Source organism: Aeromonas sp. Y318-3 (assembly GCF_027706185.1).
Lineage (GTDB): Bacteria > Pseudomonadota > Gammaproteobacteria > Enterobacterales > Aeromonadaceae > Aeromonas > Aeromonas veronii.
Genome location: NZ_JAPDCN010000012.1, coordinates 54,527 through 112,197 on the forward strand (window position 1 = coordinate 54,527; position 57,671 = coordinate 112,197).

Annotated in this window: 50 protein-coding genes, 1 tRNA gene and 1 pseudogene (1 of these 52 cut by a window edge); 26 read left to right on the top strand and 26 right to left on the bottom strand. The window is 60.3% G+C overall.

From position 1 onward, the window contains the following. Positions 1–38 precede the first annotated feature (38 nt). Positions 39–1,892 (bottom strand): methyl-accepting chemotaxis protein, encoded by a 1,854-nt coding sequence (locus OKB77_RS16340; protein ID WP_150389945.1) that lies wholly within the window; start codon positions 1,890–1,892, stop codon positions 39–41. Positions 1,893–2,038: 146 nt separating this feature from the next. On the opposite strand from OKB77_RS16340, the gene rraA reads away from it, so the two are divergent. Further along, entirely contained in the window at positions 2,039–2,524 is a 486-nt protein-coding gene (gene rraA / locus OKB77_RS16345) for a ribonuclease E activity regulator RraA (RefSeq protein WP_005340678.1), read from the top strand. A 270-nt stretch (positions 2,525–2,794) separates the two neighbouring features. On the opposite strand, the gene OKB77_RS16350 is transcribed toward rraA, so the two are convergent. The 3 genes from OKB77_RS16350 to OKB77_RS16360 form a co-directional block, all read right to left on the bottom strand. Next, positions 2,795–3,469: a 7-cyano-7-deazaguanine/7-aminomethyl-7-deazaguanine transporter gene (locus OKB77_RS16350; protein WP_005340680.1), complete on the bottom strand. Its 675-nt coding sequence runs from the start codon at positions 3,467–3,469 to the stop codon at positions 2,795–2,797. A 159-nt stretch (positions 3,470–3,628) separates the two neighbouring features. Then, on the bottom strand, positions 3,629–3,916 hold the full coding sequence (locus OKB77_RS16355) for a DUF3630 family protein (protein ID WP_005340682.1): 288 nt from the start codon (positions 3,914–3,916) through the stop codon (positions 3,629–3,631). Between the two features lie 10 nt (positions 3,917–3,926). Next, positions 3,927–5,354 (bottom strand): protein adenylyltransferase SelO, encoded by a 1,428-nt coding sequence (locus OKB77_RS16360; protein WP_265776199.1) that lies wholly within the window; start codon positions 5,352–5,354, stop codon positions 3,927–3,929. Between the two features lie 105 nt (positions 5,355–5,459). Between OKB77_RS16360 and OKB77_RS16365 the strand changes: the two genes are divergently transcribed. Beyond that, positions 5,460–5,762, top strand: coding sequence for a c-type cytochrome (locus OKB77_RS16365; RefSeq protein ID WP_005340687.1), 303 nt, complete (start codon positions 5,460–5,462; stop codon positions 5,760–5,762). A 67-nt stretch (positions 5,763–5,829) separates the two neighbouring features. Here the strand turns inward: OKB77_RS16365 and recQ are convergent, their stop codons facing one another. After that, positions 5,830–7,665, bottom strand: a complete 1,836-nt coding sequence (gene recQ / locus OKB77_RS16370; protein ID WP_265776200.1) for an ATP-dependent DNA helicase RecQ — start codon at positions 7,663–7,665, stop codon at positions 5,830–5,832. Positions 7,666–7,798: 133 nt separating this feature from the next. On the opposite strand from recQ, the gene OKB77_RS16375 reads away from it, so the two are divergent. Together OKB77_RS16375 and OKB77_RS16380 are read left to right on the top strand one after the other, a co-directional pair. Next, positions 7,799–8,263 (top strand): thioesterase family protein, encoded by a 465-nt coding sequence (locus OKB77_RS16375; protein ID WP_005355465.1) that lies wholly within the window; start codon positions 7,799–7,801, stop codon positions 8,261–8,263. Positions 8,264–8,387: 124 nt separating this feature from the next. Beyond that, a complete protein-coding gene (locus OKB77_RS16380; RefSeq protein WP_151287336.1) occupies positions 8,388–8,915 on the top strand; it encodes an AbiTii domain-containing protein in 528 nt (175 codons plus the stop codon). Positions 8,916–9,125: 210 nt separating this feature from the next. Here OKB77_RS16380 and OKB77_RS16385 read toward each other — a convergent pair whose 3' ends face one another. The 10 genes from OKB77_RS16385 to OKB77_RS16430 form a co-directional block, all read right to left on the bottom strand. Further along, a complete protein-coding gene (locus tag OKB77_RS16385) occupies positions 9,126–11,279 on the bottom strand; it encodes a nuclease-related domain-containing protein (protein WP_270817981.1) in 2,154 nt (717 codons plus the stop codon). Positions 11,280–11,541: 262 nt separating this feature from the next. Beyond that, a tRNA-Pro gene (locus OKB77_RS16390) sits at positions 11,542–11,618 on the bottom strand. 155 nt (positions 11,619–11,773) lie between these two features. Further along, complete coding sequence (locus OKB77_RS16395; RefSeq protein WP_265776203.1) at positions 11,774–12,478, bottom strand: MOSC domain-containing protein; 705 nt, start codon at positions 12,476–12,478, stop codon at positions 11,774–11,776. Between the two features lie 45 nt (positions 12,479–12,523). Next, positions 12,524–13,369 carry an ABC transporter permease subunit gene (locus tag OKB77_RS16400; protein WP_374880156.1) on the bottom strand — a complete coding sequence of 282 codons (846 nt, stop codon included), beginning with the start codon at positions 13,367–13,369 and terminating at the stop codon, positions 12,524–12,526. Then, positions 13,366–14,271 (bottom strand): ABC transporter permease subunit, encoded by a 906-nt coding sequence (locus OKB77_RS16405; protein WP_005340703.1) that lies wholly within the window; start codon positions 14,269–14,271, stop codon positions 13,366–13,368. Before OKB77_RS16405 ends, OKB77_RS16400 begins: the two co-directional genes overlap by 4 nt. Further along, positions 14,268–15,422, bottom strand: a complete 1,155-nt coding sequence (potA, locus tag OKB77_RS16410; RefSeq protein ID WP_005340704.1) for a polyamine ABC transporter ATP-binding protein — start codon at positions 15,420–15,422, stop codon at positions 14,268–14,270. The genes OKB77_RS16405 and potA overlap by 4 nt, the downstream gene beginning before the upstream one ends. A 78-nt stretch (positions 15,423–15,500) precedes the next feature. Continuing rightward, entirely contained in the window at positions 15,501–16,586 is a 1,086-nt protein-coding gene (locus OKB77_RS16415) for a polyamine ABC transporter substrate-binding protein (protein ID WP_108612035.1), read from the bottom strand. Between the two features lie 119 nt (positions 16,587–16,705). Beyond that, a complete protein-coding gene (locus tag OKB77_RS16420; RefSeq protein WP_270817989.1) occupies positions 16,706–17,803 on the bottom strand; it encodes an extracellular solute-binding protein in 1,098 nt (365 codons plus the stop codon). Between the two features lie 53 nt (positions 17,804–17,856). Next, positions 17,857–19,218, bottom strand: a complete 1,362-nt coding sequence (locus tag OKB77_RS16425) for an aspartate aminotransferase family protein (protein ID WP_265776204.1) — start codon at positions 19,216–19,218, stop codon at positions 17,857–17,859. 276 nt (positions 19,219–19,494) lie between these two features. Further along, the gene (locus tag OKB77_RS16430; protein ID WP_013723370.1) at positions 19,495–20,826 is read right to left on the bottom strand and encodes a glutamine synthetase family protein; all 1,332 of its coding nucleotides are present in this window, start codon (positions 20,824–20,826) and stop codon (positions 19,495–19,497) included. 479 nt (positions 20,827–21,305) lie between these two features. Here OKB77_RS16430 and OKB77_RS16435 point away from each other — a divergent pair, with 479 nt between their 5' ends. The 9 genes and pseudogenes from OKB77_RS16435 (at position 21,306) to malZ (ending at position 29,592) form a co-directional block, all read left to right on the top strand. Then, positions 21,306–21,692, top strand: a complete 387-nt coding sequence (locus OKB77_RS16435) for a TraR/DksA family transcriptional regulator (protein WP_005356952.1) — start codon at positions 21,306–21,308, stop codon at positions 21,690–21,692. 147 nt (positions 21,693–21,839) lie between these two features. After that, positions 21,840–22,697 carry a hypothetical protein gene (locus OKB77_RS16440; protein ID WP_042081792.1) on the top strand — a complete coding sequence of 286 codons (858 nt, stop codon included), beginning with the start codon at positions 21,840–21,842 and terminating at the stop codon, positions 22,695–22,697. A 62-nt stretch (positions 22,698–22,759) separates the two neighbouring features. Then, positions 22,760–23,205 (top strand): annotated as a pseudogene (locus OKB77_RS16445) (Mpo1 family 2-hydroxy fatty acid dioxygenase). 26 nt (positions 23,206–23,231) lie between these two features. Further along, a complete protein-coding gene (locus tag OKB77_RS16450; RefSeq protein ID WP_265776205.1) occupies positions 23,232–23,726 on the top strand; it encodes a CreA family protein in 495 nt (164 codons plus the stop codon). A 74-nt stretch (positions 23,727–23,800) separates the two neighbouring features. After that, positions 23,801–24,790: a 2-hydroxyacid dehydrogenase gene (locus OKB77_RS16455; protein WP_236356876.1), complete on the top strand. Its 990-nt coding sequence runs from the start codon at positions 23,801–23,803 to the stop codon at positions 24,788–24,790. A 104-nt stretch (positions 24,791–24,894) separates the two neighbouring features. Then, positions 24,895–26,256: a molecular chaperone gene (gene yegD, locus OKB77_RS16460; RefSeq protein WP_263717986.1), complete on the top strand. Its 1,362-nt coding sequence runs from the start codon at positions 24,895–24,897 to the stop codon at positions 26,254–26,256. 165 nt (positions 26,257–26,421) lie between these two features. Next, positions 26,422–26,838 carry an META domain-containing protein gene (locus OKB77_RS16465; protein WP_005340725.1) on the top strand — a complete coding sequence of 139 codons (417 nt, stop codon included), beginning with the start codon at positions 26,422–26,424 and terminating at the stop codon, positions 26,836–26,838. Positions 26,839–26,926: 88 nt separating this feature from the next. Further along, on the top strand, positions 26,927–27,757 hold the full coding sequence (locus OKB77_RS16470) for an HDOD domain-containing protein (protein ID WP_058059399.1): 831 nt from the start codon (positions 26,927–26,929) through the stop codon (positions 27,755–27,757). Positions 27,758–27,762: 5 nt separating this feature from the next. Next, the gene (malZ, locus tag OKB77_RS16475; RefSeq protein ID WP_265776206.1) at positions 27,763–29,592 is read left to right on the top strand and encodes a maltodextrin glucosidase; all 1,830 of its coding nucleotides are present in this window, start codon (positions 27,763–27,765) and stop codon (positions 29,590–29,592) included. A gap of 99 nt (positions 29,593–29,691) precedes the next feature. Here the strand turns inward: malZ and OKB77_RS16480 are convergent, their stop codons facing one another. Next, a complete protein-coding gene (locus tag OKB77_RS16480) occupies positions 29,692–30,225 on the bottom strand; it encodes an ATP--cob(I)alamin adenosyltransferase (RefSeq protein ID WP_236354333.1) in 534 nt (177 codons plus the stop codon). An 89-nt stretch (positions 30,226–30,314) separates the two neighbouring features. After that, positions 30,315–31,457, bottom strand: a complete 1,143-nt coding sequence (locus OKB77_RS16485; protein WP_270817982.1) for a DUF5610 domain-containing protein — start codon at positions 31,455–31,457, stop codon at positions 30,315–30,317. Between the two features lie 170 nt (positions 31,458–31,627). Between OKB77_RS16485 and trmA the strand changes: the two genes are divergently transcribed. Next, positions 31,628–32,761, top strand: a complete 1,134-nt coding sequence (gene trmA / locus OKB77_RS16490) for a tRNA (uridine(54)-C5)-methyltransferase TrmA (RefSeq protein WP_265776208.1) — start codon at positions 31,628–31,630, stop codon at positions 32,759–32,761. 58 nt (positions 32,762–32,819) lie between these two features. Here the strand turns inward: trmA and OKB77_RS16495 are convergent, their stop codons facing one another. From OKB77_RS16495 to OKB77_RS16520, 6 genes are all read right to left on the bottom strand, one after another. Continuing rightward, a complete protein-coding gene (locus OKB77_RS16495; RefSeq protein ID WP_265776209.1) occupies positions 32,820–34,553 on the bottom strand; it encodes a methyl-accepting chemotaxis protein in 1,734 nt (577 codons plus the stop codon). Positions 34,554–34,604: 51 nt separating this feature from the next. Continuing rightward, on the bottom strand, positions 34,605–35,615 hold the full coding sequence (gene mglC / locus OKB77_RS16500) for a galactose/methyl galactoside ABC transporter permease MglC (protein ID WP_005342585.1): 1,011 nt from the start codon (positions 35,613–35,615) through the stop codon (positions 34,605–34,607). Between the two features lie 16 nt (positions 35,616–35,631). Further along, positions 35,632–37,152 carry a galactose/methyl galactoside ABC transporter ATP-binding protein MglA gene (mglA, locus tag OKB77_RS16505; RefSeq protein WP_042081798.1) on the bottom strand — a complete coding sequence of 507 codons (1,521 nt, stop codon included), beginning with the start codon at positions 37,150–37,152 and terminating at the stop codon, positions 35,632–35,634. Between the two features lie 50 nt (positions 37,153–37,202). Next, on the bottom strand, positions 37,203–38,189 hold the full coding sequence (gene mglB / locus OKB77_RS16510) for a galactose/glucose ABC transporter substrate-binding protein MglB (RefSeq protein WP_005340747.1): 987 nt from the start codon (positions 38,187–38,189) through the stop codon (positions 37,203–37,205). Positions 38,190–38,465: 276 nt separating this feature from the next. Beyond that, on the bottom strand, positions 38,466–41,525 hold the full coding sequence (locus OKB77_RS16515) for a beta-galactosidase (protein ID WP_270817983.1): 3,060 nt from the start codon (positions 41,523–41,525) through the stop codon (positions 38,466–38,468). A 189-nt stretch (positions 41,526–41,714) separates the two neighbouring features. After that, a complete protein-coding gene (locus OKB77_RS16520) occupies positions 41,715–42,722 on the bottom strand; it encodes a substrate-binding domain-containing protein (protein WP_041915397.1) in 1,008 nt (335 codons plus the stop codon). Positions 42,723–42,923: 201 nt separating this feature from the next. On the opposite strand from OKB77_RS16520, the gene galE reads away from it, so the two are divergent. From galE to bacA, 5 genes are all read left to right on the top strand, one after another. Continuing rightward, on the top strand, positions 42,924–43,937 hold the full coding sequence (gene galE, locus OKB77_RS16525) for a UDP-glucose 4-epimerase GalE (RefSeq protein WP_270817984.1): 1,014 nt from the start codon (positions 42,924–42,926) through the stop codon (positions 43,935–43,937). A 60-nt stretch (positions 43,938–43,997) separates the two neighbouring features. Further along, positions 43,998–45,056 (top strand): UDP-glucose--hexose-1-phosphate uridylyltransferase, encoded by a 1,059-nt coding sequence (locus OKB77_RS16530; protein ID WP_265776226.1) that lies wholly within the window; start codon positions 43,998–44,000, stop codon positions 45,054–45,056. Continuing rightward, on the top strand, positions 45,053–46,201 hold the full coding sequence (gene galK / locus OKB77_RS16535) for a galactokinase (protein ID WP_270817985.1): 1,149 nt from the start codon (positions 45,053–45,055) through the stop codon (positions 46,199–46,201). Before OKB77_RS16530 ends, galK begins: the two co-directional genes overlap by 4 nt. Next, positions 46,198–47,187 (top strand): galactose-1-epimerase, encoded by a 990-nt coding sequence (gene galM, locus OKB77_RS16540; protein ID WP_270817986.1) that lies wholly within the window; start codon positions 46,198–46,200, stop codon positions 47,185–47,187. Before galK ends, galM begins: the two co-directional genes overlap by 4 nt. A gap of 115 nt (positions 47,188–47,302) precedes the next feature. Then, on the top strand, positions 47,303–48,118 hold the full coding sequence (gene bacA / locus OKB77_RS16545; RefSeq protein WP_257124127.1) for an undecaprenyl-diphosphate phosphatase: 816 nt from the start codon (positions 47,303–47,305) through the stop codon (positions 48,116–48,118). A 66-nt stretch (positions 48,119–48,184) separates the two neighbouring features. Here bacA and OKB77_RS16550 read toward each other — a convergent pair whose 3' ends face one another. From OKB77_RS16550 to OKB77_RS16560, 3 genes are all read right to left on the bottom strand, one after another. Then, entirely contained in the window at positions 48,185–48,880 is a 696-nt protein-coding gene (locus OKB77_RS16550; RefSeq protein ID WP_265776214.1) for a ChrR family anti-sigma-E factor, read from the bottom strand. Beyond that, the gene (locus tag OKB77_RS16555) at positions 48,873–49,442 is read right to left on the bottom strand and encodes a sigma-70 family RNA polymerase sigma factor (RefSeq protein WP_005355542.1); all 570 of its coding nucleotides are present in this window, start codon (positions 49,440–49,442) and stop codon (positions 48,873–48,875) included. The genes OKB77_RS16550 and OKB77_RS16555 overlap by 8 nt, the downstream gene beginning before the upstream one ends. 140 nt (positions 49,443–49,582) lie before the next feature. Next, the gene (locus OKB77_RS16560) at positions 49,583–50,149 is read right to left on the bottom strand and encodes an LON peptidase substrate-binding domain-containing protein (RefSeq protein ID WP_150389974.1); all 567 of its coding nucleotides are present in this window, start codon (positions 50,147–50,149) and stop codon (positions 49,583–49,585) included. Between the two features lie 310 nt (positions 50,150–50,459). Between OKB77_RS16560 and argS the strand changes: the two genes are divergently transcribed. The 7 genes from argS to OKB77_RS16595 form a co-directional block, all read left to right on the top strand. Beyond that, on the top strand, positions 50,460–52,205 hold the full coding sequence (argS, locus tag OKB77_RS16565; RefSeq protein WP_005355547.1) for an arginine--tRNA ligase: 1,746 nt from the start codon (positions 50,460–50,462) through the stop codon (positions 52,203–52,205). A 3-nt stretch (positions 52,206–52,208) separates the two neighbouring features. After that, positions 52,209–53,054, top strand: coding sequence for an SPOR domain-containing protein (locus OKB77_RS16570; protein WP_265776215.1), 846 nt, complete (start codon positions 52,209–52,211; stop codon positions 53,052–53,054). Positions 53,055–53,241: 187 nt separating this feature from the next. Continuing rightward, the gene (gene hslV / locus OKB77_RS16575; RefSeq protein ID WP_005340772.1) at positions 53,242–53,775 is read left to right on the top strand and encodes an ATP-dependent protease subunit HslV; all 534 of its coding nucleotides are present in this window, start codon (positions 53,242–53,244) and stop codon (positions 53,773–53,775) included. A gap of 66 nt (positions 53,776–53,841) precedes the next feature. Further along, positions 53,842–55,170 carry an HslU--HslV peptidase ATPase subunit gene (hslU, locus tag OKB77_RS16580; protein WP_005340773.1) on the top strand — a complete coding sequence of 443 codons (1,329 nt, stop codon included), beginning with the start codon at positions 53,842–53,844 and terminating at the stop codon, positions 55,168–55,170. Positions 55,171–55,371: 201 nt separating this feature from the next. Continuing rightward, complete coding sequence (locus OKB77_RS16585) at positions 55,372–56,013, top strand: TetR/AcrR family transcriptional regulator (protein WP_139459626.1); 642 nt, start codon at positions 55,372–55,374, stop codon at positions 56,011–56,013. After that, positions 56,010–56,978, top strand: coding sequence for a secretion protein HlyD (gene hlyD / locus OKB77_RS16590; protein ID WP_150389975.1), 969 nt, complete (start codon positions 56,010–56,012; stop codon positions 56,976–56,978). Before OKB77_RS16585 ends, hlyD begins: the two co-directional genes overlap by 4 nt. Next, positions 56,975–57,671, top strand: partial view of an ATP-binding cassette domain-containing protein gene (locus tag OKB77_RS16595; protein WP_150389976.1) — the 5' end (the start) only. It continues 1,073 nt past the right edge of the window; 697 of the gene's 1,770 nt are visible here — the first part of the coding sequence; its start codon is at positions 56,975–56,977; the stop codon falls past the right edge of the window. Before hlyD ends, OKB77_RS16595 begins: the two co-directional genes overlap by 4 nt.

A 57,671-nucleotide genomic window follows, 5' to 3' on the forward strand; every position in this document is an offset into this window, starting at 1 on the left:
TCTGGTGCAAAAACCTCATAAGGATGCCAGTCCGCTCACTAAACCCGATATTTTGCCACCGCCTTGTTGAGCAGCTGGGCCTGCTCGTTGAGGCCCTCGCTGGATCTCGCATTTTCCTCCGCCATGATGCTCGACTCCTGGGCGATGTCGCGGATGTTGTTGACGTTGCGGTTCACCTCGTTGGCCACCAGACTCTGCTGTTCGATGGCTGCCGCAATCTGGGTGCTCATATCCATGATGTGGGTAACATCCTGAGTGATCTGCCCCAGCAACTCCCCTGCGGTACTGGCCTGATCCGAGCTGCGGTTGCCCTGCTCGCGGCAGGTTGCCATCACCTCGACGATGCTGCCGGTCTGTTTCTGCAGCGAGCTGATGATGCCGGCAATCTCCTGGGTCGATTTCTGGGTACGGATGGCCAGATTACGCACCTCATCGGCCACCACCGCAAAGCCGCGCCCCTGATCCCCTGCCCTGGCTGCTTCGATGGCTGCGTTGAGGGCCAGCAGGTTGGTCTGCTCGGCAATGCCACGGATCACGTCAAGCACGGAGCCGATGGTCTCGCTCTCTTTTTGCAGCTGGCTCACCTCGCGGGATGAGCTCTCCAGATTGCCCGCGAGCGAGCGGATCTGCTCGACAGTATTCTCGACCGCAGCCCGCCCCTCCATCGCCTTGTTGTTGGTCGCCTGCGCATTGTTGGCCGCCTGCTCGGTGTTGCGGGCGATCTCTTCGATGGTGGAGCCCATCTCGGTGGACGCGGTCGCCACCATGTCGGTCTCTTGCAGCTGGCGCGCCGCCCCTTCACTGGTGCGCTTGACGTTGGCCGAGAGGTGATCCGCCGCTTCGGTAAGGGTGTGCACGCTCTGCTTCACATCGCCAATCAGGTTGCGAAACCCGCCCAGCATCACGTCAAGATTGCCTGCCAGCTGGGCCATTTCATCTGCCCCGCGCAACTCTATCTTCAGACGCAGGTCATTATCCTGACGAATGCGGTTGACGGTGTCATTCACCTGAGTAATGGGACGGTCGATACTGCGCCCCAGCAACACGCTCATGATGCCGATCAGCACCACAATCACCCCGCCACAGACCAGCATCAGGCTGTTGAGGCGAGCGCTCTGCCGCTCAAGCTCAGCGATAATGTGCTGATCGACGGCGGCAAACCCCTGTTCGGTCTGATGCACCAGATCCCGCATCTGGTTACGCAGCCCTTCATCCTCTTTCAGCCCCAGTACCTGCATCCCCTGCACCAGCGCCACAAAGTCCTGCCGGTACTGCTTGCTGGCCTGCTCCAGCTTGCCACGATCCCCCTCCGGCAAGGTGGCAAGGCTATCCTGAAAACTCTTGTGCAAGGTCTCGAAACGCTCCAGATACTGGATATCGGAGCGCAGCATGAAGTCCTTCTCCGCCCGCCTCAGTTGTAGCATGGTGATGAGCAGCCCCTGCTGATCCAGCTGCTTGAGCCCATTCTCCACCTCATGTACCGCCGCCCTCAACTTGCCATAGAGCCCCTCCTCCGGCCCCAGACCAATCTTCTGCTGCTGGGCCACCAGATCGTTGAAGGCTTTGCCATAACCGCTGATCTGCTGATCCAGTCTGGTCAGCTCCCCCTCAACGGCCGCCAGATTGTCATCGGTCACCAGCTCCCGGTTGTGCTGGTGAAAGTCAGACAGCCCCTGATTGAAGCGCTCGACGAAGGTCATATCCTTGCGGATCAGAAAATCCTTCTCGGCCCGCCGCAAGTTGAGCATGGCGATCTCCAGCTGGTCGATATTACGCTGGGCTTCGGTCAGATGACGGTGCACCTGGCTGGAGTAGATAAACAGGCCGCTCAGTACCAGCATGGCAACGGCAACCAGCACGGTATTCAGGATCAACTTATGACGGATAAGCACGATGGACCTCTCGCAAACTGGCAGTGAACTGCATTGAGCTTATGCAGAAAAGCGGCGACAGGTGATCTGTGCAAGGAATATTCATTGAAATGCCACACCCACTCCTTATACTGGTTGCACCTGTTTCCAGCCGTGGATTTGACACTATGGAATACAATACTTCTGAACTGTGCGACATCTATCAGGACATGGTGGATGTGCTTGAACCCATGCTCTGCTCCTTCGGCGGCCGCGCCTCTTTCGGCGGCGTCATCACCACCGTCAAATGCTTCGAATCGAATGGTCTTATCCGTGAACTCGTCAAAGAGAACGGACTGGGACGCGTCTTGCTGATCGATGGCGGTGGCTCCATGCGCCGCGCTCTGATCGACAGCGACATCGCCACCACAGCAGCAGAGAACGATTGGGAAGGGATTGTCTGCTACGGCTGCGTCCGCGAAGTCGATATTCTGGAAGATCTGGATATCGGCATTCAGGCACTGGCAGCCATTCCGGTCGGTGCCGACAGCAAGGATGTAGGGGAGACCGATCTGCCGGTCAACTTCGGTGGCGTGACCTTCCTGCCTGACGACCACCTCTACGCCGATACCACAGGGGTGATCCTCTCCCCCGAGGCACTCGATATCGAGTAAACTACAAACAGCGTGACGACGGGAGCCTTGGCTCCCGTTTTTTATGCCTGCAACTTGCTGAAAAATGACAAAAAAAGAGGGCCAGATAAACTGGCCCTTAACTGGAAGCAATGTGAGCAATGTCGTGCCTTCACAAGAAGTCCATCACGTTGGAACGAATGAAGTCTTTCCCGGAAAACAAGTTAACAATAATCATTCTCATTTAACTAGGCAAGCGCTATTTGCAGAAAGTGCAAAAAAATTGACCACCGCGAAGGGTGGTCAATCTGGTCAGGCTTGCCGGGTGGCCGTTTGCAGGCTGGATAATCCGGCCTCGCCCACCAGCTTGCGGCTGAGGTAGCGCAGCAAGACACCGTAGAGCGGCACGAACAAACCAAGGCTTATCAGCAACTTGAATACGTAATCGACGGTTGCGATCTCGACCCAGTGCTCTGCCATGAAAGGATCTGTGGTGCGCCAGAAGGCCACACTGAAGAAAGCGATGGTATCGACCAGATTACCGAACAGGGTGGAGGCAGCAGGTGCAATCCACCACTGCTTGAGCAGACGCAGCCGGTTGAACACCACCACATCCATGAACTGCCCTACCAGATAGGCCATAAAGCTGGCCAGCGCGATACGCGCCACGAACAGGTTGAATTCGGCCAGATGACCAACGCCTTGGAAACTCCCTTCGAAGAAGAGCACAGAGAGCGCATAGGAAACCGCCAGTGCTGGCAGCATCACGGTCTGGATAATCTTGCGTGCCAGACCGGCACCGAAGATCCGCACTGTCAGGTCGGTCGCCAGGAAGATAAACGGGAAGCTGAACGCACCCCAGGTGGTATGGAAGCCAAACACGGTGATCGGCAGCTGCACCAGATAGTTGCTGCTGGCAATGATCAGAATGTGGAACAACGACAGGCGAACTAGCGCCGTTTGGTACTGCGCAGGGGTCAGATTCATCTTGTGACCTTTTTGGTTAATGGGGTTAGGGAACCCATATCGCCACCATTGGCGATAATCGAGGGGCGAGATTATACGCCCCCAAACCGATAGTTCAATCTTTATGCGATTGGGCTCATCCAGGTTGGCCTGCGGCAGAGCAGGCCTTGCAGGCGATAGTCACACCTTGTGCTGTCTGGCGAGCCAGAGCAGCGCCTCCCGATCCGCCGGGCGCACAGCCTCCAGCCAGCAGCCGCTGTAGTGTTCGTACTCCAGCCGAAACTGGCTCCCTTCAAACTCCAGCAACCAGCTATGGCGATCGGCCCCCGCATCCTGCTCGAGCGGCTGCAGCTCCCACTCTCGCAGCAAGACCTGCGCCAACAGCGGAAACGTGTCCCAGTCGAGTGCCGGACAATCCAGCGTCACTACGCCAGCTTCGCTATCTACCTGTTTGATTTGCCAACTCATTCCCTGTCTCTCAGCTACTGCAGGAGAGCTCACCACCGCAATACCATGCCGGAGTCGGGGTGGCGAGATCCTCATATTCGGGTTGTTCATCATAGGGGTGCTGCAAGGCGGCGAACAGCCGCTCGAACGGCCGCATATCCCCTGCGTCGGCGGCGTCGATCACCTGCTGGGCCAGCGCATTGCGCAGCACATACTTGGGGTTGATGGCATCCATCTGCGCCTTACGCACGGCATCCTCGCTGCCTTCGCGCATTAGCCGCGCCCGATAGCGCTCCAGCCACGCCTGCCAAACACCAGGTTCAGACAACAGGGCCAGTAGAGATGCGGGCCACGTCCCCTCTTGCGTTACCTCACCGAGACGGCGAAGGAACAGGTGGTAATCCACCTTGTGGGCCGCCAGCAACCGGAACAGATCGCGGAACAACGCAGGGTCATCCTCCTCCCACACCGCCAGCCCGAGTTTGGCCCGCATCAGTTCGGAGTAGTGCAGCATCAGCTGCTGCTCGTACTGGGCCAACGCTGCAGCCAGCGCATCACCGTCTACATGGCCAGCCAGCGCCTGCGCCAGTTTTTGCAGATTCCAGTAACCGACCGCGGGCTGCTGATCCAGCGCGTAGCGGCCCGCAGGGTCCGAGTGGTTGCAGACAAAATCGGGCACGTAGGCATCGATAAAGCCGTAGGGGCCGTAATCCAGCGTCAGGCCGAGCAGCGACATGTTGTCGGTATTCATCACCCCGTGACAGAAGCCCGCCGCCTGCCATTTGGCAATCAAGCGAGCGGTGCGGCGCACCACTTCGGCAAACAGTTCGGCGCCACTCTCCAGCTCGGGGAAGTGGTAGCGCAGCAGATAGTCGATGAGTGGCGGGATCTTCTCCCCCTGCCCGCTCCAGGCGAAATACTCGACATGGCCGAAGCGCAGATGGCTGGGGGTGGTGCGCAGCACGGTCGCTCCCGTCTCCACCTGCTCGCGATAAACGGGCTCCTGACTCCCCACCAATACCAGCGCCCGGGTGGTCGGGATGCCGAGGGCATGGAGCGCTTCGGAGGCGAGATATTCGCGGATGCTGGAGCGCAGCACGGCGCGACCGTCACCAAAACGGGAAAACGGCGTCTTTCCTGCCCCCTTCAGGTGCAGATCCCAGCGCTGACCATCCGGCGCCTGCTGCTCACCTAGCAACAACGCGCGGCCATCCCCAAGCCGGGGGCTATAACCCCCAAACTGATGGCCCGCATAGACCTGAGCTACCGGCTGCATACCGGGCAGCACTTTTCCCTCACCACAACAGGCGATCCAGTCAGCCTCGCTGACGCCTCCCAGCCCCAACTCATCCAGCAAAGTCCGGTTGAGATGAAGCAACCGGGGCTGCTGCAGCGGCTGGGGGGCCACGGGTTCACAGGCCCAGGGCAACTCGGTCGCAAAAGTGTTGATCAACTTCATGGTTGTGCCATTCGTCCCTGCGTATGCTCGTGTCACTCTTTATACTGCCGTCAGCCATGCTTGCGCTAACTGGCGACCATCATTTTTCAATTCAAGGAGAAGAAGATGCAAAAATGGGTATATGCCCTGCCCTTGCTGGCACTGGCGTGGGGTCATCAGGCCAAGGCTGCCGATATTGAAGCCGGCAAAGCCAAGGCGGCGGTCTGTGCCGCCTGTCACGGCGTGGAAGGCAAGGCGATGATCCCCAACTATCCCCATCTGGCGGGTCAGAATGCCGCCTATCTGGTGAAACAGTTGAAAGCCTTCAAAGATGGCACCCGCAAAGAGCCCTTGATGGACCCCTTCATGGCGCCGCTGACCGATGCGGATATCGACAATCTGGCCGCCTTCTACGCCAGCCTGAAATAACCTCGCGTCTGACCCTAGGTTCTTCCGAGCCGCGCTTACCGTGGTCGATTAGGCTGCCTAATCGACCCTAGCGACGGCAGTAGTCGATGATCAGATCCATAAAGGCTTCGCCGAAGCGCTCCAGCTTGCGGTGCCCGACACCGTTGATAGCCAGCATCTCGTCTTCGGTCATCGGCATCAGCTGAGCCATCTCAACCAGGGTCGCATCGTTGAACACCACGTAGGGCGGCACCTCTTCGTCCTCGGCAATCTGCTTGCGCAGGCCGCGCAACTCCTTGAACAACCGCTTGTCGTAGTTGGCGTTATCGAGCAGACCGTTGCGCTTCTCCTTGTGGCTGGAGATGGGCTGCAGGCGGGGTACCGCCAGTTCCAGCTTCACCTCGCCACGCAGTACCGGACGGGCCGCTTCGGTCAGCTGCAGCACCAGATTGCGAGTAATGTTCTGGGTCAGCAGCCCCTTGTGGATCAGCTGGCGGATCACGCTCATCCAGTATTCATGGCTCTGCTCCTTGCCGATACCGTAGGTCGAGAGCTTGTCGTGGCCGTGCTCCTTGATGCGCTGGTTGAGCGAGCCGCGCAGCACCTCCACCACATAACCCACCCCGAAATTCTGCCCCACCCGCCAGACGCAGGAGAGCGCCTTCTGGGCATCTTCAGTGCCGTCATAGCTCTTCGGCGGATCGAGACAGATATCGCAGTTGCCGCACGGCTTGTCGTTGTACTCGCCGAAGTAGTTGAGCAGCACCTGACGGCGGCAGGTCTGCGCTTCGGCAAAGGCGGCCATCACGTTGAGCTTGTACTGCTCCACCTGCAACTGCTGCGGGTTCTCGATGTTGTCGAGCAGACGGCGCACACGACCGATATCGGCAGGATCGTAGAGCAGCAGCGCCTCGGCGGGCGTGCCATCGCGACCGGCGCGACCGGTCTCCTGATAGTAGGATTCGATGTTCTTCGGGATGTCGTAGTGCACCACGAAGCGCACATTGGGCTTGTCGATGCCCATACCGAACGCCACCGTCGCCACCACTATCTCGATGTCATCCTTGAGGAAGGCATCCTGGGTCTGCTGGCGCTGCTCGAGCGGCAGCCCCGCATGATAGGGAGCGGCCTTGCAGCCGTGGCGGGATAGCCGCTCGGCCACCTCCTCCACCCGGTTGCGGCTGGAGCAGTAGACGATGCCGCAGTTGCCCTTCTGGCTCTGCACGTAACGCAGCAACTGCTCGGCCGCCTTGAACTTCTCCACCAGGCTGTAACGGATATTGGGGCGATCGAAGCTGGCGGTGTGGATAAAGGGATCGTTCAGCTCGAGGCGGTGCAGCATGTCGCTGCGGGTCGCCTCGTCGGCGGTGGCAGTAAGCGCTACCACCGGCACCTGCGGGAACCACTGCTTGAGTCGCCCCAGCGCCGCATACTCAGGCCGGAAATCGTGGCCCCACTGGGAGACACAGTGCGCCTCGTCGATGGCGAACAGCCCGAGCGGCAGCTCGGCCAGCCGATCCATAAACTCGTGCTGCAGCAAGCGCTCGGGGGAGACATAGACCAACTTGATCTCGCCGCGGCGCATGGCGGCGAAGTTCTGGATCATCTCCTCCCGACTGAGGGCCGAGTTGATGTAGACCGCCGCCACACCGTTGGCACGCAGGCTGTCGACCTGATCCTTCATCAGCGAAATTAGGGGAGAGACCACCACACCGAGCCCGGGCCGCAGCAGTGCCGGGATCTGGTAGCAGAGCGACTTGCCGCCACCGGTGGGCTTGAGCACCAACGCATCGCGCCCCGCGACGATCTGCTCGATGATCTCGAGCTGACCCGGCCGAAACTGCTGATAGCCGAAGACCGCCTGCAGCAGGGCAAGCGGACTCTCTGGCTGAGGATCTGGCAGGGTTTCGGCAATCGCGGTCATGGGCTCTCCTTTGGGGTCGCCATTCTAAAGCAGCCGCCGCCCACAATAAACCTGCCATTGCGACTGTTAAGGAACTGTTGCAGACTGGCTGGAGTTTTTACTCGGCTTTGATGACAAGGATTGGGATCAGAGAATGAAACAGATGCTCAAGAAGATGGCGCTCAGTGGCATTGCCAACCTGTTTGCCGAGAAGATGCCCTTCAACAAACTGATCGGCATGCAGGTGACCCACTACGACTTCGACAAGGTGGAGCTGCGTATCAAGATGGACGAGAAGCTGATCGGCAACCCTTTCCACAACATCCTGCACGGCGGCGTCACCGCCACGCTGCTCGATGTAGCGGGCGGCATGATCGTCGCCGCATCCTGCATCGACGAGCTGGAGGAGTTCTCCCCCAGTTATCTCAAGGAGCGCTTCGCCCGCCTCGGCACCATAGACCTGCGGGTGGATTACCTACGTCCGGGGCGCGGCAACGAGTTTATCGCCACCGCCCACATCATCCGGGCTGGCAGCAAGGTCGCCGTCGCCCGGATGGAGCTGCACAACGAAGAGGGCACCCACATCGCCTTCGGCACTGGTACCTATCTGGTGGGTTGAACCAAGTTAGTGCATAAAAACCACGCGGCTAATCCACTTTTAATCATTAGATTCCTTACCCCCTCTGGCCGAACAAGGTCCATACTGATAGTCGGGATTGTGTGCAGAGGGAGGATTGCAGGCGATGAGTGCGAAACTGGCCACCAAACCATCCAGAGCCTTGTTGACACAGCTCGAGTCCATGCTCGACGAGGTGCAGACACCCGAGTGTCGCCACTGGTTGGAACAGGAGCTTGAGGGGTATTCTCTCTCCTCACCCCTGCCTTGGTATCGCATCGTACCCTGTCGGCAACGCGGTCACTTTCTGGATCTGAAGACGGGAAAATATTTGACCTGTCATATCAACAGTCAAACGCTATGCCAACGCGATCTGGCCCAAATTCAGTTCATTTATGCCCGTGAACCCGCCGCCCACTATTTGCTGCAACGCAATTCCGGTATTGAACCCTGGCCAGAACAGCTGCTGGAAGATTATCAGGAGCAGTTGATCCCCGGCCATCTATGCCTGCAAGCCTGGCATGAGCCCGTGATTTCATTACGTGCACAACTGATGGAGGGAATAGAACATTTCATTAGTGAGTACCCCAAGCACGCGGCCTTGCTGCCTCAACACAGTTTCAAGGCTTTGCGGCATCAGCACTGGCATATCTGAGTAAGCGCCTGGCGCGCAAGGAGGGCACCATAGACAAGACCCATAGCGAGATTGCCACAATCTAGAGTGCCGGAGTCAGGATCAGACTCCACCGATGGGCCACCGAGCGGTGGCCCTTTTAATGCACACGGCTACTGCTTTATTGCCAAGCAGATAGCCAAAATGTGGCGCCCCACACCTCATGAATTCCGCAAACCTACTTGTCACGTTCTACAGCACATCACTCCAGACCCCATCGGACTCGATCAACCTAACAAGAGCTTGCGCACTGAATCCGTCGGCATACAGAGTCTCTACCTCATTCCCAGCCTCAGCCTCATCCATCTCTTCAAACTCCCGCAGATAATGCGGTTCATCGCGCAAAGCGATCTCCATGATCTCGCGGGAGACGACGTGGAACCCATCGACAACCTCACCATCAAATTCAATCGACGTATCCACAACCCAGGCATGCCGGGCTGGCAGAGGATTAACATCACTCAGCAATAGAGCTGAACGCAACCCTTGGTCATTTTGCAGTGCTTGAAGCACAACCGGTTGCTTGCGCTTTAACTGCCTCGCCGCCTTGCGCAGGGTATTGGTTCGATGCAGCCAGACTTCATGGCGAGTTGAACGAATGAAGCCAGACTTGACCTCCAGCAGCAACGCAACCCCATCCAAGTGACAGATCAGGTCCACTTCGCCAGCATCGCGCTCATCACTCAGTGGCGGTTGGTAGCCCACCACGACGTGGAATCCCCTCTGCCTTAGCGCTTCGGCAAGGGTATGTTCAATACGCTCCGTTTCGCTGCGCAAAGCTGGCCTGCGTTGTTCAACACGACGCAGGTTATTCACCGCAGCGGTCAGATTGTTCTGTTGACCGGCAACCCAGGGGAACTGAAAACTGTAGCGGCCAATCTTGTAGAACGGCCGCTCGTACAGTCGTGGTGACGGTATGCTTGGCGCTTGCCTTATCTGCGCGGATAGAGCCTGCAGATCACTGGTCCAGAACTTCAGGATGGCTTCGGCCGCCTCGGGGTCGCCCTTGGGATGCTCAGGGCTGACGGTCCAACCACAAATACGACGGATCTTATCTTTCGGTTCCGACCAGGTGATGGGAAAGCGGTTCTCACCATGCACAAGTCCTTCAAAAGCCAATTGACCCAGAGCCTTCACTGCTACACCTGAGTCATCCATATAGCGCAGAAAAGGCTGGAGAAATGCCTGCTCGAAGAACACGGTTGTCAGCTCACTGGCTAATATCGCGTGGTGCAGGGCTACCTCAGCTCCATCGTTCAGTCTGACCCGCTCACCCAACCCGAAAATGGTCTGCAGGTAGAGCTGACTGCGAATGGCTTTTATGTAAGCAAGCTGATTCGCTTCGTGGTTTTCCGGCCTCCCTATGATTGCGCCAGCCATATCGGACGCTGCGAATTGCTCAATCGCGCGGTACATCCAGTAGTGCCAAAGCAACCTGCTTTTTCTCTCAGTACGCTGCCAGCGCTGTGAGCCCAAATCAGTTTTATTGAAGATGACCGGTTGTCCCGGCTTGAGCTGGTAACCGCAATCGCTGTCAAAACAGAACCAATTGATGGAATTCTCGTAATCGATTCGCTCGCGCATAGCGGCAATAAGCAGGGCAACCGATTCGAGGTAGGCAACACACTCTCGCCCCACACCTGACTGTGGAAAAAGGAGTGGCGACAAATGACGCTTGAGAGATCGGCCGAGAACCTCCTCTGTCAGTTGAAAATCACGCTCGGAACAATTCAACAGTTTGCGCGCGATAATCCGATCATAGACATCCCAATCTTCCGCCCTGCTGTCTCTATCCTTAGCGGCACCAAGTTGCCCATAAGCTGTCACGCTCAAATAGGAAAGTAGCTCTAATAGCGTAAGCGACTTCAGGTGGGACTCAGCCCGTGCGATGGCTTTATCGAATGGTTCGAGTTGCTCAAGCAAGCGATCACAGACGCCGAAAAATACGCACCAATCCTTGCTGACGAGATTGTCCCGAAGATGCTGCCAGAGCGGTGAATCGCTGCGTGTAAACAGCTTCGAGTAACGAATCGCCCAACGCAATACATCTGGATGACGAGCGGACAGATGATCCAGCAGCGCAGTGCTAATAGCATCCTCAAAATGCAAAATACGTCCCAGTGCCAAGCTTGCCAGTTGAGCACTTTCAAGATTGACTGGCTCCCACCAAAAGGATGCGGCAGCCAGTCCGGCAGCACGATTGCGAGTTGTGTATTTGCCGCTCGGACGTTGATCCAGAAAGTCGTGAAGGCACTCATCAAGTGCGGCGAATGGGGCAAGCTGCTGTGCATATCCAGCAAAACGAGTCTGGTAAAACTCCTGGCATTGCCGTTCCTGGCCTTGCATATCTGGTCATCCTTTTCCTGCCGTCGAACCTTGATATTCAAAGAGATTGAAATCAGCCGCTCATTTGAGGCCCGCAACGAGTCGGACAATCTGTATGGAAGGAAATAGTTAACACGTTTCCAAGAAGGGGGAAACAACGGATGAGGAGTCAATAGGTATCGATTGCAGATGTGGTAAACAGGACAGAAAATCAAAATGCCCCACAGAACTGGAGGGCCGGAAATGCACAAGGGCCTAGCCGAAGCTAAGCCCTTATTGAATTTGGTCGGTGTGAGAGGATTCGAACCTCCGACCCCTTCGTCCCGAACGAAGTGCGCTACCAAGCTGCGCTACACACCGATGTCTGCGGGACGGGAATTTACCGAAAGCCCAGACCCGACACAAGCCTTTTTTGCATTTGGCAGGAAAAAAAGTGCCGTTCGCTCAACTATTCAGCACTCTTTTCACCCGTTTACCGGACTGCAGCCAGCTGGTGACATTCCGGTAACCGGCCGTCAGGCCAGGCGCAGGGAGGCTGGCCCCAGCAGACGGCGCTGCCAGTCAGCCACAGTGCCATGCTCCAGCCAGTCGGCTGCATGCTGGCGCCAGTTGGGTGAGAGGGCCGGATTCTCCAGCAACATCAGCAGATCCGCTTCATTGCGCACCTGATTGAACAGGATATCCGCCGTGCGCTTCACCGTCAGTTCGGGATAGGGTCTGTCTACCAGCTCCATGGCCCTGTCAGGCGCGATCATGCCCTCCTCCAGCACCCGCAGCAGCCAGCCACAACGGCCACTCAGCTGCATCACCTGCGACATCTGGCCATAGCCAAAGCGCTGGTTGAGCTTGAAGCAGGGGGATCTTGGCTGACTTATCTGGATCAGCGCCTCGCCGAGTCGATAGACATCGCCAATGCAGGCTTGCACCTCGGTCAGCCCGATACCGGAGAGGTTCTCGCCAAAGGCGGCAGGTTGCCAGGGTGTGCGTGGCGCAGGCAAGCCCAGTGCGGTTTGCCAGGTCTGCCACCAGAGATAGTGATCGGCAGGATAGTAGTGGAGCGCCCGATCCGGGCCACCGTGGTGGCGCAGGTCACACTGCTCATCCCCTTCCAGACCGGCAAAGGTACAGCGAACTGGTGCAGAGATCGGTTGCTTGTGAATGGCGCTGGTGAGGCCGGGCACCAGCTCGGTGCCACGACCGCTAAAAAGGGAGATCCGCATACTCATCCTCCAGGTTGACGAGAGTAGGCGGATCTTATCATGGCGTCAGACGACGGCCTGCATCTGGGTGGTCATGGCTATCTCGGCGCGACGGCGCTTCTCCGCCCTGGCCATCAGATACCAGCTGCCGAAGGTAAAGAGCGATACCGACAACAGGATCAGGCTGGCCACCGCGTTGATCTCGGGTTTCACCCCTAGCCGCACCGCCGAGAAGACCTCCATCGGCAAGGTGGTCGAGCCCGGGCCGGAGACGAAGCTCGCCAGCACCAGATCATCCAGCGACAGGGCGAACGACATCATGCCGCCTGCCGCCAGCGAGGGGGCGATCATCGGGATAGTGATCAGGAAGAACACCTTCCACGGCTTGGCGCCAAGATCCATCGCCGCCTCCTCAATGGAGAGATCCAGTTCCCGCAAGCGCGCCGACACCACGATCGCCACGTAGGCGGTACAGAAGGTGGTGTGGGCGATCCAGATGGTCAGCATGCCCCGCTCGGCGGGCCAGCCCACCAGCTGGGCCATCGCCACGAACAGCAGCAGCAGCGACAGACCGGTGATCACCTCGGGCATCACCAGCGGCGCCGTCACCATGCCGCCGAACAGGGTGCGACCACGGAAGTGGGGAATTCGGGTCAGCACGAAGGCTGCCACCGTCCCCAGCGCCACCGCGGCGATCGCGGTGTAGAAGGCGATCTCCAGCGAGCGGAACACCGACCCGATCAGCTGCTTGTTGTCGAGCAGGCCGAAGTACCACTTGAGCGACCAGCCACCCCACACCGTCACCAGCTTGGAGGCGTTGAAGGAGTAGACCACCATGATGATCATGGGCAGGTAGATAAACAGCAGCCCCAGCCAGAGCATCAGTTTGGCAAAACCGAAACGCTTCATCATGCCTTGCCCTCCAGCTCTTTGGCCTGGTTACGGTTGAAGAGGATGATCGGAATGATCAGCACCGCCAGCATCACCACCGCCAGCGCAGAGGCGACCGGCCAGTCGCGGTTGTTGAAGAACTCCTGCCATAGCACCTTACCGATCATCAGGGTCTCCGGGCCGCCCAGCATTTCCGGAATAACGAACTCCCCCACCACCGGAATAAACACCAGCATGCAGCCGGCGATAATGCCGTTTTTGGAGAGCGGCACCGTGATCTGCCAGAAACGGGTCAGGTTGCGGGCCCCCAGGTCAGAGGCGGCCTCCAGCAGGCTCTGGTCATGCTTGACCAGATTGGCGTAGAGCGGCAGCACCATGAAGGGCAGGTAGGAGTAAACGATGCCGATATAGACCGCCAGGTTGGTGTTGAGGATCTGCAGCGGCTCGTCGATCACCCCGATCCCCAGCAAGACGCTATTGAGCAGGCCGTTGTTGCTGAGGATCCCCATCCACGCGTAGACCCGGATCAGAATGGCGGTCCAGGTCGGCATCATGATCAGCAGCAGCAAAACGGTCTGGGTCTCCTTGTTGGCCCGGGCGATGGAGTAGGCCATCGGATAGCCAATCAGCAGGCAGAGCAAAGTGCTGACGAAGGCCATCTTGAGGGAGCCCAGATAGGCCGCGATATAGAGCTCATCCTCCTGCAGCAGCAGGTAGTTGCCCATGTTGAGCAGAATGGTGAGCTGATTGTCGGCCCAGCTCACCACGTCGGTGTAGGGCGGGATCGCCACATCCGCTTCCGCAAAACTGATCTTCACCACGATGACGAAGGGCAGCAGGAAGAAGAGGAACAGCCAGAAGAAGGGGATGCCGATCACCAGTCGGCGCCCCCCGACCCGCTTCAGTCGTTGCAAGAACTTCATGATTGCAGCACCACGCCGCTGTCATCTTCCCAGTAGAGGAACACCTGGTCATCCCAGGTTGGCCGCTTGCCGTGGCGTTCGGCATTGGCGATGAAAGCCTGAACGATTTTGCCCGAGGGCAGCTGAATGTGATAAACCGAGTGACCGCCCAGATAGGCGATGTCATAGACCTCACCCTTGGTCCAGTTGAAGTCCGGGTGCTCGATCTCCTCCGGCTTTTGCAGACTCATCAGCAGTTTTTCCGGCCGCAGGGCGTAGGTCACCTTCTTGTTTTCGGCGCGGGAGCTGATGCCGTGGCCCACATAGATGGGCTGCTCCAGATCGGCGCAGGCGATGGTGGCGTGGTCCTGCTCATCCTCCACCAGCAGGCCATCGAACAGGTTGACGTTGCCGATGAACTCGCACACCAGCCGACTGGCCGGAGTCTCGTAGATATCCATCGGGCTGCCGATCTGCTCGATGCAGCCGAGGTGCATGATGGCGATCCGCTCCGCCATAGTCATGGCCTCTTCCTGATCGTGGGTCACCATGACGCAGGTAACCCCGACCCGCTCGATGATCTCAACCAGCTCCAGTTGCATCTTGGAACGCAGCTTCTTGTCGAGCGCCCCCATGGGTTCATCCAGCAGCAGCAACTTGGGACGCTTGGCTAGCGAGCGAGCCAACGCCACCCGCTGACGCTGGCCACCGGAGAGCTGATGCGGTTTGCGGCGGGCATACTGGGTCATCTGCACCAGCTTGAGCATCTCTTCTACCCGGGCATCGATCTCGGCCTTGGGCAGGCCATCCTGCTTGAGGCCAAAGGCGATGTTCTGGGCCACCGTCATATGGGGGAACAGGGCGTAGGACTGGAACATCATGTTGATGGGGCGTTCATAGGGGGGCATGTCGGTGATGTCGACCCCGTCGAGGAACAGTCGTCCCTCGGTCGGGCGTTCGAAACCGGCCAGCATCCGCAGCAGGGTCGATTTGCCGGAACCGGACCCGCCGAGCAGGGCGAAAATCTCCCCCTTGTGAATATTGAGAGATACGTTATCGACCGCCAGCGTTTCGTCGAACTGCTTGCTTACCCGATCAATTTTCACCAGCACTTCTTTGCGCTGCTGACTGCCCTCGAGGGCTTTCTTGTAGGCACTGGAGGCTATCGCCATTACCAAACTCCCCAACGTGATACCGGCCTTGCGGCCGATCCATAAAAGCGATTTGGCGCCCCCGAACGGGCACCAAGGTTAGGTACCGGACTTGATCTTGGTCCAACTCCGGGTGATTAGACGCTGTACCGAGCGGGGATGTGCTTCCTGCACATAGAGTCGCTCCAGCACGGCTTGAGGGGGATATACCTCCTCATTGTTGCGCACCGCCTCATCCATAAACTCGCCCGCCCTTGAGTTGGGATTCGCATAGCCCACATAGTCGCTGACCTTGGCGATCACTTCGGGCTGCAGGACGTAGTTGATGAGGGCGTGCGCCTCTTTGACATTGGTGGCATCGGACGGGATCGCCATCATGTCGAACCAGAGATTGCCCCCCTCTTTCGGAATGCTGTAGGCAATTTTCACCCCCTTGCCAGCTTCATCGGCGCGGGCAGCGGCTTGCAGGATGTCGCCGGAAAAACCGGCCGCCACGCAGATGTCGCCATTGGCGAGATCGCCGATGTATTTGGAGGAGTGGAAGTAGGCCACATAGGGCCGCACCTTGAGCAGCAGCGCCTCGGCCTGCTTGATATCCCCCGTCGCATGACTGTTGGGATCGAGTCCGAGGTAGTTGAGGGCTGCAGGGATCATCTCGTCGGCAGAGTCGAGGAAGGCGACGCCGCAGCGAGAGAGTTTCGCCATGTTTTCCGGTTCGAAGATGGTGGCCCAGGAGTCAATCTTGTCGACCCCCAGCACCGCCTTGATTTTGTCGACGTTGTAGCCGATGCCGTTGGTCCCCCACAGATAGGGCACCGCGTACTGATGACCCGGATCCACCTTGTCGAGCTGCTTGAGCAGCACGGGATCCAGGTTGGCCAAATTGGGCAGCAGGGATTTATCCAGCTTCTGGAAGGCTCCCGCCTTGATCTGCTTGGCCAGGAAATTATTGGAGGGCACCACCAAATCGTAACCGGTCCGCCCCGTCAGCAACTTGCCTTCCAGGGTCTCGTTGGAGTCAAACACGTCATAGACAGTCTTGATCCCGGTCGCCTGCTGGAAATCGCTGAGAGTGGTCTCGCCGATATAGTCAGACCAGTTGTAGAAGTGCAGCACAGGAGCAGCCTGGGCCACATTCGCCAATCCCATGGTCAGCGCTACGGTTAGCAATCTGGTTGTATTCACGGTGTCAGTTCTCCTGTTTCAGTGGTTGACCGTCTGCGCATCCATTCGCGCGGCCCATCCGGATGGATGGCATCACTACCCTCCCGGCCGAACTGCGGACCGGGAGGGGCATTCGTTACTTACTTGCCGGACTTGATCTTGGTCCAGCTGCGGGTCATCAGACGCTGCACCTTGGCCGGCAGATCCGGGAAGGTGTAGATCTTCTGCAGGGTCGCCGCATCAGGGTAGATACCCGGATCGGTGCGGATCGCCTCATCCACCAGCGGGGTCGCCGCCTTGTTGCCGTTCGGGAACTGCACCACGTTGGTGATATTGGCGATCACCTCGGGCTTCATCAGGTAGTTGATGAAGGTGTGGGCCGCCTCGACGTTCTTGGCATCCGCCGGAATGGCGATCATGTCAAAGAAGCTGCCTGCCCCCTCTTTCGGAATGGTGTAGGTGAGCGCGACGCCATTCTTGGCCTCGGCTGCCCGCGCCTTGGACTGCTGCAAGTCACCGGAGTAACCGACCGCTACGCAGAGGTTGCCGTTGGCCAGATCCGAGATGTACTTGGAGGAGTGGAAATAGGCGGTATAGGGACGGATGGAGAGGAACAGCTCCTCAGCCTTCTTCAGCTCGGCCGGTTTCTGGCTATCCGGTTTGAAGCCCAGATATTGCAGAGCAGCCGGCAGCATTTCGGTCGGTGAATCGAGGAAGGAGACGCCACACTCTTTCAACTTGGCCATGTTCTCCGGCTTGAACACCAGATCCCAGGAGTTGACCGGGGCATCGGCCCCCAGCAAGGCTTTCACTTTCTCGGCGTTGTAGGCATAGCCGATGGTGCCCCACAGATAGGGGATGGAGTACTGGTTGCCCGGATCGCTCGGCTCGAGCGCCTTGAGCAGGTCGACATCCATGTTTTGCCAATTGGAGAGCTTGGACTTGTCCAGTTTCTGGAACACGCCCGCCTTGATCTGCTTGGCCAGGAAGGGGTTGGATGGCACCACGATGTCGTAGCCCGAACTACCCGCCAGCAACTTGGCTTCCAGTACCTCGTTACTGTCGAACACGTCATAGACCACCTTGATCCCCGTCTCCTTCTGGAAGTTATCCAGGGTATCCGGCGCTATGTAGTCGCTCCAGTTGTAGACGTGCAGCACCTTCTCTTCAGCCATTGCTCCGGCACTTGCCATGACCAGAGCCACAGAGGCAGCGATCACTCCTGTTTTGAAAGACATCATCCTTGTCTCCTAAGCAAATTGTATGCGCATGCCAACCTGCCCGACCCGCCTCAACCCTTCAGCTTTGCGGCTGTCAGATCCAGACTGCGCCTGGCCAGATCGACCAATTCATCAACCTGTTCCTCGGTGATGACCAAGGGGGGCGATATGATCATGGTATCGCCTACCGCCCTCATCACCAAGCCATTGTTAAAGCAGAACTCCCGGCAAGTCATCCCCGCATTTGCCTCGGCCGGGAAACGCCGGTTGGTCTGCTTGTCCTCAACGATTTCCAGCGCGGCGACCAATCCTTTGCCTCGGGTTTCTCCCACCAGCGGATGATCGGCCAGCTCCGCCCAGCGGCGCTGCAAATAGGGGCCGATAGTATCATGCACTCGCTTAACTATGCTCTCTTTCTGCATAAGCTGGATGTTGGCCACCGCCACGGCGCAGGAGACCGGATGACCCGAGTAGGTGAAGCCGTGGTTGAACTCGCCCCCCTCCTCCACCAACCCCTTGGCAACCCGGTCACTGACCATCACTGCGCCGAGCGGCAGATAACCGGAGGTGATCCCCTTGGCCAGACACATCAGGTCCGGCTTGATGCCAAACCCTTCGCTGGCAAACCAGTGGCCGGTACGGCCAAAGCCGCAGATCACCTCGTCGGCGATCAGCAGGATGCAGTAGTGATCGCAGATGCGCTGGATCTCCGGCCAGTAGCTGTCAGGCGGAATGATGACGCCGCCCGCCCCCTGGATCGGCTCGCCGATAAAGGCAGCCACCTTGTCCACCCCCAGCTCCAGAATCTTCTGCTCCAGCTGACGGGCCCGCTCCAGCCCGAACTCGTGGGCACCCATCCCCTGCCCCTCACCGAAGTGGTATGGCTGATCGATGTGCACTATGCCGGGAATGGGCAGACCACCCTGGGCATGCATCCCCTTCATGCCGCCCAGACTCGCCCCCGCCACGGTGGATCCGTGATAGGCGTTGTGGCGACTGATAATAACCTGTTTGTCAGGCTGCCCCTTGCTGGCCCAGTAGTGGCGCACCATCCGCAGCACGGTGTCGTTGCACTCGGAGCCGGAGCCGGTGAAGAAGACGTGGTTGAGATGGGCTGGCGTCACCTCGGCCAGCAGGGTCGCCAGCTCGATCACCGGCGGGTGAGCGGTCTGGAAGAAGAGGTTGTAGTAGGGCAACTGCTGCATCTGGTGGGTAGCGGCATCCACCAGCTCCTGGCAGCCATAGCCCATATTGACGCACCACAGGCCCGCCATGCCGTCGAGAATGCGTTTGCCCTCGGAGTCTTCCAGATAGACGCCGCTGGCTTTGGTAATGATGCGCGAGCCCTTCTTGTTCAGGGCCTGAAAGTCGGTAAAGGGGTGCAGGTGGTGGCTGGCATCCAGTTGTTGCCACTCACGGGTTGTCTGCTGCATTTGTTGCTCCTCGGTTCCTTCGATTTAGCAAGATTCAGTCGTCAAACAGTCAGGTGCGTTGGCACGTTCGCAGCCACAGTCACTCACGGCGTGTCTGCTGCATTCGTTACTCCCCTGCGCCTTCGATTTGGCAAGATTCAATCGTTAATCAATCCAGGTCGCAGCGCTCTTTCGGCCACAACCACTCACAGGTGGCAGCCGCCACCTGACTCGCGTTCCGGTCTCTTCGATACAGGGACCGGGGAGGCCGACTCCAGCCTCCCCGTTACAGAGGGATCAAACGTTCAGCAGCAGGAACTCCCGCTCCCAGCGACTGATCACCCCGAAGTAGGTCTCGTACTCTTTGCGTTTGACCGCGACGAAGGCGCGGGTGAAGCGCTCACCCAACATCTCCTTGATGGGCTCGCACTGTTCGAGATGGCTGAGTGCCTCCTCCAGCGAGCGGGGCAGGCTGTAGGGCAGGTCATAGGCGCTCGACTTCATCTCCGGCAGCGGCTCCAGCTTCTCCATCATGCCGAGATAGCCACAAGCCAGAGTGGCGGCCAGTGCCAGATAGGGGTTGGCATCGGCACCGGCGAAGCGGTTTTCCACCCGCCGCGCGCTCGGGTCGGAGAAGGGCACCCGCAGGCCACAAGTGCGGTTCTCGACCCCCCACTGGACGTTGCGCGGCGCGCTCTCGCCAAAGGTGAGGCGGCGGTAGGAGTTGACGTTGGGGGCCAGCAGGGCGGTCACCGCCGGGGTGTATTTCTGCAGACCGGCGATAAAGTGCATGAACTGTTCGCTGTTGCCGCCGTTCGGAGTGCCGAACAGGTTGTGGCCGTTCACATCTTCCAGACTCTGGTGGATGTGCATGGCCGACCCCGGTTCGTCGCTCATCGGCTTGGCCATAAAGGTGGCATAGATGCCGTGGCGGTGAGCGGCCTCACGCATGGTGCGCTTGAACAGGAACACCTGATCCGCCAGATCGATGGCATCACCATGCAGGAAGTTGATCTCCATCTGGGCGGCGCCCGACTCGTGGATCAGGGTGTCCACTTCCAGCTCCTGCGCCTCGCAGTAGTCATACATGTCTTCAAAAATGGGGTCGAACTCGTTGACCGCATCGATACTGAACGACTGGCGGGCGGTCTCAGGGCGGCCGTTGCGACCGACCGGCGGCACCAGCGGATAGTCGGGGTCTTCGTTGCGGGTGACCAGATAGAATTCCAGCTCGGGCGCCACCACCGGCTTCCAACCCTGCTTCTCGTAAAATGACAGAACCCGACGCAGCACGGAGCGAGGCGCGATGTCGATCAGCTTGCCGTTGACGTCGAAACAGTCGTGGATCACCTGGGCAGTGGGCTCCAGCGCCCAGGGGACAAAACGGATGGTGTTGGGGTCGGGATAGAGCTGCATGTCCCGCTCCAGCGGGTCGATCATGCTGTCGTCATCCGGATATTCGCCGGTCACCGTCTGGGTGAAAATCACCTCAGGCAGACGCATGCCCCCTTCGCGCAAAAACTTGTTGGCTGGGATGATCTTGCCCCGGGCGTTGCCGGTGAAATCCGGGAACAGGCACTCCACTTCCGTGATGCGATTGCTCTCCATCCAGCCTTTGATACTGTCCATGTTAAACCCCGACTTTACGGTTGCCATTGGCAAGGGTGTCTAATATATGGAACACCCTTGTTATAAAATTGTAATCAACATCACCATAAAAGCCCGCCATCAAGGGCAATGTCAAGCGGGCGTGTTTAAAAAACTATAAATAACGGCGCATATAATGACCAAGGCGGCACCAAATACTAAACACTCAAATCCGTACGAAGCCCCCCTTCTCATCGTTGCAAAGGCGATGCCAACAGAGGGTGAAGCAGGCGCCAGATCCCGACCAATCCCTCGCAGGAACGGACCATTTTTTTGCAAGGGCGCACAATCCTTATCCTATTTGCTTTGCTTGGCTGCATTTTTTTGGTACAAGGCCCGCCCTGATTTGCACTCTCTTGCATGAAACAGGTGCAAATCGGGATACAAGGGCTTGGTCTGTAGGCAGACAGCCCCCATAAACAGGGATAATTGGGTTAGTAAACTGACTGGTAGTTAATCGTATGTGTGATTTCATGACTGAAGACCAACTGGCCTTTTACAAGGGGCAGATCGAGCGACAGATCGTCGAGCTCGAAGAGCGCCTGAACTCCCAGGCCAGCCAGGCCATCGCCACCGACACCAACGAGATGGCTGATGAAATTGACCGTGCCAGTATCGAGGAAGCCCGCCGTCTGGAGCTGAACCGCATCGAGCACGACAAGCTGCACCTGCGCAAGCTGCGGGGCGCATTGAAGCGCATCAGCGAAGGGGATTTTGGTTACTGCGAATCTTGCGGTGACGAGATCTCCCTCAAGCGGCTGCATGCCCGTCCGGAATCCCGTTTCTGCGTCGAATGCCAGAGCACCAAGGAATTTAACGATACCCACGTGTTCCGTCGCGTCGCCTGATTCTTCGAAGAACCGTCACCATTCTGGTGCAACAGACGCCAGCAAGGCAGGGCCCTGCGCTCAAACCTTGCACAACGCCTCGCAGCAAGATGGTGACAAGTTCTGTTAGACTCCGGACACCTTCCGGAATCTACAGGAGAACAGAGAGTGAAATGGCTCATCAAGCTGTGTTTGTGCCTGCCACTGCTGGCACAAGCACAGGTTCTGACGGTCAAGGTCCCCAGCCGTCCCGTCAACAATCTTGACCAGGAGTACCAGTACAAGCTGCTGGAACTGGCCCTGACCCGCTCCGGGCAACCCTTTCGCATCCAGCCTGTCGAACTCGACCTCAACCAGTTCACCCTCCAGCAGCAGCTGAGCAAGGGCAAGACCATCAACGTCTTCTGGATGGGCACCTCCAGCGCACTCGAATCCTCCCTGATTGCCGTCCCCATTCCGCTGTTTCGCGGGCTGGAAGGATTGCGGTTGTCGTTCATCCACGCGGACGCTCAGGAGAAGTTCAACCAGATCAATACCCTGGCCGATCTCAAACAGCTGAAGGCGGCGCAAGGGGTCGGTTGGGCCGATAACAAAATTCTGGAAAATGCGGGCATCCCGACCTTCTCCGGCCGATACAGCAGCCTGTTTCGCCTTATCAACGACGGCGACAAGATCGACTTCTTCCCGCGCGCCCTGGTGGAGATCTTCGCCGAGCGCAGCGAGCTGGTGGCGCAGTATCCCAACCTCGCCATCGAGCAGCATCTGCTGATCCGCTACCCCTTCGCCCAGTTCTTCTTCGTCAGCCCCGAATACCCCAAGCTGGCCAAGGCGATTCAGACCGGGCTGGAGCGGGCCTATGCCGATGGCAGCTTTATGAAGTTCTTCAATGACAACCCCAAGATCCGCGAAGCGCTCGCCAGCGCCAACCTCGATCAGCGGGTCACCATCGCCCTGCCCAATCCGGATATGACCCCGTTGCTAAAATCCATTCCGGCCCAATATTGGGAGTATCCACCGCAGGGATAATCATCCCGAGCGCCTGACCATGAGGGGCGGGCAGCGAGAACACAGTGCGCCAGGGAGGTGCCATGAAGGGAATCCAGGAGTGGTTTGCGGAGTATGGCCAGAGCCATCGCCATCCGATAAACGTCGCCATCCACAAGCTGGCGGTGCCGGGCATCTATCTCTGCTCGCTGGCGCTGCTCTGGTGTCTGCCACATGGGCCCTTGCCAGAGCCCCTCAACTGGGCGGCAGTGGCAGCCATTCCGGTGCTGCTGTTCTATCTGCAGCTGTCGTTTTCGCTGTTCGCGGGGATGGCCGGGCTGACCGCGCTGGGATTGTGGATCTGCCACCAATGGCAGGGGCCGCTGCTGTGGCCCGCGGTGGCGGCGTTCGTGATTCTCTGGATAGCCCAGTTTGTCGGCCACAAGATCGAGGGCAAGCGCCCTCCTTCCTCGCCGACCTGCAATTTCTGCTGATAGGCCCCGCCTGGGTGCTTGCCAGCCTCTATCGTCGCCTGGGCATTCCCTATTGAGGAGTGCCGGGCCAACAGGAGAGACCATGACACATAACCACACGCGACATAATGCCCTGCGCCGCGTCCTGCCCCTGCTGCTGGGGGCCCTGTTTGCTGGCCCGGCGCTGGCCGACAAGGCCGACCCGGTCGGTGAAGTGAGCACCGCCTTCAAGCTGTTTGGCCCCAACCACAAGATCCTGGTGGAGGCGTTCGACGACCCGCGCATCGACGGCGTCGCCTGCTATCTGGCGCGCCCCAAGACCGGTGGTGTAAAAGGCGGGCTGGGACTGGCGGAAGATCCCTCCCACGCCTCCCTGTCGTGCCACCAGATCGGCCCCATCACCCTGCCCGAAAAGCTGAAGGCGGGAGAAGAGGTGTTCGATGTCAGCACCTCGCTGGTGTTCAAGGAGCAGAAAGTGGTGCGTTTTTACGACAAGAAACGCAATGCACTGGTTTACCTGACCTACAGCACCAAACTGGTGGATGGTTCGTACAAAAGTGCAGTCAGCGCCGTTCCCATTATGCCGTGGGGACAATAACCAGCCGGTTTGTCCGGTGATAGCTGACCCATTTTGTTGTAATTTGACGACACACACGCTGCGGAGCACATACCATGAAAGTCGCCGTATTCAGTACCAAGAGCTATGACAAAGAGCATTTCAACCAGGCCAACAGCCAGTACGGCTTCGACCTGGAGTTTTTCGATGTGCGGCTGGAGGCCAAAACGGCCCGACTGGCTCACGGATTCCCGGTGGTGTGTCTGTTCGTCAATGACGATGCCGACCGCGAGGTATTGACCGAACTGGCTGCCAACGGCACCCAGGTGATTGCCCTGCGCTGCGCCGGTTACAACAACGTGGATCTGGCCGCTGCCAAAGAGCTGGGGCTGAAAGTGGTGCGGGTGCCCGCCTACTCCCCCGAGGCGACTGCAGAACACGCCGTCGGCATGATGATGTGCCTCAACCGCCGCATCCATAAGGCTTATCAGCGCACCCGCGACGCCAACTTCTCGCTGGAAGGGCTGGTCGGCTTCAACATGCATGGCAAGACCGTTGGCGTCATCGGTACCGGCAAGATCGGTTTGGCCGCCCTGCGTATCCTCAAGGGGTTCGGGGTTCGCCTGCTGGTGAACGATCCTTACCAGAATCCGGCAGCCATCGAGCTGGGGGCCGAGTACGTGGATCTCGATACCCTGTTCCGCCAATCCGATATCATCAGCCTGCACTGCCCGCTGTTCAAAGAGAACTACCACCTGTTGAACAAGGAGGCGTTCGCCAAGATGAAAGACGGGGTGATGATCATCAACACCAGCCGTGGCGGCCTGCTCGACTCCAACGCCGCCATCGAGGCGCTCAAGACTTCCCGCATTGGCGCGCTGGGGCTGGACGTTTACGAAGAGGAAGAAGATCTCTTCTTCTCCGACAAGTCCAACGAGGTGATCACCGATGACGTGTTCCGCCGTCTGTCCGCCTGCCACAACGTGCTGTTCACCGGCCATCAGGCGTTCCTGACCCGGGAGGCGCTGCACGCCATCGCCGATACCACCCTCGGCAATATCCGCGCTATCGAGAGCCTGGGCCGCTGCGACAACGAAGTGGAATAAGGGCTAATCCCTTCATCCTGTTCTTCATTGCGGTGCGCCGGGTTGTGAGACCCGGCGCCTTCGGGTAGGCTAGCCCCCCTTTTTTATTCAGGAGTCTGGCGCCCATGTTTATCGGATTTGATTACGGCACCTCCAACTGTGCCGTGGCCGTGATGGAACAAGGTAGCCCCAGGCTGCTGAATCTTGGCGCATCCCGCTATCTCCCCTCCACCCTGCATGCCCCCCACCGGGATGCTATCGCCGGTCTGCTGGCCGAAGGGCTGGCCCCCGCCCAGCAGGCGGAGTACCTCAAGCTGCGTGGCCCCGTGGTCACCCGCGCCCAGATGGTTCGCCGCCAGATGCGCGAAGAGGGACTGATCGACGAGCTGAGCTTTGGCGGCGCTGCACTGGAGCGCTATCTGGAAGAGCCGGACGACGGCTACTACATCAAATCGCCGAAATCCTTCCTCGGCGCTTATGGCCTCAAGGCCCCCCAGATCGCCCTGTTTGAAGATATCGTCTGCGCCATGATGCTCCACGTTCGCCAGCAGGCGGAGCAACAGCTCGGCGCCCCTATCCGCCAGGCGGTGATCGGTCGGCCGGTCAACTTCCAGGGTCTGGCGGGGGAAGAGAGCAACCAGCAAGCTATCGCCATCCTGACCGAGGCGGCCCGTCTGGCCGGTTTCGAGCAGGTGGAGTTCCTCTATGAACCGGTGGCCGCCGGGTTTGAATTCGAGGCGCGCCTCACCGAAGACGCCGTGGTACTGGTGGTGGATATCGGCGGCGGTACCACCGACTGCTCCATGCTACGGATGGGCCCCAGCTACCGCGATCAGCTGGATCGCAGCGGCGATTTGCTCGGCCACAGCGGCCAGCGGATCGGCGGCAACGACTTCGATATCCGCCTGACGGTGGAGGGGATGATGCCGCTGCTCGGCATGCACGAAACCCTCAAGACCGGCAAGCCGCTGCCCCACCCGCTGTTCTGGGATGCGGCCGCCATCAACGACGTCAGCGCCCAGAGCCGTTTCTACAGCCTCGACACCGCCCGCCAGCTGCAGGATCTGCAGCTCGACAGCCAACCCGGCAGCAAGCTGGGGCGTCTGGCCAACCTGCGGGCCCACAAGCTGAGCCACCAGCTGGTGTGGCGTGCCGAGCAGGGCAAGATCGCCCTCTCGGAGCAGGAACTCAATCGCCAGTCGCTGGCCGAGCTGGAAAAAGGGCTGCAAGCGGAGCTGACCCGCGAACAGCTGGCCAACGCCTCGGCCCTGCTGCTGGAGAAGATTGGCGAGCTGATGGACGAAGCGATTGCCGCCGCCGGTGTGCAGCCGGATCGCATCTTCGTCACTGGCGGTAGCGCCCGCTCGCCGCTGATCGCCAGCTTTATCCGCCAGAAGCTGCCGACCATCCCGCTTGAGGGTGGCGATGACTTCGGCTCGGTGGCTGCGGGTCTTGCCCGTTATGCCGAGCGGCTATTCGCCAACTGAGCCCTGAGATAGCGTAAATCGATGGCAACATCACCCGTGTGTTGCCATTAAGCGACAGTCGTGCGGGACAAGGGGCGACAGAAGCGGTCGGTCGTCCCCTCTCCCGCCCTGCTCCCGACTGCCCAAAAAGGGTATTCTTGACGCTCCCCCAACCGGAGCCCCCTCATGCCCAGATTGCCCTTTTTGCTGATCCCCCTGTTACTGCTCGCTGGCTGCAGCTCGACCGCCTTTGTTCAGCAAGATCTGCAACACCACCACTGGGTACTGAGCAAACTGGATGGCGAACCGATCAAGGCCCCCCGCGACAATCCCCCCGATTTCGAGATCGGCGAGCACTTCACCGTCAACGGCATCGCCGGTTGCAACCGCTATTTCGGTCAGGGCCATCTGGAAGATGACAAACTGTGGGTCACCAGTCTGGGCAGCACCGAAATGGCCTGCATGCCGCCGCTGGACACCATAGAGCAGGCCGTGCTGACCACCCTTACCGAGGGGGCGACCCTGAGCGGCACCAGTCAGAACCTGATCCTGCAGGGCAAACAGCACCGTTTGGAATACACCTTGCGCGACTGGGTGTTCTAACGCTCACAAAGCCGCATCACAAACAGGAACATGTTGTCCGGCTGTGGCACAATATGAGGCAGAGTTCGCAACGGAGGCTGCCTCAGCCATGTCGATGGATCGCCTGTTTGACAAGATCAAACAACTCCCCACTATTCCCAAGCTGCTGCACGAGTTGATGCAGAGCTTCAACGACGAGAATGCCCGCATCGACGAGATTGCGGCCAAGATCGCCATGGATCAGGTGATCAGCGTCAAGGTGCTGCGGATGGCCAACTCGGCCGCCCTGCGCCGGGGCAACGAAGTGACCTCCATCGAACAGGCGGTGATCCGGCTTGGCTTCAACCGGCTGCGCTCCGTGGTGGTCGCCTCCGGCATCATCGGTACCTTCAAGGCCCCGCCCAGCTTCGACAAGAACAAGTTCTGGACCGAGACCTTCCAGGTCGCCACCATAGCCCGAACCCTGGCCCAGGAGGCCAAGGTGATGGATCCCGAGACCGCCTTCACCTGCGCCCTGATCCACAACATCGGCGAACTGCTTATCCAGAGCACCTTGCCGGAAGAGGCTGAGCTCATCAACATGGCGCTCCAGAACGGCAGCAGCCGGGTCGAGGCCCAGCGGGAGATGCTGGGCTACGACTATGCCCAGCTCGGTGCCGAGCTGGCGCGGCGCTGGAACCTCTCCGAGGCCTTCGTCGATGCCATCTCCCAACAGCTTGACCCGCTCTCCCACGATCCGGTCAGCAAGGAGGCAGTACTGATCCGCCTCGCCGTGTTTATCTCCTTCGCCTGGAACGCGGGCGTGCCTGCCCAGGCCATCATCGCCCGCTTCCCCAAACCGCTCGCCGACCAGTTGGGACTGGATCCCAAGTCGCTGGCAGGCCAGCTCGAAACATTGCATGAACAGGGTAATGCCCTCGCCGATCTTCTGACTCAATAAGCATCATGACCCATCCGTTTCTGTTTCATCCCCAGGTGGCGCCCTGGTTCAAAGAGAGCGCCGACGCACTGCAATTGACCCTTTTTAGCGAGCTGGATGCGCCGATCCGCGAGGTATGGCTGCGCCACGAGCCGGATAACGAGGAGTACCTGATCCCGATGACGGCAGTCTCCACCCGCGATCGGCTGCAGGTATGGCAGGCGACCCTGCCGCTCATCAAGGGACAGGATATCCACCTCTACAGCTTCAAGTGCCTCACCGACGAGGAGCAGTGGTGGCTGCACGGGGCGGGCGTCAGCGCGTCCATGCCGCCACGGGAGCAACATTTTCGCTTCAACAGCCTGCACCAGCCACCGGCCTGGGTGCAGGATCAGGTGTTCTACCAGATCTTCCCCGACCGCTTCTGCAACGGCGATCCGTCGCTGAGCGTCAAGCATCACGAGTACGAGTACCGTGGCAAGGCGGTCATCAGCAAGGCGTGGGGCGAGCCGGTCAGTCGCCACGAAGAGGGCCACGGCGCCTGCGAATTCTATGGCGGCGATCTGGCGGGGATCGATGCCAAGCTGCACTATCTGCAATCTCTCGGGGTGACGGCGCTCTACCTCAACCCCATCTTCGATTCGCCGAGCAACCACAAGTACGACACTCAGGACTACTTCAAGGTGGATGCCCACCTCGGCAGCAACGAGCAGTTCGCCGAGCTGACCCGCAACCTGCACCAGCGCGGCATGAAGATCATCCTCGATGCGGTGGTCAACCACACCTCTACCGAGCACCCCTGGTTCTGCCCGCCACTGGGAGCCCAGAACAACCCGGACTCCCCGTGGCGCAGCTTCTACACCTTTGATAAAGAAGGGGATTACGTCAGCTGGAAGGGCATTCGCAGCCTGCCCAAGCTCGACTTCTCCTGCGAGAAGGTACAGGACGCCGTCTATCGGGCCGATGACGCCATCCTCCGTTACTGGATGCGCGCCCCCTACCAGATCGATGGCTGGCGCTTTGACGTCATCCACATGTTGGGCGAGCGCGGCACCGCCGAGGGCAATCGCAGTCACGTGCGCGCCATTCGCGGCGCGGTGAAGCAGGAGAACCCGGACGCCTACGTGCTGGGTGAGCACTTCTTCGAGGCGAGCCAGTGGCTGCAAGGGGATCAGGAGGATGGTGCCATGAACTACTATGGCTTCGCCCACCCGATCCGTGCCTTCCTGGCTGGCAAGGACATCGCCTACCACCCCATCAAGATCAGCGCCGAAGAGCTGGATCGCTGGCTCAAGCTGGCGCGGGCCCACATCCCGTTCAAGAACCAGCTTGCACAGTTCAACCTGCTGGACAGCCACGACACCGCCCGTTTCCTCCATTTGCTGGGTGAAGACAAGCAGCGGATGCAGCTGGCCGCCACCCTGCTGCTCACCTATATCGGTGTACCCTCCATCTACTACGGCGATGAAGTGGGGCTATCCGGCGGCAACGACCCGGACTGCCGCCGCTGCTTCCCGTGGGATACCACAGACTGGGATCATGTGCTGCACGACCACTATCGTCGGCTGATCCAGATCCGCCGCCAGCGCCCCTCGCTGCGCCGTGGCGATATCCAGACCCTCTACGCCGGGCCCCACAGCTATGTGTTCGCCCGTACCCTGCAAAGCGATCAGGTGGTGGTGGCCTGCAACCGCCACCCGAGCGAGCCGCGCACCATCAGCCTGCCCCTGTGGCAGACCGCGAGCCCGGCCAGCCGCTTCACCGACGCCTTCAACGGCGAGAAGTTTGAAGTGGTGCAGGGCGAGGTGCAGCTCACCATCCCTGCCAACTCGGCCCGGGTGCTGATCTCCAGCTGAGCGGGCAACTGACGCGCTGAAAAGCAAAACCGGAGCCCAAGGCTCCGGTTTTTTATTCCGTTCAATCCACCATGGCGTTTGGCTCTTTGCCTGTCGCCATCAGTAGTTGATGCTGACGTAGGGCACTTCCGGCACCTGCCAGCGCTGCTTGAGGTAGACGGTGAGCACGAAGAAGAAGTTGGCCAGCAGGTTGGCGAAGCGATAGAGAATGGGCTCGAAGGCCACCTCGCTCTCTTCCAGCCGGACCAGCAGCCGCACCACCTTCTTGCTGCCACAGCGGCACAGATGGAGGGTGGGAATGGGTTGCGGCCCCTGCGGCAACACGAAACCGGTGACGCTGCCGCGACTCGCCTCGTTATAGTGGTCGTAACGGGCCTTGAGCCACTCAAGATCTGCATCGAAGATCCCCAGCTTGCCGCGCACCGAGCCGTTGAGGTTGTAGATAAGCCGCTGCAACGCCGCGAGATCCGCCAGCATGGGCTCGGTATCGGCATCCGGCGCAAGGTGTGACAGCACGGCCCCGACCTGACAACAGAGCTCGTCCGTGGCGATTTCAAAATCACATTTGAACGAGGTTTCGAAGATAAAGGGGTAGCAGAGCTCGCGCTTGTCTCTTGGCTTCTTGGGGTTCATGGGGCAACCGGATTGGAGAAAAGGCCAGTTTGCCAGCCCCGGGAAGGGCTGGCAAACGGCAGGTCATTACTTGCGTTACGCGCTGTGGCTCAGGCGTTCTTACTGGCGGGCTCGGTGGAGGGCTGGAACTGGTTGATCATCCGCAGCGCCTCCAGCATCCGCTGGTTGAAGCTGGTGAAGCGATCGGCCTGTGCCGGTTCCCCTTCCCCTCTCGCGGCCAGCACGGCCGGGGTCAGCGCCTGTTGCTGGGATGGGGGCAGCAGGGTATCTGCCTGTTTCTGCACCTGATCCAGCTTGGGCAGGTAGTCGGCAAACGGCTTGATCAGATCCTGCAGGGAGTGCGCCCCCTGATAGGTCTGGCTCAGCTTGACGCTCTGCTTGAGCTTGAGGGAGTAGGAGGCCAGCTGGCTGTCATCCAGTTTCAGCTCGCCCGCCTTGTCCAGCAGATCCTCGAAATTGCCGGAGAAGAAGCTCCCCGCCAGCTCGTCGATCCCCTTGACCAACTTACCGATGGACTCCATCTCGTCGCTGCTGAGATCTCCCTCCAGCGAGAAGCTGAAGCTCTGGCTCGATTTGAGGCTGAACTGGCTGCCGCTCTCGCTGGTCTGGGACTTGGTCTGCCAGCTGTCGTTAAAGCGCAGCACCACCTTGTCGCCATCCTTGGTCTGGATCTCCAGATACCCCTGCTGGCGACTGGCCATCTCGGCCTGTCCCATGTCGGTCGGAGAAACCTTGCCGAAGAACTCCTTCTCGAACTCCTCGAGCCCTTTCTGGATCAGCTTGTAGCTCTGATCGATACCGGTTTTGATATCGTCGTTGTCGGTCGCCCACTTGCCGAGCTGCTTCTTCGCTTCGTCAAAGCCCTTGTCGACCCCCTTGCGGGCCTGCTCCATCATCCCGGTCAGGTCGTCGTCAGACTTGCCATCGGCCCGCGCGGCACCGAGCCGTCCGGTCACGAACTGCAGCACGTTGTCCGCCACCGACTGGAAGTCGAACAGGGTCTCAGGGGTGATCTCCTCGGGCTCTTTCACCTTCGGAGCCTGATAGCCCTGGCCGTTGATCTCCAGCGAGAACTGCAACGCCTGCTGGATCAGCACCTGCGCCCACTTGGGCGGCTTGTGCAAGGAGACCGCCTCCTCGCTCTTGACCTGTTTCTGCTCCGCCTGTTGGGGCGATTTGGGAGAAACACCCACTCCCTTGGGTTGGGCTGCGCCCACGCCGTCGATCTGCATAATGTGTCCTCCCACCATGCCTGTAGATCAGCTATCGGCCTGACTGAACACTTCTTGACCACAAAATGCTGGACAATCTGCTGCTGGCTTTTAAAATCGGGCCCCTTTGGGTGGCCTGTTGCCTTCCCCCGATTTCGACCCGGCCCGGCCGGTGTGCACATGAGGTATCTATGACCCAGTCCCAACAGCCTTTTGCGGATGCTCCGGCGCCAAGAACCCCGGCCGACTACCAGGCCCAGCTCGATGAGAAGAGCGCGCGCCTCACCGGGCTGTTTGCCAGCTTCAACCCTCCCGCGCTGGAGGTGCACAGCTCACCGGCGGAGTACTACCGGATGCGCGCCGAATTTCGCATCTGGCACGAGGGGGACGACCTCTTCCACTGCATGTATGCCCCGGCGACCAAAGAGATTATCCGGGTCGACCACTTCCCCACTGCCAGCCGCCTCATCAACCAGCTGATGCCGGTACTGCTGGAGGGGCTGCGTCCCCATCAGGTGCTGCGTCGCAAGCTGTTCCAGATCGACTACCTCTCCACCCAGTCCGGCCAGATCATCGTCAGCCTGCTCTACCATCGCAAGCTGGAGAACGAGTGGCAGCAGGCCGCCGAGGTGCTGCAGGCCGATCTGCGCGCCAAAGGTTTCGAGCTGCAGCTGATTGGCCGTGCCCACAAGCAGAAGATCTGTCTGGGCGATGACTTTGTCATCGAGCAGCTCAACGTGGCCGGTCGCCAGCTCATCTACAAGCAGGTGGAGAACAGCTTCACCCAGCCCAACGCCGCCATCAACGAGCAGATGCTGGGCTGGGCGCTGGAAGTCACCAAGGGGAGCGAAGGGGATCTGCTGGAGCTCTACTGCGGCAACGGCAACTTCTCCATTGCGCTGGCGCAGAACTTCCGCAAGGTGCTGGCCACCGAGATCGCCAAGCCGAGCGTCGACTCCGCCCAGTTCAATATCGCGGCCAACGGCGTCGACAACCTGATCATCCTGCGCATGTCGGCCGAGGAGTTCACCATGGCGATGCGTGGCGAGCGGGAGTTCAACCGCCTCAAGGGGGTCGATCTCGGCGCTTACCAGTGCAACACCATCTTCGTCGACCCGCCCCGCGCCGGTCTCGACGATGCCACCGTCAAGCTGGTGCAGGAGTACGACAACATCCTCTACATCTCCTGCAACCCCGAAACCCTGCAAGCCAACATGGCCGTGCTGGGCGATACCCACGAGATCGCCCGCTTCGCCCTGTTCGACCAGTTCCCCTGGACCCATCACATGGAAGCCGGGGTCTATCTGCGCCGCAAGGCGGGTTGATTCCAAGGGATAAAAAAACAGGGCCGCTTGGCCCTGTTTTTTATGGCGCATCCGGCCATTACCGCAGCCGGAAGTGGCTTACTATCTCCCTGAGCCGGTCGTAGGTCTGCTGCATCGAACCGGCGCTGGCAACCGTCGCCTCCCCGTTGTGGGTCAGCTGGCGGATCACCTCGGCGATGGCGCTCATGTTGCGGTTGATCTCCTCCGCCACTGCGCTCTGCTGCTCCGCCGCCGTGGCGATATGACTGATGAGATCGTTGATCTCCACCACTTCTCCCGCCATCAGATCCAGCGACTCGTTGACCCTGGTGGTGTTCTCGGCCGCCCCCTGACAGCTCTGCTTGGTGTTGCCCATGGCCTCCACCACAGTTCGGGTGCCCCGCTGCAGGCTGGCCAGCATGGTCTGGATCTCGGCTGTGCTCTGCTGGGTGCGGGCTGCGAGGGAACGCACCTCGTCTGCCACCACCGCAAAGCCACGACCCTGTTCACCAGCGCGGGCCGCCTCGATGGCGGCGTTGAGGGCCAGCAGATTGGTCTGCTCGGCAATACTGCCGATCACTCCCAGCACGGAGCCAATCTGCTGCACATCCTGCTGCATCGCTTCGATGGAGCGGGCAGTCTCCTCCACCTCGTCCACCAGCGCCATCACGCTGGCCATCGCCTGATCGACCACCTGCCGGGACTGGCTCGCCAGCTGCTGGCTCTGGCCGGTGAGCCGGGCGGTGCTGGCTGCACTCTCGGAGACAGAGACCGCGGTGCGGCTCATCTCGTTGATGGCGGTCACCACCTGCTCAGTCTCGCGCACATGATCCGCCAGCAGGGACTGGGCAGCGCCGGTCTGGCTGGCCAATCCGGCAATACCGCTGTTGAGCTGACCGCTAGCCTCCTGCACCTCCCCCATCATCTCCTGCAGCCGCTCGATAAAGCGGTTGATGCCGGCCGAGATCTGGCCCAGATCATCGGTACTGGTCACCGCCAGCCGGCGGGTGAGATCGCCACTGCCGCGAGAGAGCTCCAGCACCAGATCCCGCAGCGAGAGGATGGGGCGATAAGCCACGTTGAGCGCCAGTATGGCGAGCACCATCACCACCACGGCGACACCGAGCAGCGCCATGATGATCTGGCCGTTGAGTGCCCGGGTCATCGCCTGGATGTAGTCGAGGTCGATGTAGCCGGTCAGGGTCCAGCTGTTGCCGCGAATATCCAGCTGGTTGGGGCGTGCTTCGCTCTCCCCCTGCGGTTTGCTGCTGTAGAGCTCATTGCCCTGGCCATCGGCCAGCGAGAAGTAGCGCCCCTCGCCGCTCATCTTCTCCAGCAAGCTCTTGAACTCGCTCATGTCGAGGTAGTAGAGATAGGCCGAATCGGCACCGCGCGGCACCAGAATGGTGATGACCGGCTTGCCATCCACCTGTTGCAGCGGGCTGACGGTGATCTGGTTGTGGGCGGCGGGGATCAGCTTGCGCAGGGCATCGACTTTGGCGCTGTCGTTGATGACCCCGTTCACGTCGAAGGCCATGTCGCCGATCACCTTGACGATGTTGTGAAAGCCGGTCTCTTGCAGGGTCTTCTTGACGTTGGTCACCCCGAAGTTGAGGTTGGCGGCCAACAGGATCTTCTGATTGATGTCGCTGGCCAGCTTCTCTTTGACCAGGGTTATCTGCTCGTTGATGTTGTGGGTGGCCTGAGTGCGAATGTAGCCACTGATGAAGTGATTCACACTGAGCCCGGCGGTGCCGATGGTGACCAGAATGGCCAGTAGCAGCAAGAGGTAAATCTTGACCTTGAATGGCATGGGTTCCCTCCAGAAGAGAGGGCTGGCAACGCCAACCCTCTCTGCCAATCGTTACTTCTTCTTGGCGTACTTCATGGAGTCCAGGGCCACCGCCAGAATGATGATGCCGCCCTTGATGATGAACTGCCAGTAAGGGCTGACCCCGATATAGGTCAAGCCATAGTTGATCAGGGTGAAGATAAGTACGCCTGTGATCACACCCGCGACCGTTCCCACCCCGCCGGCAAACGACACCCCGCCCACCACACACGCCGCGATGGCATCCAGCTCGTACATGAAGCCGAGGTTGTTGGTGGCGCTACCGATCCGGCCCGCTTCCAGCATGCCGCCGAAGGCGTAGAAGACCCCCGCCAGCGCATAGATCATCACCAGATTGACCGCCACGTTGACGCCGGAAACTTTGGCTGCCTCGGGGTTGCCACCGATGGCGAAGATGTTTTTGCCAAAGCGGGTCTTGTTCCACAGCACCCAGACAAAGACGCTGGCGATGGCTGCGTAGAAGGTAAGATAAGAGAGCTTGAATCCTCCTATCCGGATAAACCCTTGGGCGAAGCTGGAAAAGCGGGGATCAAACCCGGCCACCGGCGAGGCCCCTACCGAGTCAAAGTAGAGGGAGTTAATACCGTAAACGATGATCATGGTGCCCAGGGTGGTAATGAACGGGGTGACGTTCAGGTAGGCCACGATCAGACCGTTGACCAGACCAATCAGCGCCCCCACCACACACACCAGCAGGATCACCGCAGGAATGGGCACCTCCCCCAACGTCGGGAACACCTTGTTGACGTTGGTCAACGCCTGCAACATGGTTGCCGCTATGAGAGCAGCCAGACCGACCTGACGACCTGCCGAGAGATCCGTCCCCTGGGTGATGATGATGCCCGCCACCCCCAGCGCTATGATGACCCGCACCGAGGACTGGGTCAGGATGTTGCTGAAGTTGGTGAGGCTCAGGAAGGAGGGCTCCTGGATCACGATGACCATGAGCAGCACCAGCAGCACCAAATAGATGGCGTTTTCCTTGAGCGCCTGCATCAGATTGAAATTTTTAGCCGACTCCATAAATGTCTTCCTGTCTCTAGAGGTACAGAGATGCCAGGCGCAGTATCTCGCTCTGGTCAGTTTCTTTGGTATTGACGATCCCGGCGACCCGGCCATTGCTCATCACCATGATGCGGTCGGTGATCCCCAGCAATTCCGGCATCTCTGACGAGATGATGATGATCCCCTTGTCCTTCTTCGCCAGCTCCAGGATGAGCTGGTAGATCTCGAACTTGGCCCCGACGTCTATGCCGCGGGTGGGCTCGTCGAGCATCAGGATCTCCGGCTGGGTCAGCAGCCAGCGACCGATGATCACCTTCTGCTGGTTACCCCCGGAGAGGGAACCGATCTGGGTCTGCTGGGTCGGCGTCTTGACCCGCATGGAATCGATCACCCACTGGGTATCGCTCTTCATCTTGTTGTCGCTGAGCAACCCCATGGAGCCCTTGTAGCTGTCCATGTTGGCGATCAGGGAGTTGAAGGCGATGTCGAGACGCGAATATATACCGGTGGAGCGGCGCTCTTCCGTCACCAGCGCAAAGCCGTTGCGGATCGCTTCGTGGGCGTTGTGGTTGGCTACCTCTTTGCCGTGCAGCTTGATGCTGCCCTGACTGCGATCACGAATACCGAACAGGGTCTCGACGATATCGGTGCGCTTGGCCCCCACCAGTCCGGCGATGCCGAGGATCTCCCCCTTGTGCAGGTTGAAGGTGATGTCCTGAATGGAGGGCTGGTTCTTCGCCGTCAGGTGTTCGATCTCGAGGATCACCTCTTTCGGCTGGTTGGTCTTTTCCGGGAAGCGCTGGGTCAGTTCACGGCCGACCATCATGCCGATGATCTGATCCATGGTCATGCCCTTGAGCGGCTGGGTTGCCACCCACTGGCCATCCCGCAATATGGTGATCTCGTCACAGAGCTGGAAGATCTCCTCCATCTTGTGAGAGATGTAGACGATGCCGCACCCCTTATCCTTCAACTTGTTGATGATCTTGAAGAGGTGATTCACCTCTTTCTCGGTCAGGGAGGAAGTAGGTTCGTCCATGATGACGATCTTGGCATCGTAGGAGAACGCCTTGGCGATCTCGATCATCTGCATCTGGGAGACCGACAGGGTCGCGACCTTCACCTTGGGGTCAATGTCGATATCCAGCTCATCGAAGATGCGCTTGGTGTCGTCATACATCTTGCCGTGGTCGATAAACCACCCCTTGGTGGGGTAGCGGCCGAGCCACATGTTGTCCATCACGGTACGCTGCAGCACCAGGTTGAGCTCCTGATGCACCATGGAGACGCCATTTTCCAGCGCCTCTTTGGAGGAGGTGAAGTTGATCTCCTGCCCCTTGAAGAAGATCTTGCCCTGATCCTTCTCGTAAATGCCGAACAGGCACTTGAGCAGTGTGGATTTTCCCGCTCCGTTCTCGCCCATCAACGCATGCACAGAATGAGGACGGACCCGTAAATTGACATTATCGAGTGCCTTGACGCCGGGAAAGCTCTTACTGACGTCAATCATCTCCAACAGCCATTCTGATTGTTGCTGTGTTGTCATATCAGCCATCACATCTGGTTGAAAAAAGGGCAAGGGGATCTCCCTTGCCCTGGAGGGAATTACTCGAATTGGGACAGGTTGTCTTTATCCACACCGACGTAGGCAACACGTACTACCTTGTCGACGATATTCCACTTGGTGCCTTCACCGGCCGGTTTGCCTTCAGCCAGGTTCTTGGTCAGCTCGAAGGTGGCTTTGGCCTGGTTGGCCGCATCGTTCAGCACGGTACCCGCCATGGCACCGCTCTTGACCATGGCCAGCGCTTCCGGCAACGCATCGACGCCGAATACCGGAATGGCAGTCTTGCCCTGGGCTTTCAGTGACTCGACTGCACCCATTGCCATGCCGTCGTTGTTGGCGATGACCACTTCGATCTTGTTGGCGTTGGGGCCGGAGATCCAGGCATCCATCTTGTCTTTCGCCATGGCGGTATCCCACATACCGGTATCCATGTGCAGTTGTTCAGTCTTGACGCCACCATCGTTCAGGGTCTTGACCACGTAGGAGGTGCGCGCTTCGGCATCCGGGTGACCCGGCTCCCCTTTCAGCAGCACGAACTGGATCACGCCATCCTTGTTCAGATCCCACTCCGGATGGGCTTTCCAGTGTTTGGCAATCAGCTGACCCTGGATGATCCCTGACTCCTTGGAGTCGGTGCCCACGTAGTAGGCCTTGTCGTAGCTGGCCAGATCGGTAGCGCTCGGCTCCTTGTTGTAGAAGACCACCGGGATATCTTCGCCACGGGCTTTCTCAATCACCACCGGTGCCGCAGCCGGGTCTACCAGGTTGATGGCCAGCGCTTTCACCCCTTTGGCCAGCAGCACGTCGATCTGGTCGTTCTGCTTGGACTGGTCATTCTGGGAGTCGTTCATCAGCAGTTCCACCCCCGGAGTGGCTGCCGCCTCCTTCTCGATGGCCTTGCGCACGACCGCCATGAAGTTGTCGTCGTACTTGTAGACGGTTACCCCGATACGGGTGTCAGCCTGGGCATTGGCTCCAGCCATCATGCCCATCAGCAGGGCGGCAACTGTGGTCAGTTTTTTCATTATGTGTGCTCCGATGTGTCTATCTGTGTTGTAGGGTGGCGAGCAATTGAGCAAGCGCCAATCAATGTAATCAGTTTGTTGTCATTTCTTCTGTGATCATGACGACAAAATGAAAACGTTTACACTCTGTTACATTGAAACTTTATATTTATTTTTCAAATACATATAAATAAAAATCAGATTTGAGACTCAATCTTTCCCACAGCATTGAGGCTAGTCGTTACTGGTCTGTTGTCAAAATGACGCACTGGCTCGACAGTCGCCTCCATAGCTGGCTTAACGGAGAGTGCAGCCCCAACGGTAACGACGGTCGAGCAGTTGATACTCGGGACGCACGCTCTGACTCCAGGAGTCATCGCCACCCACCCCCATGTGGGCGCCATCGAGACAGACCCACAGCCCCTCTTCGGCCACCAGATCGCTCTGGTGACGAGCAGCGGCCAGCTGTTGCTGACTGAAGCGGCTGGCACTGAAATGGAAGCTGCCGCTCACCGTCGTGCTGCCCAGCTGCAACTGGCGGGTATCACAGCGCAAGCCGTTGTCACTCGGGAAAATGTAAGGGGTGTGCATGGCCTCCAGCGGCAGGCTCCAGCGCCCCAGATCGGCGCCCAGCAGGCGGTCCGGATAGTTCTCGTGAGGGCCGCGTCCCAGCCATTCGGCTCGCGCCGGTACCTCGGCCAGATGGAGCAGCAGGCCAATCCGCGGCAGCGACGGCAGAACCTGCGCCAGCTCGGTCTCTATCTCCAGGCTCATGGCGCCATCGTCGGTAAAGCGGTGATGCCAGTGACTCACCAGCAGCAGCTCATCGTGGTGGAAGTAGCCATGACTGACCCGGATATCCCCTCCGGCGACCGCGATCCCCAGACAGCGGTGCTGCCACTGACCGAGACCACACGCCTGCCAGCGAGCAATCCAGGAGTTGGGGTCGGCGTGATCCGCTTCGCTGGTGCCAATGTCGTTGTCGAGCGGAGCCCGGTAGAAATGATCCATGATCGGCGCCAGCAACTGCTCCTGCCCCGATTTTTGCCAACTGGTGATGCGGCCGCTCTGCTTGTCGAGCCGCCACTGACTGTTTGCGGTGGTGACCCGCCAGCTATCCGGCTGCTCGCTCAGGGTGGCGGCAGCGGCGGGAGCAGGCAGAGCAAGGGGGGTCGGCAGGGTGAACTGCTGACGGGCGACCTTGTGATCCGCCTGCGACCAGGGGGTAGCCTGCGGCTGAACGATGGCCAGATCGAGCCAGGCCAGTGAGCCTGCCGCAAAGGGGGGCAGTGTCTCGCTCAGGGTCAACTCGACCACCCCTTGCGGCACCAGCATGAGGGAAACCTCCCCCTGCTGCTGCACATGGCCGTTCTCGCACAGCTGCCAGCAAAGCAGCTCGTTGTCGGTTTCCCGAAACAGGTATTCGCTCTCGATCCGCACCCGCAGCGGGGTGTGCTCAAGCAGGGTGAAGCGGTACGGCTGCTGCGCACGCTTTGCCTCGCACAGGGCTGGATGGGGGGTGCGATCCGGGAACAGCAGGCCGTTGCAGCAGAACTGACGATCGTTTTGCACATCACCAAAATCGCCGCCATAGCCCCAGTAGTGGCGACCATCGGCGGTGTATGTGTCGAGCCCCTGATCGACCCAATCCCAGACAAACCCGCCTTGCAGACGTGGATGATCGCGAAACGCCTGCCAATAGTGGCCGTAGCCCCCGAGACTGTTACCCATGGCGTGGGCATATTCGCAGAGGATCAGCGGTCGGTGCTCGCCGGGCAGGCCGATCCACTTGGCCAGCGCCCACTTGGGCACCGCCGGGAAGGGTTGATCCTGATGGGTTCTGGCATACATGGGGCAGATGATATCGGTGGCCGGGGTATCGGCCCCGCCCCCCTCGTACTGCACCGGACGGCTCGGATCGCTGCGCTTGATCCAGCCATACATGGCATCGTGGGCCGGGCCGTAACCCGACTCGTTGCCGAGCGACCAGATGATGATCGAGGGGTGATTGAAATCCCGTGCCACCATGCGGGTTGCCCGCTCCAGAAAGGCGTTGCTCCAGGCGGGATCCCGCGCCAGCCGCCCCATGGGGGTCATGCCGTGGGTCTCCAGATTCGCCTCGTCCACTACATAGAGGCCGAGCCGATCGCACAGGCGATAGAAGTCGGGGTGGTTGGGATAGTGGGAGCAGCGCACCGCATTGAAGTTGTGCCGCTTCATCAGCAGCAGATCCCGCTCCATGGTGGCGCGATCGATGGCATAACCCTTGGCGGGATGGTGTTCATGACGGTTGGCACCGCGAACAAGCAGCGGCTGACCGTTGACCCGCAGCAGGCCGCCACGGATCTCCACCACCCGAAAGCCCACATCATGGGCTTCGCTCTCGATGGCCTGGCCCTGCTCGTCCAGCAGGGTCAGGGTCAGGCGATAGAGATGGGGCGTCTCGGCGCTCCACTTGCGCGGCGCAGCCACATCGAGCCACAGCTCGGCGCGATCGTCATACGCCCCTTTCTCATCAATGGCTTGGGTGCCGATCGGCTGGCGCAGGGTCGCAACCCGCTCGCTGCCATCATAGAGATTGGCCTCTACCGACAGACCAGCCCCATTGGCGACTTGCAGGGCAATCTTGAGACGGCCATCCCGATAGCAGGCATCCAGCTCGGGGGTCACCCGCATATCCATCAGATGGCGGGCCGGTTTGTGCAGCAGGCTGACGGAGCGGAAGATCCCCGACAGCCACCACATATCCTGATCTTCCAGATAGGAGCCGTCGGACCAGCGCAGTACCAGCACCGCCAACCGGTTGCGACCGCTCTGCAGATATGGGGTCAGATCGAATTCGGCGGGCAGCCGGCTGTCCTGGGAATAACCGACCCAGCGACCGTTGCAGAAGAGGTGGAAGGCACTGCTCACCCCGTCGAAGATGATCCGGCTCTGTCCGTTTGCCAGCCAGTTGGCGGGCAGTTCGAACTCGCGGGAGTAGCAGCCAGTAGGATTCTCTGCTGGCACTCGGGGCGGATCGCAGGGAAAGGGGTACTTGATATTGGTGTAGATGGGGCCATCGGTGAGCGGCCGCGCCGCTGGATAGGCAGCATCCAGTTGCCAGTTACCCGGTACGGTAATAGGAGTGGTATCCGCCAGATCCTGTGCCAGCCAGCTCTCGGGCACCAATTCGGGAGCGGCAAAGAAGGAGAAGCGCCACTCGCCATCGAGCAAGAGGCGGGAGGAAGAGGCCAGATCCCCCCTGGCATCCGCTTCGCTGCGCCAGCTGAACATGGGGGTATGGGCAGCCAGACGATTTACCGACGTAATGGCCTGAGTCTGCCAATCCTGACGCGCCACTATCTCCCTGAGCATTCACTCTCTCCCTGCTGATTGGAAAACGTATTCAGTCTAGAGAAGTATGACGCAGGGAACGGCGATCTCGCTCACACAGATGTAAACGATTACACTAATTTTGTTAAGTAAAGCGGAGTAAAAATGATTAAAAATAGGTAAAACAATAACTGTGCAAGAAACGGCCCCGAACAGGGCCGCAAAAGGGGGCTATCCGGCCCGAACCGGTGCCACCGAGTGGCGATTGATCAGGGTGGGGGTATAGATCCGGCTCTGGGTCGCGTCACTCTCCCCCGCCGCCAGCTGAATGGCCAGCTTGGCCGCCTGGGCCGCCATCAGCTCGATGGGATAGCGCATGGTGGAGAGCTTGGGCCTCAGGTATCTGGCATAGATGATGTCATCGAAGCCCACCACCGAAACCTCCTCCGGCACTCGCAGGCCGTTGTCCGCCAGCACGGAGATGGCGCCAGCCGCCATGGCATCGTTATAGGCCACCACGGCGGTCACCTTGAGCCCCTTGGCCAGCAGGTTGAGCATGGCACGCTCGCCCCCCTCCTCGTTCGGCGTGCCGCTCTCGATAAGCTCGGGATCGGCTGCCAGACCCGCTTCCATCAATCCATCCTGATAGCCCTGCAGGCGCAAGGTGGCATCCTCGATGGCGTGATCCGAGCTGATAAAGGCGATATGGCGGTGGCCCAGTTCGATCAGGTGGCGAGTCGCCGTAGCCGCCCCCAGCCGGTTGTTGAGAGCGATGCAGCGCCCCTTGAGGGCAGGAATATCGCGGTTGATCAGCACCATACCGGGCACTCGCATGGCGTAATCGTAAAGTTCCTCGTCGCTCAGCGCCTTGCTGTGCACCACCAGCGCCTCGCAGCGCTTGCCGATCAGCAGCTCGATCGCTTCACGCTCCTGACGCGCCTTGTGAAAACCGTTACCCATCAGCAGGTGAAGGTTCTGCTCGACGGCGATGCCGGAGACACCCTTAACCAGTGCACCGAAGAAGGGATCGGCTACATCACCAACCACCACCCCCATGGTGTCGCAAGTCTGGCTGACCAGTGCCCGCGCGTTGGCGTTGGGGGTGTAGCCCAGTTCAGCCATGGCCTTCTGCACCACTTCGCGAGACGCGGCGCTGGCCTTGGGAGAGTTGTTCATCACCCGTGAAACCGTTGCCACCGACACATTGGCCAAACGGGCGACATCCTTGATGGTGCTCATGCTGTTTTCACTTCTTTCACTGTGCAATAGAGCGCCATTATACCCAGCAAACCCATTGAAAACAGGGGTGAAACGCATATCTGCCGTCAGGATGATCACAAAAACAGTGTAATCGTTTACACTGTTTTGCAAGCAAGCTCACAGTTTGGTCGCCACACCCTCGGCTAGACTGCTTCCAGACACTTTTCAGTGGAGAGCAAGATGAACGTTCTGGTCACCGGCGGTTGCGGATATATCGGCAGCCACACCTGTCTGGCCCTGCAAGCGGCAGACATGAATCCCGTGGTGGTCGACAACCTCGGCAACAGCAAGCGCAGCGTGCTGGCCAGAGTCGCCGCCATCAGCGGCCAACAACCCGTTTTCTATCAAGGAGATATTCGCGATGCCGCCCTGCTGGACCGGATCTTCGCCGAGCAACAGATCGATGCAGTGATCCACTTTGCCGCCCTCAAGGCGGTCGGTGAATCGACCCGCATTCCACTGGATTACTACGAGAACAACCTCGGCGGCACCCTCACCCTGCTACAGGCGATGAAGCGGGCTGGCGTGCACAATCTGGTGTTCAGCTCCTCGGCCACCGTCTATGGCGATCCAGCTAGCCTGCCGATCCGCGAGGATTTCCCTCGCTGCGCCACCAACCCTTACGGGCGATCCAAGCTGATCATCGAGGAGATCCTCGAAGATCTGCAGCTGGCCGAGCCCCACTGGAGCATGACCCTGCTGCGCTACTTCAATCCGGTCGGCGCCCACGAATCGGGCACCATGGGGGAAGACCCGCAGGGGATCCCCAACAATCTGATGCCCTATATCACCCAGGTCGCCATCGGCCGTCGCGACTGCCTGTCTGTCTTTGGAAACGATTACCCCACCCCGGACGGCACCGGTGTGCGCGACTACATCCACGTGATGGATCTCGCCGAGGGGCACGTCAAGGCGCTGCAACACTGCGCCGGCAAGGGTGGCGTGCACACCTACAACCTGGGCACCGGCGAGGGCCAGAGCGTGTTGCAGCTGGTCGCCGCTTTCTCTGCTGCCTGTGGCAAGCCGTTGCCATTTCGCATCGAACCGCGCCGCCCGGGCGACATCGCCGCCTGCTGGGCCGATCCGGCCAAGGCCGAGCGCGAGCTGGGCTGGCAGGCAACCCGGGACATAGACGCCATGTGCGCCGACAGCTGGCGCTGGCAATCCGCCAACCCGAACGGTTACGAGGAGTAGGCCTGCCTGCTCCCTGTTAATAGACGACCTTATTTTTCAATACTTTATTCAGGAGAGATGATGTTCAACCCCGTCGATCATCCCCATCGCCGCTTCAACCCGCTGACCGGCCAGTATGTGCTGGTCTCCCCCCATCGGGCCAAACGCCCCTGGCAGGGGCAGGTGGAGAAGGTGAGTCAGGCCCCCAAACAGGCACATGCTCCCGACTGCTTCCTCTGCGCGGGCAACACCCGGGTCACCGGCGACATCAACCCCGACTACAAGGGCACCTTCGTCTTTACCAACGACTTCGCCGCCCTGATGCAGGATACCCCGGCCGCCGATAGCGCCAGCGATCCCCTGCTGAAACTGGAAGCCGCCCGCGGCACCAGCCGGGTGATCTGCTTCTCGCCGGATCACGGCAAGACCCTGCCCGAGCTGCCGCTGCCCGTCATCGAGGGGGTGATCACCACCTGGATGGATCAGGTCACCGAGCTGTCAGCCCAGTGGGAGTGGGTGCAAGTATTTGAAAACAAAGGCGCCGTCATGGGCTGCTCCAACCCGCACCCCCACGGCCAGATCTGGGGCAGCGACTTCCTGCCCAACGAGATCGCTCGCGAAGAGCAGCACCAGCGTGACTGGCTGGCCGAGCATGGCCGTCCCATGCTGCTGGAGTATGTGGAGCGGGAGCTGGCGGATCGCTCGCGTATCGTGGTGGAGACCGAGCACTGGCTCGCCGTAGTTCCCTTCTGGGCCGCCTGGCCGTTCGAAACCCTGCTGCTGCCCAAGGCGCACGTCCCCTCCATGCTCAACCTGACCCAGGCCCAGCAACAGGATCTGGCGGTGGCGCTCAAGGAGCTCACCAGCCGCTACGACAACCTGTTCGAGTGCAGCTTCCCCTACTCCATGGGCTGGCACTTTGCGCCGCCCAAATCGGATTGCCCCGAGGCGTGGCAGCTGCATGCCCACTTCTATCCGCCGCTGCTGCGTTCCGCCACCGTGCGCAAATTCATGGTTGGCTTCGAGATGCTGGCCGAAACCCAGCGCGACCTTACCCCCGAGCAGGCTGCCGAGCGGCTGCGTGCCCTGAGCCCCGTTCACTACACCCAGACCAGCCACACCAATGAGGAGGCCTTATGACCCCCAGCCAACGCGTCAGCACCGTTTTTGCCGAGCAATTTGCCAAAGCGCCCGATCTGCTGGTGCGCGCCCCCGGCCGCGTCAACCTCATCGGTGAACATACCGACTACAACGACGGCTTCGTGCTGCCCTGCGCCATCAACTACGAGACCTGCGTTGCCATCGGCCTGCGCGATGACCGGCAAGTGCAGGTGATCGCCGCCGACTACGACAACCAGCGCGACCAGTTCGACCTCGACCAGCCCATCGAGCACCACCCCAGCCAGCGTTGGAGCGACTACATCCGCGGCGTGGTGAAGTATCTGCAGGAGCGCGGTTATGCCCTGCGCGGCCTCGATCTGGTGGTCTCCGGCAACGTGCCGCAGGGGGCGGGGCTCTCCTCCTCTGCCTCGCTGGAAGTGGCCATCGGTCAGGCCTTCAAGGAGGCGCTGGGGCTCGACATCAGCCAGGCCGAGATCGCCCTCAACGGTCAGCAGGCGGAGAACAAGTTCGTCGGCTGCAACTGCGGCATCATGGATCAGATGATCTCCGCCAGCGGCAAAACAGACCACGCCCTGCTGCTCGACTGTCGCTCGCTGGAGACCCGCCTCATCCCCATGCCGGCGGATCTGGCGGTGCTGATCGTCAACTCCAATGTGCGCCGCGGTCTGGTGGACAGCGAATACAACACTCGTCGCCAGCAGTGTGAAGCGGCCGCCCGTCACTACGGGGTCAAGGCGCTGCGCGATCTCGATCTGGCCGGACTGGAAGCGGGCAAAGCCGGGCTGGATGAGGCCTGCTACCGCCGTGCCCGCCACATCGTAGGGGAAAACGCCCGCACCCTGGCGGCCGCCGATGCGCTGGCCAGCCACGACCTGACCCGTCTCGGTGAGCTGATGGCCGAGTCGCACGCCGCCATGCGCGATGACTTCGAGATCACAGTGCCCGCCATCGACGGTCTGGTGGAGATCATCGAGGCCAGGATCGGCACAGATGGCGGCGTGCGGATGACCGGCGGCGGCTTCGGCGGCTGCGTGGTCGCCCTGTTACGCCCCGACAAGGTGGCCGAGGTGATTGCCGCCGTCGAGGCGGAGTACCCACCCATCTCGGGCCTCAAGGCCGACTGCTACGTCTGCTCTGCCAGCGCCGGTGCAGGCAAGCTATGAGCAGCGCCATGACGCCATTCGAACTGGAAAACGAGGAGGGGCTGCGCCTGCGCGGCCTCGACTTCGGCGCCACCCTCACCTCCCTCACCCTGCCGGTGGCGGGCAAACGGCGTGAAGTGCTGCTGGGCTGTGCCGACGACGCCTATCCCACCCAGCAGGTGTGGCTGGGTGCGGTGGCCGGGCGTTTTGCCAACCGCATCGGCGGTGCCGAGCTGGTGCGTGATGGACAGCGCTGGCTGCTGGATGCCAATCAGGCACCCAACTGTCTGCATGGCGGGCAGGCAGGCTTTCATCGCCAGCGCTGGCAAATCAAGGAGCTGGAAGCAGATCGGGTCAAGCTGGCATTGCTCTCCCGGGCTGGGGATCAGGGCTTTCCCGGCAATCTGCGGGTAACCTTGGAGTACCGGCTGGAGCAGAGCGATCTGGTGGTGGATTTCATCGCCAGCACGGATGCCACAACTCCGGTCAGCCTCACCAGCCACGCTTACTTCAATCTCGATGGGCAAACCGATGGCGGCGATGTCCGTGACCACCTCATCAGCATCAATGCCGACCACTTCCTGCCGACCGACCCAAGCGGTTTGCCGATCGCCATCACCCCGGTGGAGGGGCCGTTCGATCTGCGCCGCGAGCGTCTTGTCGGACAGGATTGGCTGAGCCATCCCCAGCAGCAACAGGCCAAGGGGTACGATCATGCCTTTGTGCTCAATGGACCGGAGCAGAAGTGGGCAGCTCGCGTGGTATCAGGGGACAGGCAGCTGGCGATGGAGGTCTATACCAACCAACCCTCGCTGCAGTTCTACACCGGCAACTGGCTGGCCAATACCCCGAACCGTAGCGGCCAGTCGCACCGGGATCACGACGGCTTCTGTCTTGAGGCGCAACAGCTACCGGACAGCCCCAATCGCCCCGAGCTGGGCAACCCCTGGCTGCTGCCTGGCGAGCGTTATCACCACCAGACCCGCTACCGCTTTATCCGCGACTAACTTAAAGAATTCATGATTTTTACATAGCCTCAGCAGTCACAATCGAGCAAGATATGCCGCCCCGAGACCCTTTCGGGGCGTTTTTACATCAACGAAGTTAAGGATTGTTTGTTCGATGACTGACACTTATAGCCTGCTGGTCGCCTTTATTCTGGGCGTCGTCGAGGGGCTGACCGAGTTCCTCCCCGTCTCCTCCACCGGCCACATGATTATCGTCGGCCATCTGCTGGGCTTTGAAGGGCCCAAGGCTGCCACTTTCGAAGTGGTGATCCAGCTTGGCTCCATCCTCGCCGTGGTCGCCGTCTTCTGGCGCCGCCTGTTTGGCCTGATTGGCATCCACTTCGGCCAGAAGCCGTCCCGGGATCACGCCACCCTGTCGCTGGTGCATGTCATCCTCGGCATGCTGCCCGCCATCGTGGTCGGTCTGGCCATCCACAGCTGGATCAAGGCCAACCTGTTTGGCCCACAGACCGTGATGTACGCGCTGGTCGCGGGGGGCATCCTGCTGATCATCGCCGAGAAGTTCCGCCCGGCCGTCACAGCTGAAACCCTGGATGACATCAGCTACAAGCAGGCGTTCGGCATCGGTCTGTTCCAGTGTCTGGCCCTGTGGCCCGGCTTCTCCCGCTCCGGCGCCACCATCAGTGGTGGCATGCTGATGGGGATCAGCCGTCACGCCGCCGCCGAGTTCTCCTTCATCATGGCAGTACCCATGATGGTGGCCGCCAGCGGGCTTGATCTCTACAAGAGCCGCGATTTCCTCTCGATGGCCGACTTCCCGATGTTTGCAGTGGGCTTTATCACCGCCTTCGTGGTAGCGATGTTTGCGATCAAGACCTTCCTGACATTGATCCGCCGCATCGACTTTATCCCGTTCGCCATCTACCGCTTTATCGTGGCATTCGCCGTCTATCTGGTGTTTGTTGCCTGACCGGCAACCAGCAATCAAATGAAAAAAGGGACCAATCTGGTCCCTTTTTCTATGGCGTCATAGTGCTCAGTAGAGATGCTGGCTGATGCCATTCAGCAGCCGCGACAACCCCTTGGTGAACTGCACCGGCGCATCCTGCACCGTGTAGCAGAGGCAACCGTCCGGCGTATGCGGGCTGTGGGAGTGGCTGGCATCGCGCCAGATGAAATCCCCCGCCTTGTAAAGGGTATCGCCATCCTGAATATTGCCAGCCAGCAGCAAGGTCAGCTCATAGCCCTGATGGGTGTGCTCGGGGATGCGACCGCCCGCTTCGATATGGAGCAGGCTGGCGCGCGCGCCCATCTCATCCAGCGGCAGACTCTGCTGACGAATGGCCCCGATATGGCGCCACTTGGGCGAACGATAGCGGGCCAGCACCCGTGGCAAACGGTAGGCGTGACCGGCTACCTCCAACTCGCTGGGCTGGGCTCGGGGCTGGTCATGTGTTGGCTCGGAGAGGGGCTCTGCCAGCGGCTGGGCCAGAATATCCGCCAGCATGGCGTCGAATCCGGCATCCAGCGCTACTTCATCGCGGGAGTCCAGCTCGGGCTCTGCTGGCGAGGCAAGATATTGCTGCGCCAGCTCCTCTTCGAATATCTTTAGTCGGGCAGCACAATCGGGGCAGAGTTCACAGTGGGCGGAGAGCCCCACCGCCAGCGGCAGAGGCAGCTCGTCGGCGGCGAAGGCGCGCAGCATAGGGTCGGTCGGATGGGCTTTAATCATGGCCTTGCTCCACTTGCTCTTTCAGTTTCTGTAACGCCAGCCGGAGGCGGGACTTGATGGTACCGAGCGGCACGCCGAGTCGCTCCGCCAGCTCCTGCTGGGAGAACTCCTGCAGATAGATGCCGCGCACCACCTGCTGTTGCGGCTCCGGCAGGGTGCCCAGATAGTGGGCCATCTGACGGGTCAGCACCGCATCCTCCCCCCCGCTCAGATGCTCCTCTTCGGCCTGAAACTCCAGCACCGGCCACAGCTCCTCGGCACAGAGATCCTCCTTGCTGGCGCGACGACGGCGCAGCATGTCGAAGCACTGGTTGCGCATCACGGTGTAGATCCAGGTGGTCGGCGCCCCCTTCTCGGGGTGGTAGAGACGCGCCTTCTGCCACACCAGCAGCATGGTCTCCTGCACCAGCTCCATGGCGTTGGCTTCGCTGCCGAGGTGGCGCAGGCCGTAGCTGCGAATACGCGGCGCAAAGTGTTGGAACAGGCGGGCAAAAGCAGCCTTGTCGGCCTGCTCTGCCACCCTGATCAGCAGAGATTTGAGGTCGCCATCCGGGTTATCCATCACGGGCGAGGTCCTGCGTATGGTCGAGTGTGGTTGGCCAGTATATGCCATTGCGCCATCCCTTTGGTGTGCTGTCGAACATGCTGTGGTGATGACTTGTACGGCGCTGCGGCAGTGGCGGATCAGCGGGTCAGAAAAAATCAGTGGCTGGCCACCAGCACCCCCTTGAGCAGGGCGATGGCGGGCTGATTGTCGGCGGCGGCCAGCAGCAGTTGTTTCTGTTCAGGGGGGATCGGCAACACCTCCAGCCAGCGCTGGGCCACCCAGTTGCCATCGTCCCAGCGGGGGGCGGGATAGAGGGCGGCATAGTCGGGATAGTCTGCAAACACCTCCCGCAGCGCATCGACCAGCGGCAGCTGATCGGGATGGAGCCGGCGGGGCGGCCAGGCCGTCAGCGGCGTCACCTCGCCGATGCGCAGGCCGTCTGGCTCCTGCCACAGATCCTCTATCTGCACCCGCTCCATCCCCTGCACCGTGATCCCCAGCATGCCGTCCGGCAGCCGGTCGAAATCGATGATGGTGACCCGGGTGGCGATGGGCAGCATGTTGCGCAGGGCGTCGGGCTGGCGAGGGTCCACCATGCAGAGGGCAAAGCCGGACTCCCCCGCCTCGGCAATCATCCGCTGGTATCTCGGTTCGAAGATCCGCAGCGGCATGACGCCGCCGGGCAGCAGGTGGGCAGATAGGGGAAACAGCGCCAGTCGCATCGCAAACTCCTCGGTTGGGAACCTCTGTTGATACGCCGGGCCAGAGGGAGGAGATCATTCCCGTCATCGGAAAGGAAAAACCCTTAACAATCAGGGGAAAATAGCCTGGACAAGGCGCTTCGATATGCAGTAGAAATGGATAAGCACCGTAATTTCCGCCCAATATTCTGGAATATGGCGCCAAACGCAGTGAAATATCCGCCCGACAGCGAGCGGCGGGTCATCCCTATAGTTTTCTCGGGCCGATGCGGGTAAAATTCACGCCCTTATATATCAGTCATTTTTCGACGCGCAACCTTGGTGGTCAGTTATGAAAGAGCATATTCATCATCTACTTGAACAAACGGTAGCCAATCTCAAGTCAGCAGGCGTCCTGCCGGCGGACCTGGAAGCCCGCGTGCAAGTAGACCGATGCAAGGAAAAAGCTCACGGCGACCTGGCTACCAACCTGGCCATGCTGCTGGCCAAACCGGCCCGCAAGAATCCCCGTGAGCTGGCGGCTGCCATCATCGAGCACCTGCCTGCCTCCGACCTGATTGCCAAGGTCGAGATCGCCGGTCCCGGCTTCATCAACTTCTTCTTCGACCAGCGCTGGCTGGCCGGTCAGGTCGAGGCCATGGTGACCTCTGCCAACGCCAACGTACGGTTGCCCGCGCCACAAACCGTGGTGGTGGACTACTCCGCCCCCAACGTGGCCAAAGAGATGGCGGTGCACCACATCCGCTCCACCGTACTCGGTGACGTAGCTGCGCGCGCGCTGGAGTTCCTCGGCCACAAAGTGATCCGTGCCAACCACATCGGCGACTGGGGCACCCAGTTCGGGATGCTGATCGCCTATCTGGAGAAGATGTCCAACGAGCACGCCAGCGACATGGCGCTCAAGGATCTGGAAGCCTTCTACACCCAGGCCAAGCGTTGCTACGACGAAGACGAAGCATTCGCCGAGCGCGCCCGTAACTACGTGGTTAAGCTGCAGGGCGGCGACGAGTACTGCCGTACCATGTGGAAGAAGCTGGTCGACATGACCATGGAACAGAACCAGATCAACTACGACCGCCTGAATGTCTCCCTGACCAACAAGGACATCATGGGCGAGTCCATGTACAACGACATGCTGCCGGAGATAGTGGCCGACCTGAAAGCCAAGGGGCTGGCGGTCGAGAGCGAAGGCGCCACCGTTGTCTTCCTGGACGAGTTCAAGAACAAGGATGGCGAGGCCATGGGCGTCATCATCCAGAAGAGCGATGGCGGTTTCCTCTACACCACCACCGACATCGCCTGTGCCAAATACCGTTATGAAACCCTGGGCGCCGACCGTGTCATGTACTTCATCGACTCCCGTCAGCACCAGCACCTGATGCAGGCCTGGACCATCACCCGCAAGGCGGGCTATGTGCCGGAATCCGTCCCCCTCGAGCACCACGCCTTCGGCATGATGCTGGGCAAGGATGGTCGTCCCTACAAGACCCGTTCCGGTGGCACCGTCAAGCTGGTTGACCTGCTGAACGAAGCGGAAGAGCGCGCCGCTGCCCTGCTGGAGAGCCGCAACAGCGACCTCTCTGCCGAAGAGAAGGCCAACGTGGTCAACGCCATCGCCATGGGCGCGGTCAAGTATGCGGACCTCTCCAAGAACCGCACCACCGACTACATCTTCGACTGGGATCTGATGCTGTCGTTTGAAGGCAACACTGCCCCTTACCTGCAGTACGCCTACACCCGTATCCAGTCCATCTTCCGCAAGGCCAACATCGATGCCGAGACGCTGACCGGCAACGTGACCCTGAACGAAGAGGCCGAAGAGGTGCTGGCCCAGAAGCTGATCCAGTTCTCCGACGCGGTCAACGGCGTGGCAGACAAGGGCATGCCGCACCTGCTCTGTACCTACCTGTACGAGTTGTCCGGCAACTTCATGACCTTCTATGAAGCCTGCCCGATCAACAAGGATGGCGTGGACGAAGCAACCCGTCAGAGCCGTCTGCTGCTGTGCGCCGCCACCGCCAAGGTGCTGAAACTGGGCCTCGGCGTACTGGGCATCCATACCCTGGAGCGCATGTAATAGATGGCAACCCGGGATTATGTCGGCAGCCGCCCGCGACGTCGGGCGGGTGGCCGCAATACCAAGAAAGCGGCCCCTCGCCGCTTTCCTGTTATTCCAGTGCTGCTGGTCGTAGCACTGCTGGCAGGCTTTGGTGGCTTCCTTTTCATGATCAATGGCAAGGGCAACGACGCCCCCACCATTGAGGAGCAGGTAAAGGCCAACAAGCCAAAAGCGCAGAATAACGGGCTGCCTCAGGAGAAGTGGAGCTACATCGAACGGCTTGAGAACAAGCAGGTCGATATCATAGAGCCGCCGACCCAGCCGGGTGTGCTGCCGCCACCACCGGCAGATACCATGACCCTGCAACCGGAGAAACTGTCGCAGCCGGTGCCGACCGACATTCCCCAACCGGGAACGCCCATCGGCCAGCCCAAGCCCTATCAGCCCAATCCGGCGACCACCCCTTCCACCTCCGGTGCACCGGTTGCCAGCGCGCAAGAGCAGGTGATCGACCGCAAGGCTGAACGGGAACGGATGGAGAGGGAGATCCGCGCCGAGCTGGAACGGGAGCGGGCCGAAGCGGCCAAGGCCAAAGCGGCCACCCCGCCAGCCCAGACCGCAGCCGCAGACAGCGGTCGCTATATGATGCAGTGCGCCGCCCTGCGCTCGCAGGATTCTGCAGAGTCGCTCAAGGCGCGCATCGCCTTCACCGCCGGTCTCTCTTCCAGCCTGCAGGTGATCAATGGCGCCAACGGCACCGTCTACAAGGTGATGGTGGGCCCCTTCAACGGCAAGGCGGCCGCCGACGCGGCCAACAGCAAGCTGCAGAGCTCCGGTATCAGCGGCTGCATTCCCAAGAAAGGGTAATCAGCTCACCGATGACGCAGGGCCGGGTGGCAACACCCGGCCCTGTTCTTTTGGTGTCACTCGCACCCACGCTGTTTGCTACCCCGTTTATCCCGACCAAAGGCAGGGTTGAAAAGCCCGTTTGCCATCCCCATCTTTCTTGCCATGCACAGTCAGGCCGTCATTCGGCTCAAGCGAGGTAAGTAAAGTGACTACCATAGTTTCAGTTCGCCGCAACGGTCAGGTCGTCATCGGTGGCGATGGCCAGGTCTCTCTTGGCAACACCGTCATGAAGGGCAACGCCCGCAAGGTTCATCGTCTCTATAACGGCAAGGTGCTAGCCGGTTTCGCTGGCGGTACCGCCGACGCCTTCACCCTGCTCGAACGTTTCGAAGCAAAACTGCAGGCCCATCAGGGTAATCTGGAGCGCGCCGCCGTGGCGCTGGCCAAAGATTGGCGCACCGATCGCGCCCTGCGCCGCCTCGAAGCGCTGCTGGCCGTGGCCGACGAACACAAATCCTTCATCATCACCGGTAACGGTGACGTGGTACAGCCGGAGCACGATCTCATCGCCATCGGCAGCGGCGGCAACTTTGCCCAGTCCGCCGCCATCGCGCTGCTGGAAAACACCGAGCTGGATGCCAGGACCATTGTCGAGAAATCCCTCAAGATTGCGGGCGACATCTGCGTCTTCACCAACGGCAACCACACCATCGAAGTGCTGGACTATTCGGCAAAATAAGGCCACCAGCCAAACCCATTTTCCCAAGGGGCGGGCACTGCCCGCCCCGGATACAGGAACACCATCATGTCCGAGATGACCCCGAGAGAAATCGTCCACGAGCTGGACAGACACATCATTGGTCAGGCCGATGCCAAGCGCGCCGTTGCCGTTGCCCTGCGCAACCGCTGGCGCCGGATGCAGCTCAACGAAGAGATGCGCCATGAAGTGACCCCGAAAAACATCCTGATGATAGGCCCGACCGGTGTCGGCAAGACCGAGATCGCCCGTCGTCTGGCCAAGCTGGCCAACGCCCCCTTCATCAAGGTGGAAGCGACCAAGTTCACCGAAGTGGGCTATGTCGGCAAGGAAGTGGATAGCATCATCCGCGATCTGACCGATGCCGCCATCAAGCTGGTGCGCGAAACCGAGATGGAGAAGATGAAATACCGCGCCGAGGAAGCCGCCGAAGAGCGCATCCTCGACGCCCTGCTGCCCAACCCGCGCAACACCTGGGGTGAGGAAGAGAAAGCCGACAACTCCAACACCCGCCAGATCTTCCGTAAGAAGCTGCGTGAAGGTCAGCTGGATGACAAGGAGATCGAATTGGAGCTCTCCGCCTCCCCGATGGGCGTCGAAATCATGACCCCGCCGGGCATGGAAGAGATGGCCAACCAGCTGCAGGGGCTGTTCCAGAACCTGGGCCAGAACCAGAAGAAGAAGCGCAAGATCAAGGTCAAAGAGGCCATGAAGGCGCTGATCGAAGAGGAAGCGGCCCGTCTGGTCAATCCGGAAGAGCTGAAACAGAAAGCGATCGCCGCAGTCGAGAACAACGGCATCGTCTTCCTCGACGAGATCGACAAGATCTGCAAGCGCGGCGAGAGCTCAGGCCCCGATGTCTCCCGTGAAGGGGTACAGCGCGACCTGCTGCCGCTGGTTGAAGGTTGCACCGTCAACACCAAGCACGGCATGGTCAAGACCGACCATATCCTGTTTGTCGCCTCCGGCGCCTTCCAGATCGCCAAGCCGTCCGACCTCATCCCCGAGCTGCAGGGCCGTCTGCCGATCCGGGTCGAGCTGACCGCTCTCACCACCGATGACTTCGAGCGCATCCTGACCGAACCGAACGCCTCCCTGACCGATCAGTACAAGGCGCTGATGGCCACCGAAGGGGTCAACATCGAGTTCACCAAGGATGGCATCCGCCGTCTGGCCGAAGCGGCCTGGCAGGTCAACGAGCGTACCGAGAACATCGGTGCCCGTCGTCTGCACACCGTGATGGAGCGCCTGATGGAAGATATCTCCTATGACGCCTCCGAGAAGTCCGGCGAGACCTTTGTCATCGACACCGACTACGTCAACGCCCACCTCGGTGCGCTTGTCGAGGATGAGGATCTGAGCCGCTTTATTCTGTAAGCGCGCCCCTCCCGATAAAACGCCTCCCTTCGCGGAGGCGTTTTTATTTCCCCGCCACCCATTTCATCCCGCCCCTTGCGAAAGCCCGCCGTTTTTCATCCCTGCTGAAATCTGCTCAAAAAAAGATCTATCAACTTCTGTGCGATTGATTTATACATACGTATAAATCAGATCGAAAGCTGCGCAACAGGAACCAGAGAGATGAATCCAACCCGGCAGAAACTGCTCGATACCGGCCTCGCCATCGCCACCGAGAAGGGTCTGCGCGGCCTTACGGTGCGCGAGCTGGCAGCGGCGGCCGAGGTGAACCTCGGCTCCTTCGTCTACCACTTCGGCAACCGCGACGCCTTTATCGACGAGCTGGTGGAGCTCTGGTACGCCCCCCTCTATGACGAGCTCAAATCGGTGGCAGCCAAAGGTTCCTACCCCTCTGCCATCGCCATGTTCGAGGCCACCATGGAGGCGCTGATCGGGCTGGTGGCGCGCCAGCGCGGCTTCATCAACCACCTGTTTGGCGATGCCCTGGCGGGTGAAGGGGCGGCCCAGCGTTTTCTGCTCAGCCTGCCGCGCCGCCATCCCCTGCTGCTGATCGAACAGGTACGGATGGCACAGGCGGAAGGGTCGCTGGTCGCAGGTCACCCGCTCCAGCTGATGATCTTCATCATGGGGTCAGTCGGCCTGCCGCTGGTGATCGCCGGCAGCGGTCGTCAGCTCGGCTGGCTGCCCGAACAGGCCGCCCCCTTTCTCAGCCAGATAGACAGCCCCGAGGCCGCCAGACAGCGGCTGGTATGGGCCCTGCGCGGCCTGCGCCCCACCGACATGAAAGAAGGAGAAGCGGCATGAAACAACGCTTTGCAATCGTAGCCCTGCTGCTAACCGTTATCGGCGGTTATCTCTGGTGGCAGGGGCGCCCGGCCGACGGCTCCATCCTCTACGGCAACGTCGATATTCGCGACGTCAATCTGGCCTTTCGGGTCGGCGGCCGCGTCGATCAGGTACTGGTCGATGAGGGGGATAGGGTAAAAACCGGCCAACTGCTGGCCCGCCTCGATCCGGCGCCCCTCACCCACAGCCGCGACAGTGCCCGCGCCAATCTGGCTGCGCTCACTGCCGCCAACGCCTTGATCCACAAAGGCTATCGCAGCGAAGAGACCGACCGCGCCCGGGCTGCACTGGCCGCCGCCGAAGCCGCAGCGCTGGAAGCTGACCAGCAGTGGCGCCGCCAGAGCGCATTGGCCGCCACCGGCGCCATCTCCCGCGGTCAGCTCGATACCGCCCGCTCCCAGCGGGATCAGACCCAGGCGCAGGTACGCTCGGCTCGCGAGCAGCTCGCCCAGCTCGAAACCGGCTACCGCCCGGAAGAGATTGCCCAGTCCGATGCCCAGCTGGAAGGGGCCAAAGCGGCGCTCGCCAGTGCCGAACTGGCGCTGGCGGATGCCAGCCTGACCGCCCCCAGCGACGGCATCATCATCAGCCGCGCCGTCGAGAATGGCAGCATGGTGCAGAGCGGAGCAACCGCCTTCAACCTCTCCCTGACCGCGCCGGTCTGGGTGCGCGCCTATGTGGAGGAGCCCTGGCTCGGCCACTTCCCGAGCGGCGCTAAGGTAACCCTCACCACCGACTCGCGGCCGGATCAGCCCTATCACGGGGTGGTGGGATTTGTCTCGCCGACCGCCGAGTTCACCCCGAAATCGGTGGAGACGCCTGACTTGCGCACTCACCTCGTCTACCGGCTGCGTATCGTGGTGCAGGATCCCGACCCGGCCCTGCGCCAAGGGATGCCGGTCACCGTCAGGCTGGCGCCATGAACAGCGCTATCTCCCTTGAGGGACTCACCAAACGCTTTGGCGAGCGGGTCGCCCTCAACGCCATCTCGGCCACCATTCCGACTGGCGGCATCACCGGGCTGGTGGGCCCCGACGGCGCGGGCAAGAGCACTTTGCTGCGCCTGCTGGCCGGTCTGCTGATCCCCGAAGCGGGCACCATCCGGGTGCTGGGGCTGGATCCGGTGAGCGAGGGAGACCTGCTGCGTCAGCGCCTCGGCTATATGCCCCAGCAGTTCGGCCTCTACGAGGATCTCAGCGTGCTGGAGAACCTCACCCTCTACGCTGACTTGCGCGGCGTACTGGAGCCCGAACGCACACCCACCTTCGCGCGGCTGCTCGCCTTCACCGATCTTGCCCGCTTCACCGCGCGGCCTGCGGGCAAGCTCTCTGGCGGGATGAAGCAGAAACTCGGGCTGGCCTGCGCCCTGCTCGGCACCCCGGATGTGCTGCTGCTCGACGAACCGGGGGTCGGGGTCGATCCCATCTCCCGCCGCGCCCTCTGGCAGATGGTGCGCGAGCTGGCCAAGGGAGGGATGACGGTTCTCTGGAGTACCGCCTATCTCGATGAGGCGGAGCTGTGCGACCACGTGCTGCTGATGGCGGATGGCGAGGTGCGCACCAGCGGCACACCGGCCAATCTGATGGGGGCCATGGCCAGCCGCTGCTGGCTGCTGG

Bases quoted from the DNA above. Each gene is read 5' to 3' on its own strand.
- rraA (WP_005340678.1), top strand. From the start codon at position 2,039: ATGGAATACAATACTTCTGAACTGTGCGACATCTATCAGGACATGGTG.
- OKB77_RS16350 (WP_005340680.1), bottom strand. From the start codon at position 3,469: ATGAATCTGACCCCTGCGCAGTACCAAACGGCGCTAGTTCGCCTGTCG.
- OKB77_RS16355 (WP_005340682.1), bottom strand. From the start codon at position 3,916: ATGAGTTGGCAAATCAAACAGGTAGATAGCGAAGCTGGCGTAGTGACG.
- OKB77_RS16360 (WP_265776199.1), bottom strand. From the start codon at position 5,354: ATGAAGTTGATCAACACTTTTGCGACCGAGTTGCCCTGGGCCTGTGAA.
- OKB77_RS16365 (WP_005340687.1), top strand. From the start codon at position 5,460: ATGCAAAAATGGGTATATGCCCTGCCCTTGCTGGCACTGGCGTGGGGT.
- recQ (WP_265776200.1), bottom strand. From the start codon at position 7,665: ATGACCGCGATTGCCGAAACCCTGCCAGATCCTCAGCCAGAGAGTCCG.
- OKB77_RS16375 (WP_005355465.1), top strand. From the start codon at position 7,799: ATGAAACAGATGCTCAAGAAGATGGCGCTCAGTGGCATTGCCAACCTG.
- OKB77_RS16380 (WP_151287336.1), top strand. From the start codon at position 8,388: ATGAGTGCGAAACTGGCCACCAAACCATCCAGAGCCTTGTTGACACAG.
- OKB77_RS16385 (WP_270817981.1), bottom strand. From the start codon at position 11,279: ATGCAAGGCCAGGAACGGCAATGCCAGGAGTTTTACCAGACTCGTTTT.
- OKB77_RS16395 (WP_265776203.1), bottom strand. From the start codon at position 12,478: ATGCGGATCTCCCTTTTTAGCGGTCGTGGCACCGAGCTGGTGCCCGGC.
- OKB77_RS16400 (WP_374880156.1), bottom strand. From the start codon at position 13,369: ATGATGAAGCGTTTCGGTTTTGCCAAACTGATGCTCTGGCTGGGGCTG.
- OKB77_RS16405 (WP_005340703.1), bottom strand. From the start codon at position 14,271: ATGAAGTTCTTGCAACGACTGAAGCGGGTCGGGGGGCGCCGACTGGTG.
- potA (WP_005340704.1), bottom strand. From the start codon at position 15,422: ATGGCGATAGCCTCCAGTGCCTACAAGAAAGCCCTCGAGGGCAGTCAG.
- OKB77_RS16420 (WP_270817989.1), bottom strand. From the start codon at position 17,803: ATGTCTTTCAAAACAGGAGTGATCGCTGCCTCTGTGGCTCTGGTCATG.
- OKB77_RS16425 (WP_265776204.1), bottom strand. From the start codon at position 19,218: ATGCAGCAGACAACCCGTGAGTGGCAACAACTGGATGCCAGCCACCAC.
- OKB77_RS16430 (WP_013723370.1), bottom strand. From the start codon at position 20,826: ATGGACAGTATCAAAGGCTGGATGGAGAGCAATCGCATCACGGAAGTG.
- OKB77_RS16435 (WP_005356952.1), top strand. From the start codon at position 21,306: ATGTGTGATTTCATGACTGAAGACCAACTGGCCTTTTACAAGGGGCAG.
- OKB77_RS16450 (WP_265776205.1), top strand. From the start codon at position 23,232: ATGACACATAACCACACGCGACATAATGCCCTGCGCCGCGTCCTGCCC.
- OKB77_RS16455 (WP_236356876.1), top strand. From the start codon at position 23,801: ATGAAAGTCGCCGTATTCAGTACCAAGAGCTATGACAAAGAGCATTTC.
- yegD (WP_263717986.1), top strand. From the start codon at position 24,895: ATGTTTATCGGATTTGATTACGGCACCTCCAACTGTGCCGTGGCCGTG.
- OKB77_RS16465 (WP_005340725.1), top strand. From the start codon at position 26,422: ATGCCCAGATTGCCCTTTTTGCTGATCCCCCTGTTACTGCTCGCTGGC.
- OKB77_RS16470 (WP_058059399.1), top strand. From the start codon at position 26,927: ATGTCGATGGATCGCCTGTTTGACAAGATCAAACAACTCCCCACTATT.
- malZ (WP_265776206.1), top strand. From the start codon at position 27,763: ATGACCCATCCGTTTCTGTTTCATCCCCAGGTGGCGCCCTGGTTCAAA.
- OKB77_RS16480 (WP_236354333.1), bottom strand. From the start codon at position 30,225: ATGAACCCCAAGAAGCCAAGAGACAAGCGCGAGCTCTGCTACCCCTTT.
- OKB77_RS16485 (WP_270817982.1), bottom strand. From the start codon at position 31,457: ATGCAGATCGACGGCGTGGGCGCAGCCCAACCCAAGGGAGTGGGTGTT.
- trmA (WP_265776208.1), top strand. From the start codon at position 31,628: ATGACCCAGTCCCAACAGCCTTTTGCGGATGCTCCGGCGCCAAGAACC.
- OKB77_RS16495 (WP_265776209.1), bottom strand. From the start codon at position 34,553: ATGCCATTCAAGGTCAAGATTTACCTCTTGCTGCTACTGGCCATTCTG.
- mglC (WP_005342585.1), bottom strand. From the start codon at position 35,615: ATGGAGTCGGCTAAAAATTTCAATCTGATGCAGGCGCTCAAGGAAAAC.
- mglA (WP_042081798.1), bottom strand. From the start codon at position 37,152: ATGGCTGATATGACAACACAGCAACAATCAGAATGGCTGTTGGAGATG.
- mglB (WP_005340747.1), bottom strand. From the start codon at position 38,189: ATGAAAAAACTGACCACAGTTGCCGCCCTGCTGATGGGCATGATGGCT.
- OKB77_RS16515 (WP_270817983.1), bottom strand. From the start codon at position 41,525: ATGCTCAGGGAGATAGTGGCGCGTCAGGATTGGCAGACTCAGGCCATT.
- OKB77_RS16520 (WP_041915397.1), bottom strand. From the start codon at position 42,722: ATGAGCACCATCAAGGATGTCGCCCGTTTGGCCAATGTGTCGGTGGCA.
- galE (WP_270817984.1), top strand. From the start codon at position 42,924: ATGAACGTTCTGGTCACCGGCGGTTGCGGATATATCGGCAGCCACACC.
- OKB77_RS16530 (WP_265776226.1), top strand. From the start codon at position 43,998: ATGTTCAACCCCGTCGATCATCCCCATCGCCGCTTCAACCCGCTGACC.
- galK (WP_270817985.1), top strand. From the start codon at position 45,053: ATGACCCCCAGCCAACGCGTCAGCACCGTTTTTGCCGAGCAATTTGCC.
- galM (WP_270817986.1), top strand. From the start codon at position 46,198: ATGAGCAGCGCCATGACGCCATTCGAACTGGAAAACGAGGAGGGGCTG.
- bacA (WP_257124127.1), top strand. From the start codon at position 47,303: ATGACTGACACTTATAGCCTGCTGGTCGCCTTTATTCTGGGCGTCGTC.
- OKB77_RS16550 (WP_265776214.1), bottom strand. From the start codon at position 48,880: ATGATTAAAGCCCATCCGACCGACCCTATGCTGCGCGCCTTCGCCGCC.
- OKB77_RS16555 (WP_005355542.1), bottom strand. From the start codon at position 49,442: ATGGATAACCCGGATGGCGACCTCAAATCTCTGCTGATCAGGGTGGCA.
- OKB77_RS16560 (WP_150389974.1), bottom strand. From the start codon at position 50,149: ATGCGACTGGCGCTGTTTCCCCTATCTGCCCACCTGCTGCCCGGCGGC.
- argS (WP_005355547.1), top strand. From the start codon at position 50,460: ATGAAAGAGCATATTCATCATCTACTTGAACAAACGGTAGCCAATCTC.
- OKB77_RS16570 (WP_265776215.1), top strand. From the start codon at position 52,209: ATGGCAACCCGGGATTATGTCGGCAGCCGCCCGCGACGTCGGGCGGGT.
- hslU (WP_005340773.1), top strand. From the start codon at position 53,842: ATGTCCGAGATGACCCCGAGAGAAATCGTCCACGAGCTGGACAGACAC.
- OKB77_RS16585 (WP_139459626.1), top strand. From the start codon at position 55,372: ATGAATCCAACCCGGCAGAAACTGCTCGATACCGGCCTCGCCATCGCC.
- hlyD (WP_150389975.1), top strand. From the start codon at position 56,010: ATGAAACAACGCTTTGCAATCGTAGCCCTGCTGCTAACCGTTATCGGC.